Consider the following 57,671-nt stretch of genomic DNA (forward strand, 5'->3'; position numbering starts at 1 on the left):
AAAACTATCATATCGACGCTAACGCTTATGATTATATCGTTGCAGTATCCAGTTTAGAGCATGTTAAATCAGAAGAAGATTTAACAAACGTGCTCCATTCTATGAAAGAAGGTACAAAGACTGGTGGTATCATTTGTTTAATTATTAACTCGAACATACAAGAAATTGACTTACATACGAATGAAGAATAAGATGCTTTAATTGAAATTAACCTTCCTACTGAAGATATGATACAACTCTTAAAAAGCATTTATAAGGAATGGAAAGAAATAAAATTTGAAATAAAAGAATTGGCGTATGAGATAGTTCGTAATGAAAGACACATTCAATTAAAGACGAATGCGATTACGTTTGTCGTACAGAAATAATATTATAAAACACTTAGGACAATACTTCATTACCTATTTACTGACATACCCTTCCATTACAATTACGATTTCTCCATAAGAATCGCTTACTGCTTAAATCGTAATACCAAAAAAATATTTTCTATATTTATGGTTTAAAAATCCAAATAATAGGACTTAAATTTATTACTACATAAATAAAAGAGCACTTGTTTCCGCAAGTGCTCTTTTCGGGAATTTTGAGATATCCTATTAACGAAAGTTAAGGTTACTTAAAGTTAAGAGGTATTTACAATATATGCTTGTCCCTTTTATTTGTGCACAATTAATATATATCAATTATCCGCACTATTTAAAAACTTATTTCTCTTTCGTACATTTTATCATTAAAAATTTGATTGATGGTTTATTTTCCATGTTCTTATTTGGTTCGTCAATTTCCGAAACTTGTACTAGTCCATATTTATTAAACTCATGTTTTATAGAATCCTCATCATAGAAAAACATTTTTACGCCTTCCATTATCTCAAAATAATCTTGATCCAACTGTTTTCCTTTTCCATACATTGGAGCTTTTTTAGAAACTGTTGTAAGAACCATATATCCGCCGGGTTTTAACTGATTAAAACACTCTTCAATAAACTGCTCTCTCTCCTGTTCATTCAACAAATGAAGAAGCGCATGACTAAATATTCCATCATACAGGTTGCGATCAAAAGGCATATCATTTACCGAACCATGATGTATTCTAATACCTTCTAGTCCGTTTTGCTTTGCTAAATCAATGGCCGTTTTTGAAATTTCAATACCTGTTACATTTATACCATGATCGATAAAAACCTTTGCATTTCTACCATATCCAATACCCGGAATCAAAATATCCTTAACGTTCTTTTCAAGGAAAAAATCCTTTGTCAAAATTGCAGAATCTGTGGGTTCAAATCCCCACATCGTTTGTTTCTCGATAAAACTTGATTCCCAAAATTCCATTATGTTCTATCTCCTTATTCTTTATATAATTATAAATCATTAATTGTACAAACTATTCGTTGGTATATGTAAATCCTAGAGCACTCTCACATTTTATGTACAAAATACAAAAAACTCCTCTACAAGGATATTTGTTCCGTTAATCTAAATGTAATCTTCTCTTCCATACACCTTGTTTCACTAATCTTAATCATTCTAGCTTCATTGAATATAGCATATTAATATGGCTATATCTAATTTAAAGATTGTTTTAAAAATCGATGCGTTATCCATCCACCCTTCTATTTAATTTCACTTTTTAATAATCCAAATAAACTGTGCGAAAACATTTCTTTTCACCTAACTTAACATAAAAGAATAAAAGAGCACTTGTTTCCGCAAGTGCTCTTTCTAGGGATTTTGAGATACCCCCTAACGAAAGTTAAGTGGATATGGACAATATATGCTTGTCCTTTTTATTCGTGAATAATTTTTATATTATAATTTGAGTTTAAATATACAAACTATTCCCTATTCATTTGTAGATGAAAAAAGCCAAAAATACAATTCCAGTTTTGACTTTTTCTTTATTACTTTTTCATATTATATTGATCTAAAACTTGTTCTAACATTTCCAACGTTATCGGTTGTACTTTAGTTGTTAACTGATATCCAATTCGCCCATTTGGTTCTGCTGTAACTTGCTGTAAACTCTTTAAATCATGAATCCCTTTTTCTCTTAATTGCATATATAATTGTTGTTCTGACATTTTTGCTTGTGATAAGCCGCCTTTAATAATTTCTCCGTTTTCAACAATAACGATGCTGCTTCCATTTAAAAATTCTTCCACTTTTCGTGATTTCAATTCTAAAAAATGAATGAGGAGTAAAATGCTTGAAAATATAACAGCAGTAACAATAGATGGTATCACTTTCCTACTTAAAACTGGTTCTACAATAATACGTCCAATAGAAACAACAATAATAATTTCAGCCCGAGTCATTTGGCTAACAGATATACTTCCTGTCATTTTTAAAACAAAAATCCCAGTCAAAATTAAAATAATACTTTCAAATAGTATAGTCATTATCGTTCAATCCTTTAATGTTGAATATTAATAGTGTTCTCCATTAAAGGATGAATTATATATTTTTTACACAATCAATGAATTTTCACACCCTTCAGACCATGAAGGATATAAAGGTGACACGTGCTTTATCATTTGGAGCTCCTTTTTTATTAACATTGGCAATAAAGAACGTCCTATTACCCCCGTTGCACCTGCCACAAATATTTTCATATATGTTCCTCCTCATTTAGTAATCATAAAAGTGACGAAATATATATGATATATGTGACAAGTAATTGATAGATTTATATGTTATTCATATGAAACAAACACTTTTAAAGGATTTATTATCCCTTCACTCAATTCCTCAAAACATTGTTCAAGTGTAGTATAATGAATTTCATGTTGAAAAATCTCTTCTATAAATGGTGTTTGCTCTATTTGACTAAAAAACCAATCTGCATGTTTTTGATAATCATATCCGTCACTTGACCCAATGATCTGCAATTCTTTCTCATAAAATTCGGCGGTTAATGTTAGTTCTTCTTTATTACCATCAGAAAGTATACATATTACACCGTTACTATTTAGAGCATTTTGCAATGTACGAAATCCACTATTTGTAGCAGAACATTCGAAACCATAACTATATGTTTCTATTATTTTCTCTTCTGAATCATATATGTTTTTCACACCAAATTTCTTTGCAAATTCTCTTCTAGTTCTATTAGGTTCAACAACATCCACATGCTCAACACCTGCATAGTATTTCAAGAAATAACAAGCGAGCAAACCCATAACTCCCAATCCAGTTATAAGTACTTTTTTATTTTTACCTGGATTTAGTTTTAATACCCCTTTAGCAGCATCACATGAAAGGATGGATAATAAGGCAACTTTAGGTTTTATACAACTAGGTACTTGAATAACTTTATGTCCCTTAACTATCCCTATCGTTTGATGCCCATAAAAGGAAACTACTTTATCACCTATTTTTAAATTTGTTACTTTATTACCAACTTGGATAACTTCACCATAACTTTCATATCCAGTTTTTCTTGGATACAAAGGATTAATATCTGTAACATCTGATTCTTTATACTGTGGTAACTCGGCCCCAATGCTTATTGCACCTGCGATTGTTTTAACTATAATTTCATCATCCTGAATGGTCCTAATTTCACATGGTTGCCACTTTAGTTGTTTAAGTCCTTCTAAAACTAATTTATATTGTTTCATTCATACCCTCTCTTTTTATGAAAATGTATTCAAATTAGCTTTTGAACTATTTTTAATAATAAATGTACATATTCCATCTATATCTGTAAAAACATACTCTCTTCTTAATTCCGACGAACTAATTGTACGGTCTGTTTTTTCATGAACATTTGGATCGCTTGCGTCCAACGAAGAAAGGAGTTTCTGATGCTATAAAATGACAATACAATACCTAAAATAAGCATAATCCCGTTCCGATATTAAGAATGGGGTTAAAATATAATTAATTAAATTTATTTAGCATCGCAATCCATACCTCGCTGTGCGACGGCGTGGTTCATACTTTTCTGCTCGAAATCAGCACATCTAAATAGTGCTGATTGTACATAATGCCTAATATATTTCCGAAGGGATCAACTAAGGAAGCGGTGATGAATCCCTCGCCGCGCTCTGTAGGTGCCTCATACTCTTTCGCTCCCATAGACAGCAACTTATTGAAAGTTGCTGTTACATCATCAACGTGCCAGTACACAATAGCACCAGATGGTCCGGTCACTGAACCATCTGGCGCATAACGGCTATCGATTAAACCTAGCTCGTGTTGGTAGTCGCCAAGGCGAAATTCGGCATATCCTGGACGTTCGAAATATGGTTCGCTACCTAATAGCTCAGCATACCACTTCTTTGCTGCTTCTAAATCATCCGCCCAAAAACTAACTGTGGTTAGTCCTCGTAATGTCTTTGTATCGTTCATAATCGATTCCCTCCATACTATTGAGTAGTACTTCTCAATACTAAACGAAATAACATTTTCTGAATTAATTTCGATTTCCTTATAAATAATCCTATCTCTTATTCTAGAAAATGACCCTTTAATGACATATTACGGCTGAGATTTTTAAGTATCTTCATTGTAAATGTTTCCGATATCATTTGTAATTTAACAATTTTATAGTGACTTCACAACAATACATACAAGGCTATTATTTTTCATTTCATAACAAACCTCCTTTTAAGTATTATTCTTTTTTAAATTGAAAATCTAGACGTCCCGATTGTTTTACTTCCTCAATTAGTTTACGAATACCTTCTTCAATCTTATCTTCTTTTACATTGGATACGTTTAACTTTAACAACTTTTCTTTATGAAAATCATTTAAATAATTTCTATCAATTGAATCGATACTTATTTGATTTTCTCTTAATTTTTTTATAAATGTTTCTGTAACTATGTTTTTCTGTATTTCTAAACAAGTGTGTATTCCCAATATTTTTTGCTTTTCAAACGTAAATAACAGTGGGTTTTCATGTAGATTTCTTATTCAATTACATACAACTTTTTACTATGACTTATAAATTCCTTTTAAAATTATGAAATTTAACATTATTTCACAATTCCTTCACTTCACAAAGGAATTACAATTCATAAATAGAATATCTCCATGAATAAATAAAAAGTGAGGGATATATAATGCAGCGCTTAAATACGATTGATATTAGTAATGTAATTGAATTAGAAAAAGCTCTTTCGACTTTATTAAATGAAGTGATTTCCTCAAAACAAGACCTTGAAAATTGGTTAAAAGAGCAATCTAAATTAATTTGGGAAATTGAAGAACAATTAAGATCACACTATATTGCCTTTCAATGTAATACAAATAATAAAGAAATAAAAGATACTTTTGAACATGATCAGCAGTTTATAAGACCTCTTTTAAAACGTTATCAACATTTATTTAATAATAAATACTTACAGTCACCTTTTCGAATGGAATTAGATTCTAAAGTATATGGTTTATTAGATGTGAAAATAAAAAATGCTCAAACGTTATTTTGCGAGGAAAATATAGAATTAGAAATTAAAGAAGACAAATTAGTAACAGAGTACTTTGAAATTACAGGAGGGTTAAGTGGAATTTGGGATGGCGAAGAAAAAACAATTACGGAATTACAATCATATTTACAAGATCCAAATCGTGATATCCGTAAAAAGGCAAAAACAATTATTTCTGAACAGTTTTTATCTGTTGAAAAAGAACTTCAAAACATACTAAATCAATTAATTGAAATTCGCCATCAAAAGGCAAAAAACATTCAAGTAGAGAATTATCGTGATTATATGTTCAAAAAATATGAGCGTTTTGATTATACAGCAGCAGATTGCTATGAACTTGCTGAATCAATACGTAAATACGTTGTGCCACTTAAAGATAAAATATTACAAGAGAAAAAAGAGAAACTACAAGTGGATACGCTTCGTCCATGGGATGTAACAGCTGTAGCCCCTGATCAAAAAGTACTTAAACCTATTACAAATGAAAATGATTTAATTGAAAAAAGCACTCGCATATTCAATAAACTAGATGTTGAATTTTCAGCACTTTTAAACCGAATGCATGAACATGATTGTCTCGATTTAATAAGCCGCAAAGGAAAAGCATCTGGTGGATTTTGTGAGTACTTACCTACTTCTCAATTATCTTATATTTTTATGAACCTTAACTATACGCAAGATGATATTGTTACTTTCATACATGAAATGGGTCATAGCATTCATAACGAACTCATCAAACCATTAGATTTACGACAATATATAGAAATTCCCGCTGAAACAGCTGAACTAGCTAGTATGACAATGGAATTATTCTCAATTGATTACTGGGATACTTTCTATACAAACAAAACAGATTTAAAACAAGCGAAAATCAACTTCTTTAAAGATGTTATTTCATATTTACCTGTTATGCTTATCGTAGATCAATTTCAACACTGGCTTTATGAAAATCCGAATCATACTTCTGGAGAAAGAAATGAAAAATACTTACAACTTCAAAAAATTTATCAGTCTAGCGTCATACATATTGATGGTTACGAAAACTGGATAGCAACGAGTTGGTTACCTGTTCTGCATATTTTTGAAGTGCCATTCTATTATATCGAATATGCTATCGCCCAGCTTGGTGCGCTACAAATGTATAAACAATATAAAGAAAATCCTAAACAAACTCTAACAAATTATAAAAAATCTCTATCGCTAGGCAGCTCAAAATCCATAATAGAAGTATATGAGACAGCTGGCATTCGTTTTGATTTTTCAGGTGAAACAATTAAAGAACTAATGGCATTTGTAGAAAAAGAATTGCAATTACTTGAACAAATATAAGAAAAAAGCTGTGCCTATATTTTAGGTGCAGCTTTTTTCTTTATTTTATTAATCAATTCTATGTACTGAAAATCTCCATATCCGATTGTTGGAAAAAGATGGAATAACTTTGTTAATAATTTTTGCGTTGATAAATTTTTATTTTCGGAAATGAATTTTATTACATCATTATCTTCTTTTAACATTTCTAAATATAAGTTTACAGCCTGATACATTACTGGAAGTAACTCTACAGATTGTTTCCTATGATTCACCAATACTTCTGTATATACAGAGTGATAGCTTCCTAGCTTCATTTCAATTTGACTGACTTTGAATTCATCCTCTTTGAAGCTATTTAAAACCACTCTTCCCTCATATCCTGACTGTTCAAGGTATGAAAGTATTGTAAGTAGGTTCATTTGACAAAACATATCTTCATCAAACCATAAGACAATACATTCATATTTGTTCTTAAAAAGATTATTTAATGGATCTATAACTTTTTTTATATAATCCTCAACTGAACTATTATGCCCCGTTGCTCTTGTTTTAATAAATTCTTCATCAAAAACTTGTGTAGTAACGAGATTTACACACATCGCTTCGTTAAATGGTGCATAATCAGACTCACCCATTAGCTTTTCATTTTTAAACTCTTCATACATCATTTGACCGTTTAATATGTGAAGTACATCTTTATCAAACAGCTCACTCTTCGTATTTCGTAACTGCTCAACCTCTACTTTTCTAGAAATATTCATTTTACACTCCCCTTCTATATTGAGTTTAACAAATGATTGAATAGGCATTTTGTTTAGTTGAAATTCTCTTGGATATATTCCAAAAACATTTTTAAAAGCTCTACTCTATCAATTTTAAAGGATTTCAAAAATTAAAACACGAATTTTGTAAGTTAAGAGATTATTAGTTTTCCAATTGAAAATTTATGCTTAGAAAGGAAGTTACAATGAACGAGTTAGAAAAAGAGATACTCCACTTAATAAATGAACAATATCCATTGAATTTTATTAACATTAAATCCATAACGAACGAAATGTATCAATGTCTCGCGGAAGAAGGTACTTACTTCATTAGAATTACAAACTATAAAACGTATAAAGAACAGTTAGAAGAAGTTACATTTACAAATTTTTTATATCAAAATGGCTTAGGTGTTCCTCCCGTAATACCTTCACTAACTGGGAATTCAGTTGAGAAATTAACATTAGACAAGGAGATTTTTGCCGTAGTATATAAAGCTGCTCCTGGCATACATTTACCAAGAAGTGAATGGAATGCTAATGTATTTAAAAAACTTGGTCAACAGATTGGTAAATTGCATCGTATATCTAACAATTTTGAAAATACCGAGCCAGTAAAACATATTAACGATTGGTATGAAAATGAAGAATATAATTTTCTTAAGTATATTCCTAAAGAAGAGACTATTATTAGAGAAATTGCATCTGATGTTTTATCTTCCATAAAAAATCTACCAAAAACAGCTACGAACTACGGCCTGATCCATGGGGATTTATGGCTAGAAAACGTTTTAGTTGATAATGATTTAAACTTAACAATGATTGATTTTCAAGACTGTGAAAAACATTTTTACATATTCGATTTAGCAGTTCCTATTTATAGTGCGATAGAATACTCATTTACTGGAAATAGGAATATTGTTGACTATGAGAATTCAATTACAAAAGCAATACTTGATGGGTATCAAGAAGAAAATGAATTACCTAAAGAAATGATAGACAAGCTTCCTTTGTTTATAAAATTAAAGGAGATATTTGAATATAGTTTAATGCATATGTATTGGAATAAAGAAGAATTAACTGAGGAACAAGTACGGATAATGAATCTTTATAGAATGAAACTTGAAAATAAGTATCCCTGTATCAATATTTAAAATGGATGTTGTTTAACTACATTATGACTATCGTTAAACAACATCGTATATTAGTCTACTAAGTGGTATCGTTTAATTACACATATTCACAAAAAACTTACCACTTTCTATCCTAAATAGAAAGTGGTAGATTTAATTGTTTAGGAATATCAGAATAAAAGTCTGGTGTATGCAAGACAGTAAATGAATATCCCTGTTGAATAAACGATACTTCATTACGCTTACATTCAAACGGAACACTATTTTTCTTAAAATTATTTTGGATTCGTTGTAAAAATGCTTCATCTGGTGTTCCGAAAGAAACGTGTATTTTCGGTGGTAAAGCTTTCATCGCAATTGGAATCCAAGGTCGCTGCCACCAAGTCGCAACGATGTATGCAGTGCCACCTATAACAAAGTTGAAAATGTCCCCATCTTCCATCGTTTTCATATCTAGATTTGATTTCAACCATTCCGTAAATATAGGTACACTTTTAACGGGAAGACCGATTTCCCTTACGTATAAAATATTTAACGGTGAATGCGGTACTAATACATCTTCTTTAACATAGTTATGTGCGATAATTTCGAGAAGATTTCCATCACCGTCTTTAAAGTATAAATTGAATAGGCCGTTCTCCTCACCAATTGTATTTCCATCTTTCCACTTCACAATGAGTAGTCCAGATCCTTCAAGCCATCTTGCTGTTTCATGAAATTTTGAGTATGGAATCTCAAATGCGAAATGCGCAGGTGCAATTGGTTCATATGCTTCCTGAAAACTAATTGTTGTGTATGGTGTTACTTCAAATTGAATAAATGATGCTGTTTCTTTTTTTATTGGAAAAGATAATATATCTCCGTATACTTGTTTTACTCCTTTTATAGAAACAGTTTGTAGTTTAATATCTGAAATGTGTGTAATCATTTTACATCCCCCTATATACTATCTACTCGTATTTTATTACAATTACAAATAGATAAAATCAAACGGAAGGATTGATTTTTTATATTGAAACTACAACTTTAGTATGAGTAGGTTAGCTCCAATTACCTTTTATTTCTGCTATAACAACTTCTGGTTTATCCCAGTGTAACAAGTGTGTAGTGTCAGGTACTATTTTTACTATACTGTTCGTTTTTTCTTTAAAAATATTTACTGTCTTATCTCGATAATCCGTCCAAATTTGCGGAACTGTAGCTCGAAGTAAAACAATATTAGATGGTAACTTCTCATATATATCAATTGTTTCATCTTTATGCATACCTCTTATTATACCACTAGCTGTTGTCCCCCTCGCATGCCAACATACTTTATTATCCAGTTCAACCCCAAGATCTTTTACTGCAAGTTCTAATAATGGAGACCATCTAGTATAAGCTTCTTTTTCACTTTTGAAAAACTCATCCCAATTATTAAAAACGTATTCATCAAAGTCTTTTTCGTAATAAGCAATTTCCTCTTGAAGCGTTTCTTCTTTAAGCCTTTTCGTTTGATACCCTCCATCAATTAAAATGCTTCCTAATACCTTTTCTGGATTATTCAATAAATAAAATAGCGCTACAAAACTTCCCCATGAATGTGATAGAAAATAGAAATGTGCGATTCTCAGTTCATTTATTATTTCATTTAACCAATTTGCTAAATTCTGCATCTCATAATCTTCTGTTCTTTCTAAAGGTGGTGTTTTACCATGCCCAGGTGCATCAATGGAGATGAATCTATACTCTTCTTTTAATTCTTCAGCGATCTCTATAAAACTTAAACTCGTACTTCCTAATCCATGTAAACAAAAGATAACGGGCTTGTCATTTTTTCCCCATTCAGTAATATGTACGTTTATTTTTTCGTTGTTAATATAGTAGCGTTTCAAAACAATTATCCTCCATATTTCGTTTTTTTGATTTATCACTTTACTTATTTCTATTATTTTCAAGTTTTTCCTGCATTCTTTCTCACACAAAAAGCTGCTTTTCTTTTAAAGGAAAGCAGCTTTTACGCTAAAATATATTATGATTTGACAGCAATAATCATAAACCTTTTCGAATTCATTCGAATAGAAACTACTTTTAGTAGTTTCTAGATCGTAACTGCTGATTGCAGGAAAAATCATTTATGATTGATATAGCTTTGTACGTTGTTTTACTTGATTAAAATAAAATCCTACAAGCTGAAGGCACTTTCCTCTTTTTTAATAAATTCCGGAAGCCACTCTCCATGTGCCTCTATTAAATCATCACAAAGGGAAACAATATCATCCAATGACAATTCGGCGGCCGTGTGGGGATCTAGCATCGCCGCCTGGTAAATATATTCTCGTTTACGTGTAATGGCGGCTTCAATGGTTAGCAGCTGCGTATTAATATTAGTACGGTTTAATGCAGCAAGCTGCTCAGGTAGATCTCCAACATACGTTGGAGTTATGCCACTTCGATCCGCTATACACGTAACTTCCACACAGGCTTTTTCAGGTAAGTTGCTAATCAATCTTCCGGTATTTAGTATATTCCCATTAAATTTAAATGGGATATTCGTTTCAATGGCTTCAATGATACATGAACCATATTCTTGTGAGCGTACATGGTCTAATGCCTTATTATTGACTAATTCCTCCCGCATGTTTTCCCACCTTTTGATTTGCTGTTCACAACGGCGCAGATATTCATCAAGGGGAATATTGTATTTTTCGATTAACTCCGGATATCTAGATTTGATAAAGTACGGATGATACTCGGCGTTATGCTCAGATGATTCGGTCACATAATATCCAAACTTATCCATCAATTCAAATCTCACCATGTCATGATGTTTTGTTTTTTGCTTTTCTCTTGCCCTTCTTTTAATTTCTGGATAGAGATTCTCACCATTTCTTGTTACTTCCAATAGCCATGCCATATGGTTAATTCCTGCAATCTTTTCTTGAACACCTTCAGAATCCATGCCCAATGATTTGAATAGTTCGCTTGTACAACTTTGAACGCTGTGACATAGGCCCACTGTTTTAATTGCTGTAAAACGATTCATCACGCCTGTTAATACCGCCATAGGATTGGTATAATTTAGAAAGAGGGCATTAGGACAAACCTCTTCCATGTCCTTTGCAAAATCTAGCAGCACAGGAATGGTTCGGAGATTACGAAAGATACCGCCTATCCCTACCGTGTCAGCAATCGTCTGCTGTAAACCATATTTCTTAGGAATTTCAAAATCAATTACTGTGCTTGGCTTATAACCACCCACTTGAATAGCATTAATGACGTATTTTGCGTCCTTAAGCGCTTCCTTTCGATCTAAATAGGCTTTAATTTGAATATTTTTATTCAAGTTTTCTTTCAAGTTGGTCAACATATTCTCAGAATCTTTTAACCTTTGCACATCAATGTCATATAGTGCGAATTCAAATCCCTCTAACGCTGGCACAAGCATACAATCACCAAGAATATTTTTCGCAAATACCGTGCTACCCGCACCTATAAATGTAATTTTCGACATTTTTTTCCTCCTCATGAACCATTTTAATTTATTATTTATCGCAACTAGGAACGACTTTTTAGAATAAAAATCCTTGAAAAAAATCGTCTCATTACAGTGTTCCTAAAAACAGTTTGTTCTAGTTGAATACCAGCATTCATTATTATGAAGCCATAATCCGATTTAGGACTTTCTAAAAATTAGAACTCCAGATTTCTCTGTCTCCATCTTATGTAACCCTTTGGATAGATTGGTTTTATGTTTTCGGATTAATTTTCCAGTACAGCTGTATGTCTCAATTGTTATATTTATAAGATCTTTTTCTAAATCTAGGATGAACTCCTCGTTTAAAGTGCCATTTACAATAATAAATTCCTCGGGAATATTGGTACCAGTCTTAATACAAACATCTGCGTAAATGGCGATTAGTTTGGTTGAGTCATTCACAGTTTCTACTATCGGGTAAAGTAATTCTGGTGCAGTAGGCTTTAAATCACCATTCAATAAAACGTCTTGGTATTTTTTCGAAAACCCTAGCCAAAACTTTGCCATTTCAAAATGATCTTTATTTAATTTTTCAAAACGCATGGAAAATTGCGGTACACCAAAAATAACATTGATTAATTGCAGTGCTGCATTTTCAGTCGTATCTTCTGGACTCCACATAATCATATCGGAATGAACAGCAGTGTCTCCTGATAGCAAGCGTAGATCCATAATACCAACACGGTTTGTAATTGCATCATTCGGGCAATCTCCTACCCTAAAAATATTTCCATATTTCCTCATATAAGGTCCGATATATCTTTGTCTAAATTCAACCATAATGGATGGCTTAATTAATTTTAAACTTTCCATAATATCAGTAAATAGACAATCCACCGCTTCCTGTACGGATTCATAATCCCGTTCTGGATCAAATTGAATTGCTCGGCCCTCCGCTCGATTTAAATCGAATAAATCAATAAAATCAAATTTAAATCCGTCTAGATTCCACTCTTTCAGAGCTTTTTCGTAAGTAGATATCAAATATTCCCTGACTTCTGGGTAACGTGGATCCAAAACTCCTGCCTGGAGATTATCATTGAAATATAAAATTTTACTTCGGAAGCGCTCCCACGCCTTTGAATAGATTCCTACAAATGGTACACTATACCACAATAAATATTTCATCCCCAAATCATGTACTCTCTCAACATGTTCCCTCATGCCCACGATTCTTTTAGGAGACACTTCCCAATCTCCACAATAAGCATAACCACGATGATCATCTTCTGTCTGCCAGCCATCGTCAACAATAACAGCCCCACACCCTAACTGTTTCGCAATCTCACATTGTTTCTCGATTTCATCATCAGATATGTCCTGATGGAAGCTATACCATGTCGAATACATAGGAAGTTTCGCAGTTTTCGGAACAAAGGATGGCCCATATCCATCCATTCCCTCATACCACACGGAAATATCTTGGATTGCTTGATAATAAGGAATATCCCTCATATCGACTCGAATCACTCCATCATAGGATGATCGAACTTTAGATGGCTCTGTAAATAATGTGATTTGCGCTTTCATCGTTCCAGTTTCTTCATGGACGCCCAAATTAAAATTAACAGTATCCATCGCATTGGAATATGCTACAGCCAGCCTGTTTTGTCCTTCTTGATTATAGAAACAGCCAACCGGGGCTAATACTGTTGCTTTAGAAGAAAAACCTCCATCCCAATCCACACCTAAACTTTTACTACGGGAGGATCCTGGATGCCAATATGATTGAATATCAACAATTGGGTGATGCCAAACTAAATTAACTTTTGGGAATTCAATGGGTTGTTCTGATCCTATATGGATATGAACAAATAAAACTCCATTTTCTTCTCTTTGTTCAATTTTGACTTTGACACTATCTTCATGAACGGCCTCAATGTTTACCTTTTGTGTGATCATAGCCTCTCCTCCTCTTTTTTTTTTTTAGAATATTGAATTATAGAGCTACACCTTTTAAGCGAGCAAAAATATTTTTTGTAAACAATACGATGACTAGTGCAATACCACTACCACCAAACATGAAAAATAGACCTGGATATATTAAAAAAAGAAGTGACATCAAAATGAGAGTGATGATGATCAAGATCGTTTTTATCGGATTTGCTATGCCTATAAATGTGGCATATTTAAAATAATGAAATGTTTTTACTTCAAAATGATTAAATGTCTGAATAATATAGAGTAAATTCACTACATAAAATAAAAGCATTGACAAACTCATTAGGGAAAGAACCCTACTTACCAAGGTGTCATACATTTGAAAAAAATAAAGATCCGTCATAAGTATCGAACCTATTAAAACGATGAAAAACCCCATTTTGTTCGATTTTTTAAAATTAGATTGATAGGAATTCCAAAAAGTTGCTACCATTTTTGTATCCTTTTTGTTAATCAAATCCATTATTAATTGGAACATAGCAACAGTCGATGGGAATAATCCAAACACTCCAAAACCAATCAATGTAAATCCAATCCACAATAAATTAAGGAATAACAATTTCATGACCCATTCTAATAAATGATAAATCCTTGCGATCACGGCCCACTTCCTCCTTTCTGTCTTCCTTGATCAGGTAGGAAATAAACATTATTTGATACCTGTATTTTGAACACCATCCAGGATAAAGCGCTGTGCTACAAAAAATACTATAATGGGAGGAATACAAATTAATAGAGTCGAAGCCATGATAGAAGTCATATCTACTCCAAACATCCCTTTGAATTGCATGAGTCCCAACGTTAAAGTGTATTTACTTTGATCGTTCAGAAAAATTAATGGTCCTAAATAATCATTCCATGAGCCTAACATTTGAAACACACCGACAACCACCAATACTGGAGCCATTAACGGAATGAATATCCGATAAAAAATTTGAAAATGGTTCGCCCCGTCTATGAGCGCTGCTTCTTCCATTTCTTTAGGAACTCCTAATAAAAATTGGCGAAGTAAAAAAATGAAATAGGGTGATCCGAAAAAGGTAGGAACAATCAGTGGTTTTAGAGTATTAATCCAGCCCAACTGATTAAATTCCATATATAAGGGAATTGCAGTTACATCCCAGGGAATCATCATTCCTGTTAGTAAAATTAGAAAAAGAACGTCCCTTCCTTTAAAGTTGAATCTGGCAAATCCATAAGCTACTAAAGAAGATGATAATAGTTGTCCGATGATTCCTAATCCTGTAACAATCAAAGAATTTTTCAGAAATGTTGTAAAAGGTAAAACTGTCCAGGCTGTATAAAAATTACTAAATTCAAACTGAGACGGAATTAGTTTCGGAGGAAATACAAATGTCTCAGCAGGGGTTTTTACAGCTGTAATGAACATCCAAAGAAATGGTGCGATAAAAAATAAACAAAAAATAATCAGTATTGTATGTACAATGACCTTCGTTGTTATACTTCTCATAATCATCATATTCCTCCTTTCCTATTTTTGTTTCTTTTTCATTTCATTTTCATAGTAAACCCAAGTATTAGATGTTTTGAAAACCAGTAATGTCAGAGCCAAAATAATTAAGAACATAAACCAAGCATTTGCGGATGCATAACCCATTTTAAAATACTTGAAAGCATTTTCATAAACATACATCGCATAGAAATACGTCTTTCTTAAAGGTCCTCCACCTGTTAGAACAAGCGCGAGTGTTAACTGTTGAAATGCTGAAATGATAGCAGTAATGACATTAAACAGAATGGTCGGACTCAGCATCGGAAGTGTTATTTTACTGAACTTGTGCCATTTACTTGCACCATCTATATCTGCAGCTTCATATAGGTCTTTCGGTATATTTTTTAAACCGGCTAAGAATATCAGCATCATAGTCCCTTGCCCCCAAATACCTGCAAACACGATTGCAAAAAGTGACCAGGTTGGATCATTTAGCCAGTTTGGTCCATTAATGCCTATTAATGATAGTAGATAGTTTAGTAAACCGTATTCTCCGTCGTACATCCATGACCAAATCATTGAAAGGGCTACTCCCGAAACAACCGTAGGAAGATAGAATATCGTTCTATAGCCTGAAAGCCATTTTACTTTTTGATTTAATAATATAGCTAGCAAGAGAGCAATACCGATGTTTAACGGTACTAAAATAGCAGCAAACTTAAAGGTAACTCCTAAAGATTGCCAAAACACTGGGTCATTTGTAAACATATCAACATAATTTTTGAAACCAATAAACGTTGGGGTTCCAACAGTAGGCCAATCAAAAAAGCTTATGATAAGAGAAAAAATCAAGGGTCCGAACGTAAAACAGATGAAACCAATGATCCAAGGAGAAATGAATAGATAGGGAGTAAGGTCTCCCCATCTAATCTTTGATAGAATGGATATGGGTCGTTCGGGAACCGTTTGAGTTATTTTATTTTCAGTTTTTATAATCATGAAATGATCCCCTTCTTTCTCTTAAACTATTTTTTCAATGCAGGCTCTGTCAATTTAACCGCTTCATTCAAGGCTTTATCTGCTGAATTTTGCCCTAATAATACACTGCTAATTGCATAATCTAGTTTTTTGTCAACTTCTGTCCATTTGTTTGTAAGTAAAAATCCTGGAGTATCTGATGATCTTTCAAGCATAGTATAGAATGTACTTAATAACTGATCATTTTTATGACTTTGTTCGGAAACCACACTCTTAAGTACTGGCATATCAGTCTTTCTCATTTCTGCTGCTTCTGCTGATACAAAGTATTTGATAAATTTCCAAGCTAGGTCTTTTTCTTTAGAGTCTTTGGCCATTGCAATTCCTGCAGAATGGATAACACCCTTTGAAGGTTGTCCATGAAAGGATGGAATTTCTGCAGTTCCAAAATCCATGCCAGCCTTTTTAAAATCTTCTAAAGGCCAAATGCCGTTCTCGATCATAGCGATTTTCCCTGATTTGAAACTTTCAGTGACTTTATCAGACACAATAGCACTATTTTCATCAATCATATGTTGAAAGCCATTAAGGATTTCTTGTGTTTTTGAACTATTCATATATCCATCTACCTTTTTGCCATCAGGACTAATGAAACTACTCCCATTACTCCATACATATTCTTGGAATGCATATGAATTTTTTTTGGAAGAGAGAACAAACCCATATTGTTTCTTTTCAGGATTGGATAACTTTTTCGCCGCATCACTGAACTGCTCCCAAGTCCAACCAGAAGTCGGAAGAGGTACCCCTGCTTCTTGGAAAAGTTTTTTATTGTAGTAAATGACGCGAGTGGTAAAACCAACTGGAAATCCATAGGTAGTATTTTTAAATTTGTGATAATTTAGAATATTCGTATAAAAATCATCGAAAGTAGTTTTAAAACTACTGTCTTTATTTACGTAGTCATCAAGTGGCTCCAGTGATTTATAGTAATCTGGATAATTCCACATATACATAACATCAGGGGGATTTTTTGCTCCGAAAGAAGCAGCCAGCTTATCCTCAAACCCGTCAGCATATGCTTCAACTTGCACTTTCACTCCTGGATTCGCCTTTTCAAACTTTTTCGCAATATCTTGTTGGTATTTGAGACTCTCTCCAGTATCCCATGTAGCAAAGCGTAATACTTTCTCCCCACTTTTACCTTGGCTAGAAGATTTCTCACTGTTCCCGCAAGCAGAAAGCAGCATTGCAAAAGAAATAGCTAAAATTAATAGTAACGATATTCTTTTTTTCAACATATATCCCCCTATCATTTTTTGAAGATCAATTTTGTCTTTTGTAAAACAATCTTTAGACCTAAATTTAAGAATGCGCTTTCATTCCTTCTTAAAAATTTTTTAAATCCCCTCACCTCCACAACTTTTTCTAATAATCAAACTAGTCGGAACCACCACTTTTAATGGCAGTGTTCTCCCATCAATGCGTTCAACTAGAAGATTTACTGCTACTTTCCCCATCTCCTCGGTATGAACTTTTACAGTGGATAATGGAGGAGTAACAAATTCGCATAATTCAATCCCATCAAATCCAAAGATTGCGATATCATCAGGAACTTTTAATCCTGAATCCGTTAAAGCTTTCAAAGCACCAATGGCCATAGGGTCACTTCCAATGAAAAAGGCGGTAGGGAGATTCCCTGAATGGATCGCTTCCTCCATTAGCGTTAAGCCATCTTTTGTTGTCCATTTTCCAATATAAGTATATTCCGGGTTATATAATCCCTGTTCCGTTAGCATTTTTTCATATGTTCTTTTTCGTACATCATGAATCTCTAATTTTCCAGATAATCCACCAACGGTATATGATTGACCACCAATATAGCCTATTTTTTTGTGTCCTAAATCCAATAAGTATTGAATAACCTTTTCAGTAGCTTTTTCAGAATCTATCACCACTGAATCATATAGTTGTTCGTCAGGAGATACATCGACAAACACTAAATGTTGTACTTGCTTTACTTGATTTTCCACCTCTTCTTGACCTATGACTCCTACTACTATTAATCCATCCAATCCTTCTAGATCCTTTTTATTGAAAGGAGGTCTCAACACTTTCGATAGTTCAATTCCCAATTCAATCATCCTCTTTTCAATTCCATTACGAATGGCCAAAAAATATGGATCATCAAATTCCGATTCTTGAGAAAGATACATCAAAAGCCCAATTTTTCCGTACTGCTTAGGATTGGTAATTTTTTTTTCTATATTTCGTTGCTTTTTAGGTATGTAATCTAACTCTTCTGCAGCCTGAAGGATTTTTTTCCGAGTCTCTTCTGTAACGGATAAAGTTTGATCCTCATTTAATACTCTTGATACAGTCGTTTTTGATATCTGTGCCTTTTTGGCAATTTCATTTAATGTTACCAATATGATTACCTCTTTTTCTATTTTTAGTAAATAAAAGTAATAATTTAGTGAATTTTTACTTAAATATAATATATCAGAGGTGAAAAGCGAGCGCAATATTAATTTTTATAATTTTCAATTTATTTTCCCTCCACTATTCACCCATATTGAGATTCAAGGATCCGAAGATTTTAATAACTATTAACATTCACTCATTTTTCATTACGATATAAAGAGCGAAAAAAATTCCATTAAATAAATCAATTAATTCAGTAAACTAAAATAAAAATTTACTGAAGAAGCATTCAGCCTCTTCAACTGTAATTGCATTAATCTCATTGCTATTCGGGTAGCGAGTGCCATCAAAGGAGTTAATAAAAATAATGAGTTTTGAGGGTAACACGGGTACGATGTAGCTTCATCTTCTGGTCTAATTGGTATGGAATTACAAGGAGCAATGGCCATATTCACCGTTAATTTAAAAAGAATCGTAAAACTTTTGGGTTAAGATAAGCAAAAAACAGTGTGGAAATTAAGAAAAGCCGACTATTCCTTCCAGAATTATGGATTGAAAGTCGGCTTTTTTATTTAATATAAGAACTTTTCATTGGTGATTTTTGGTTACCTAATTATATTAGATTGTGAAAGGATGTCCAAAATTCCGGCCTATTTTCAATGTAAACTTCAAGTAACCCCAAAATATACAATAAAAGTTGATAATCATATTTTAACGAATAATAAAAGCAACACAGATTAATTTTTAATTTTATATTAAGGGAGAGGCTTAATCATGTCTTTTACTACATTAAAAGATAAGCAAATCGTTATCGTTGGTGGGAGTTTTACTGCCCACAAATAGCTGGATAAATAATTTAATGAATATATCACAGTACTCATAAACTGTTTTTCTCCTTTATCGTTATTTTTATACTGTAATAATTGTATAACATATCAAACATTGAACCATTTTATTTTCCAATCTTTTAACTCTTTGTCTTAGTGTAAAATAACATGTGTAGGAAATAAAAACATTTAAAGGTCCAATTTCTTAATTTTCACATTAAGAAATTGGACCCTCTTTCATTACTTTGGAATATTCATAACACGTTATTACATTTATTATTAAGAATATACGCTTTATATTAACTGCTTCAGTTGAGCTAGTCTTTTTAATAAGACATAGACTAGTTAAATTTTACTTATTAAGCTCCAAACATTCATAAACCACCATCATATCTCGTTTATCCAATTCACGAATACGATTAAAAATAGGTATATCCTCAACAGCTTCCGTTCGTAAGCTTTCATCCACAACATCACTAACTTTTCCAATTAACCATGTTTGCACATCTATGCCCTCAACAATTTCTTTAAGCCCTTCATCATTGATACCACTTGCATTACAAGTTACACATGGAATTGTTAATTTAAACACGCCGTCATGTAGATTATCTTCTGTTATAACTTTCTTTCCTTTACAGAATGGGCATGGGTTACTTTTCTTAATTTTATTAATTTGGGTAACTATTTTTTTGTAACCAAATGCTTCATACACATATGTTAGTTTTTTATATTTACCATTTGTGAAATACTTATCTATAATGGTTTCTCTTGTTTCATACACATTAGGAAAATCACAAACAGTTATTTGATTATTAACGCTAATAGATTCTATATTTCCTTTTATTTCGTCCCAGAATGGTAAAACATTTTGTAACACCATTTCATAGTTTGAAAAGCTTGCCTGCTCTAATTCAAATATTTTTAGTGCAACTTGTAGTTTTCTTGGCAACAAAGAAACATCTTCTGTCAATTTCATATCGCCACCAACAATAGATTTTAATTTATGAAGTGCAGGTAAATCACCGACTATTTTCAACACTTCATCAACTGGTTGATTGATAATTTCACGAATATCGAAGTTATCAAATTTAAGTGGTTTATGATGATTTAATACTGTTCCCTCACAAATTGGACATACAACCATTTCTTTAGATTCTTTAATTTCTTCTTTAATGGCTGCTTTTGAAATAACGATATATCCCCCAATGATCGTATTAAATCCTACCCATGTTCTACGTGTCTTTCCTTTTTTATCATAAAATGATTTTTCAAAATATCCGTACCAAAATGTATGTTTTTCTTCTTCTGACATATCATTATAGCTCTTTGATAAATCGTGACCAAGTTCATTTTTAATTTCTTCAAATAGAAATTCTATTTTTTCATATTGATAAAATTTTAATACTTTCATGATTTCCGGATCGAATAGACCATCCCAAAATGGAACGTTTTTATTTTGAATTGTAATATCTTTATCGAAAACTTCAATTTGAAGGCGACCAGAGCAAGATGGACAATGATTGTCCTGCGAATAAAAATCAAAACTTCTCGTATCTTTATTAGTCGGATGAGCAGCTACAATATGATTAATTAGTCCACCGATCTCATATAAGAAACTATATTGACTATATAAATGTCTTTCAAGATCAATCGCTACAACCGGTGCAATTGTATCCGATTCATATTCACCATAAATTAAACGGGCCATTGATGATAAACTTTTTAAAATACCACCTTTATAAATATTTTCGGCATTTTTAAAATAGTTAATATGATTTTCTTTTAAATAGTGAACTCCTTTTTTCTGTTTAAGTATTGAAGAAATATGTATTTTCTCTGTGCTATTCACACTACTTTTTTGACGATAGTAATTCTCATGACTGACAACATCCAGATGCTCTACAGATTCATTCTGCCTTTTCCCGAAATCAACAATATAATCAGAGCTTTCTAACATGTAACTATTATGCTCAATCATAATGATAGAAACTGATTCATCTTGCAAAATCCCTCTAATACTATCTATAAATTGATTTAAAATATTTTGTGATAAACCTTTTGAAGGCTCATCAAAAATAAATAATGTATGTGGATTTCTTGTTTTTGCAAATAACTCAGAAACTAAATGAACACATTGAAACTCCCCTGTTGATAATGTTTGTGTTTTTCGTTCTAATGTTAAATAGCCAAGTCCTAATTTGATTAATAGGCTTAAACGTTTATACGCAATATCTTCACTTGGAATCTCATCAATAATATCCTCAATCGAGCGCTCAAAAATATCATCGATTTCTTCACTATATTTTGTCAGTTTCTTTTTAATATCAAGGAAAGTTGCAACGGTTGATCGACTTGTAATTGATTGGTTTCGATCCTGTCCTACCATAACTAGTTTATCTTTTTGATATCGTTTTAAGAAATCTGTAGCTATACATTCATTGACAAGTGTAGATTTCCCACATCCAGATTCTCCTGTAACAGTTACAAGCCTATTTTTAGGAATCTGAAACTCTGCTATTTGGATATTACGGCAATATAAATCATGGAATGTATAATAGTCTGTTGGTACTTCTTTGTTTCGATCCCAAATTATTGGTTTTGGTCTTGGTGATTCTTTTACGATTTTCCCACCATATTTTCCGCTACCAGGTCCGAAGAACAATTGCTCATCAGTTGTATCTAGTACTGTATCTGAATGATCAATAAGCCAAATTTGATTTTTACACCCTAATTGTTTAATCTCTTCTAATATTTGTAATAATGTTTCATGATCAAGTCCAACTGAAATCTCATCAATAATAATCACAGCATTTTCACTTACTGCCATGAATTCAGCCAAGTATAGTCTTGTTAACTCTCCACCTGACAACGTACCCATAATTCGATTTAATGTTAAATAACCAATGTTCATATTAATAATATTTTGCAAAATATGTTGTTTTGCTTCACTAATATTTAATTCTTTTGCTAATGAAAGAATAGATTCAATACTTAAATCATTAATATCTGAAATGGTATGTGGTTTAGCGAACAAGTCAATTACATGTTGTTCAATTTCGTCACTATAACGTTTTCCATTACATTTTTTACACTCAATATTTTTAGTAGTACCACGGCCTTTGCAGCCAGTACACCAGCCTAACTGATTATTAAACGAAAATACCTCAGGAGAAAGGTTGAATTCTTCAGCAAGTTTTTCACGAACCTCTGTAAAAATACCAGTATGAGTACCAATTGTTGAACGCGGATTAGATGAAATCGATGATTTTCCTAGAAAAAGTACTAAAGGCATTTCTTCCATCTTAATAGCACTAAAATTCGTTTCCATAATGTTAGGAAATAAATATTGATATTCAGCCTTTGGTAATAAAGAAACTAATCGTTTTTTTGATTCTTCGCCAATCGTTTGGCAAAGTGTAGTTTTACCAGATCCAGACAAACCAGCAATTCCAAACGATTTATTTGCCAATATTTCTGCATCCAATTTATTAATATTATTCGCAATTAATTGATTTACTTTCATACTAACCTCTATTCTTATCGTTTTAGAAATACGTTTTTATAAGATAATAATTACATAATAAATAAAACTTGTATAATCGCTATCTTTTCAATTCATCGATCTTTACCTTGTACTTATTAAACCAATATTTCCATTCACCTTTTGAAAATTCTTTTTCTTCTCCTTGTAAAACAGAAGAAAAAAGATCTAGACAAATATGCCAACCGGCTATATCTTTCGGTGTATGATCTGTTAATTCATGAATGAATTCTTTAAGTATTAATATGGATCCATTTTTCTCTTTATGTATTTCAAATCGAACACGATCTTTATCCCACGTGAATTCTAATGTTGAATTTATTTTACAATCTAAAATATCAATATTTAAAAACGAACCATCCATCATGTCGAATTTAATAATTCCACCTGTTTTAAGATTTTCTATTTGCAAGTTAGACATCCACTTTTTCAATTTATTATTATCTGTTAACACAGACCATATTTCTTCTATCGAATATGGAAAATGCCGCTCAAATTGTACTACGTATTCATTATTTTGTTTATCTATTATAGCAATCATTATTCATACGCCTCCTTCTGCTTCCAACAGAATATATGTTCTCTTTTATTATTTTACTTGATTTTGCTAAAAAAATAAATCTCAATTAACATACTTTTTACGGCATTTTAACAATATATGGCTTTGTTATAACCATTTACTATAATCATGTCCTACAGATTGTTCTTTGAAAACTGTAGATATGAGGTTTGTACGACAGGGGATTATTTTATGACAAAAATAAAAAGCAGAAAGACTACTTGAACTACACCTCCAATTGTTAGACACAGTCTAACAATTGGAGGTGTAGTTTTTTTATGACTAAATTTACTTCAGATAACAAAATGAATGCAGTTATACGTTATCAAGATGGAAGTGAAAGTATAAAAGATATTGCGAAATCATTGAGAGCGAATCATGAAGTAGTACGTATGTGGATCGAATAATTTTAATATTATGGAATTCAAGCGTTTAAAAAAGGCTATACAACGTATTCTGCACAGTATAAACTAGACGTACTAAATTATATGATCGAGAATGGGACGTCTCCAAACGAAACGGCAGTTATTTTCAGTATTTCTTTACCTGGACTTATTAGAAAATGGCACATCTATTCACTTGTCTCAAGAATGTTAGAGAAGGCTTTTCAACAATTACCAGAGGAAGCCAATCTTCTGATTCACTCAGATCAAGGTTGGTACTATCAAATGAAGAAGTATCGTCATGCCTTAAAGAAACGCAAGATTACGCAAAGTATGTCTCGTAAAGGGAACTGTTACGATAATGCGGTTATTGAAAGCTTCTTTGGTACTATGAACTCTGAATTTCTTTACCTAAAAGATTTTGAAAGCATAGAACACTTTAAACAAGAATTTGAAAAATATATCGATTATTATAATCACAAAAGAATTAAGGCAAAACTAAAAGGCATGAGTCCGCTACAATATCGAACTCATGCCCTAAAGGCTGCCTAATGAAACGACCTGTCTAACTTTATGGGGTCAGTTCATACTTCCTTCTGCTTCTATAATAAATGATACATTTCATATTGTGTTAATGCATTCTTTTTAAATCCACTTTTCTTTAAAAACCCTTCCAGTAATCCATTATTAGGAAACCCGATTGACAAACTTGATAACTTCAATTCTTCACTTGATGCTCGTAATAATTTCGTTCCAACACCAATATTTCTATATTCTTTTTCTACAAATATAAAGCTAATTTTCCCATGTTCATTTATACATACTGTACCTTTTAAATCATTATCAACATATGCACCATAATACGAATTATTTGTTTTCTCAATATAATCAATATCATTTTGCCAATTTATATGGAAGTTAAGCCATTTTTGAATTTCAAGTTTAAATGTTTGAAATTCAAATTTTTTCACTTCAACATTTTTATTATCTTTATTTGTTAGTTTAGTTACATCATTTAAATTATAATAAGAAAGATCATATACTTTTTCATAACCTAGTTTTTTATAGAATTTAACCGCTCTGTCATTACCTACAATGACCTCTAGAAAAAGTTGTTTACATCCATTTTGAATTGCCTCTTCTTTATGCAGTTCAAATAACTTTTGACTTACACCAATTCCTCGATACTCTGGATGAACGGCTAATGTTCCGCAACGCATTGTTTTTATACTTTCATAATCTTTTATACCGCCCAGTATTACGCCAACAGATTTATCACCATCTAAAGCCAAAAAAGAGTGTTCTAGCGCATTTCCTTCTGGTCCCAAAAATCTTTTAATAAAATCTTCTTTTGAAACATCCATTTTAATGATGTAATCTGAGAATCCATCTTTAAAAGCTTCGTACACTAAATCTATACTTACTTCACTACATCTTTTGTATTGAATCATATAAGTATAATCCTCCGCTTTGGCTTGTTATATACTACATTCGAACACGTGAAATGAATTCCCTTCACCATATCCATCCTTTATTTCATGAATAACCACTTGACTAAACCCATTATTAATAAGGATATTTTCAAACTCTTTTAACTCATATAATCTTATAGGAAAATCCATAATCTCAGTTTGTACTATTTTTTCATCATGAATAATTTCATACTTTAGTTTAATATTCAAAAGCTTTTGCACATCATCATTTGATACTTTTCTATATTCAACAATCAATTCATTTTTAATTTCTTTTCTATTTGTTTCAATCCAGTCAAGAATCTCTTCCTCTTTATTCCCTCCTAATACAACGGTAAGAAGGAATTTCCCATTTTCGTTTAAGTTATTTTTCATATTTTGAAGACTAACATCTACTAAATTATCAGGTAAAAGTGAAAATGATCCAATTGGTATCATGATAAGATCATATTTTTTATCACCATGGAAATTTTCGATTCTTTCTTGCGATATAACTGGCTTCAAGTTAAATTTCTCCGCTTTTTCTCTACACACTTTCAGCATTTCTACGGAAAGGTCGAACCCTACTATATCAATACCATTTTGCATAAACGGAATTAACATTCTACCATTCCCGCACATCGGTTCTAACACTTTCATATTTTTGTCTTTTACAAAAGAAAGATAAAATTCTAATTCTTTTCCGCCCGCAATTGATTTATCACTTTCATATACTTTTGTACAAAGTTCACCATAATACGTATGCAATATTATTCCACCTCTCAACTTAAAATACATGGATGGTTTGTTATATAAGTTCTGCTATCTATTATTTACTACAGTAATTTCATAAACACGTAAAAAAGCAATTAAATGTTCACATGCTCTTTCACATGCTAACATTTTAAAGGTTTTTTGTTCTTCTTTCGTCTTATCATTTGCTTGATCCGAAGCAGCTTTTAAACATAAAAATGGTTTTTTATTTATGTGACAAACATAAGCGAAAGCTGCCACTTCTTGATCAACCGCCAAAGCTCCGTATACAGTATAGAGTAAATATCTCATTTCTGAACTGCGAATACGTTGATCCCCAGATAAGAATGTACCGAAATGAATCGGATCATAAGACCGTATTTTTTTTATTCTTCTTACAAGTGATTTTGTTGTTTCAATAGGTGCTGTTCTACCATTATATAAATTAAAAACATCTTCTCCCGAACCAGCAGCAGTAACGTCGTGTTGTATTGCATTAAGAGCTACTACAATTTGACCATTTTTCACCTTATTTGATAGACTTCCACATATGCCTGTCATAAATAACTCATCTGGCTGAAACTCGCTAATTAATAATTGTACACAACTAGCACAGCTTACTTTGCCAACACCAGTTACAACTGATATTATTTCCAGCTCATTAATAGTATGAAAATGAAATTCCCAAGCTGCTCTTTTTTCAACGCGCTCACTTGGATAATATTGATGCAAATACGTAAGTTCTGGTTCCCATGCGGATACGATTGCAATACGTTTCATTACACACTTCACTTCCCCTACTGTCATTTAAATAAATTATCTATACTTTCTCGTTCATAACCTGGAATCCACTCTTTGTATTTCTCATATAAATCTCGTATTCTTTCTTTATTCTTCGCAATTACTTCACATCCTCTATCATCGTAAATAAACATGATAATATCTTTCGTTGCATTTATGAGAAATATATTTGGATAAGAACCCCTTTTTTCGCGTCCAAAACGAGGGTAAAGATCTGGAAAGTCTTCATGATTAGCAGCTTGAATAAGCGGTTCATGTTTAATATCTTCCGCAAGACATTTTAAAGAAAATTGAGATGTACAATATAAATCTGCTTCATCATCTTCAAATAGAAATGATAATGTTTCTTGTCTTATACGAAACTTTAAATCTTTTTTCTTAATATATTTATTGTATATATTCATTTTCTGTGGAGTTTTAATATTATCCTTTTTAAATCTATAAACATTTGTTACTAAAAACACTGTATCTTTTTTCGAGAATATGTCATGAAATACTTCATTATTGTACTTATATAACTGATAAAAATAATCCATATTGTATTCATCTATTCCTTCTTTGATTGGATATTTACCTTTCCCAAACTCAAAATGCAAATGATTTTCCCACTGAGAGTAAATGTACGGTACTAATATAACACCTGGAAATGTTTGATTCATATATTCTTTTAATTGCATTTTCATGACCTCTCTATTCTACAATTTTTTTAAAATACCAATATGCTTCTTTTAGCCACAGATGTATAACCTTCAATGCATCTTCTCTTTCCCACAAATATGAAATATAAGCAAATGCAGCACGTTCTAAAAATTTTTCCAGTTGGAACAAATGAATATATATCATTATAACATAGCGAATCCTCCTTATAACTATTTTTCGTTATAATACGAAATTTAAATATTACTCTTATTTTGTATTCGCTATAAATGTTTTAATTCCTTTTTAATACGTAAAATAAATTTTTATGTGGAATCATTGCTACAAAATACATAAATGTTTGATATTATTGTAATGTTGATGATTTGTAAGGAAAGGAACTAACTAAATAATGAATAAAAACATATTAATTATTGATGATGATAAAGATATTGTGGAATTACTCGCTGTTTATTTACGAAATGAAGGCTATAATATTTATAAAGCATATGATGGTGAGGAAGCTTTACAAATGTTATGTACATATGAAGTAGATCTTATGATTCTGGATATTATGATGCCAAAACGTAACGGATTAGAAGTTTGCCAAGAAGTTCGTGAAAATAATACTGTGCCTATTCTTATGCTAAGTGCCAAAGCTGAAGATATGGATAAAATATTAGGGCTCATGACAGGGGCAGATGATTACATGATTAAACCATTCAACCCACTAGAACTAGTGGCTAGAGTGAAAGCTTTGTTAAGAAGATCTTCTTTCCAAAACACTGCTACTCAAAAGAAAGAAGATGGTATCATTCGCATTCGAACTGCTGAAATCCATAAGCATAATCATACCGTGAAAGTAAATAATGAGTATATTAAGCTTACATCTATTGAATTTGATATTTTATACTTACTTGCAAGCAATACAGGAAGAGTATTTAGCTCAGAAGAAATATTTGAACGCGTATGGAATGAAGATGGTTATGGTTCTAACAAAACTGTTATGGTCCATATTAGTAATTTACGTGATAAACTTGAAACAGGAATGAATGGAGAAAAATTTATTCATACTGTTTGGGGAGTGGGCTATAAAATTGAGAAATGAAGCATTTGATATATTAAAAGATATTCCAAAATGGAAAATTATTTTTTGGCTCTTATTAGCTATCACACTAACTCCTATTACCGAATTAATTATATATCGCCTCATAACGAGTGTAATTGAGAGTTCCCTTACTTTAAGTGAACTCAGTAAAGAATTCATTAGAATTTTCGGCTATGAAAAATATAAAGGGCTAAAGGAATCCCTCTGGATGATGATTGTATCTTATTTGTTTCTATTCTCTATTTTCTCATCCTATTTATATATTTTTTATCGTCACGAAAGAAAGATGTACTATGAAACTTGTATAAAAAAAATGATCGAAGAGATTCGTTATATCGCAAGTGGAAATTTCAATCACAAAGTTTCCATCGTAAATCATAATTATTTAGAAGAATTAGCAACTGGCGTGAATCAAATTGTTGAACAATTAAAAGTCTCAATTGATGAAGAAAGACAAGCGGAACAAGCAAAAAGCGAACTCATTACAAATGTATCACACGACTTACGGACCCCTCTTACATCAATAGTAGGCTACGTAAATTTAATCCAGCATGATAATTATAGAGATGAAGTAGAATTGCGTCATTATATACAGGTCATTTATGATAAGGTAACACGCCTTAATGCATTAATGAATGATTTGTTTGAATATACACGTGTTCAAAATAAAGAGTTAAGTTTATATTCTGCTCCCATTGATATTGTAGAGCTACTTGGCCAATTAACTGTTCAATTCCGAATACAGGTTCAAGAAGCTAACATAGAATGCAGACCTTCCTTCCCATCTCAAAAACTCATGGTATTAGCTGATGGTGACAAATTAGTACGCGTATTTGAAAATCTTATTATAAATGCTATCACGTATGGAAACGATGGCGGCTATATTGACCTTACTGCTTATGAAAGCAATAATATGATTACAATTGATATAACAAATTACGGGCAACCCATTCCTAGTACGGATTTACCTCATATTTTTGAACGATTTTATCGCGTTGAGAAATCACGCTCAACAAACACTGGTGGATCTGGCCTCGGATTAGCAATTGCCAAAAGTATTGTCAAACTGCATAAAGGAACAATTGAAGTATATAGTGATGACACTAAAACAACTTTCACTGTAAAACTACTACCTTTTAAAGGTTAATCTAACCTAAATTTAGGTTCAATTTCTTCTACGATAAGAAATTGAACCTTTTATTTTTCTATTAATATCCAAAATTAAATAATCCTTTATAAATCTTTAGAAATTCTTTACTTTTTCTTTCTTCCTAATTAAGCATTCCTTCTTACAATAAATAATATTGATGTCATAGTAGGAGGATCGCTTATGCAATTCTTAAAAAAAATAACAGTTTTATTATTATCTTTTCTCATTACTGCACTTATCGTTTTATATTTTTATCTTTATGTAAATGGTCCAGTTATTCAAGCTAAATCAGCTATTTTAATAAATGCTAATTCAGGTGAAGTTATTTATAAAAAAAATGAAGAAACTCTAATACAATCCGCTACTTTATCTAAATTAATGACAGAGTATATCGTGTTAGAACAACTAAATGACGGAAAAATACAGTTGGATGAAACTGTAAAAATAAGTAACGAAGTGTTCCAAGCGGAAACAAGTCCTATTCAAGTAACGTCAAAGGATAAAACGACGGTTCGCGATTTACTTCATGTATTGCTTCTAACAGGAAACAATCGTTCCGCACTTGTGCTAGCGGAACACATTGGTGGAAATGAAGATAGCTTTACAACATTAATGAATGAAAAAGCAAAACAATTACAGTTGTCACAATCATCTCCATTTCTAAACTCCACTGGTGTTAATCACGATACAAATGAACAACCTAGCACAACAGCGATAGACGCAGCTAAACTAGCAACACAATTAGTAAAAGATTTTCCAGATGTGCTGAACATTACGAAACTAACCTCTTACCAATTTACCTTCAAAGATTTCCAAGTTTTTAACACGAATAAGATGATTTATTCCCTTAATAAAAACATTAAACTCCAAGGTGTTAATGGCTTGCAAACTAGTTTTTCAACTAACGGTAATTATAGTTTTGTCGGTACAGCTAAGCGAGGTGACACAAGGCTCATTTCAGTAATATTAGAAGCCGATGAAGAAAACAGTACTTTTATCGAAACAAAAAAATTACTGCAGTACGGTTTTGACCCTTCCTCCTACTCTGCACTCCAAGCTTTTAAAGATACTCTTACATCGTGGTCAATATTACTTCAATTTAAAAATTTAATTATACAAACGATGATGATTTTTTTCATCATTACCATATTAATGTTTTTACATATACGTCAGAAAAAATCCGAGGATTTCAACTAAAAAATCTTCTTGTATATAAAAACCGACTTGCGTTTATAGTGCAAGTCGGTTTTTAAGTCTATAATGCTCTTCCAATTAAATTCGCTGAAACAGGCTGAAGGTTTAACTCTCTTGCCCATATTGATAGCTGATCAATATGATGAATTTCATGTACAATAACGTGTCGTAATACTTCATCATACCTATACTCTTTATTCTTCCATGAAACTTTGAATTGATTGATACCCCCTAAATTGCGGCTCATCTACTTCCTTTCAAATCACAAATCCAGCTATACGCAATATCTAAAATATGAAAATTTCCCACTCGCCATTTAGTTAACATAATAAAATTATATATAACTAGTTTTTTTATTGTCCCATTCATATTCTAACATACTCATTTCCCATAAATTCCAATACGTATCTCCTACTTTTTTTGACTCTCTTAATAAACCTTCTTTTACAAACCCTATTTTTTCATAACATGAAATAGCTGTCGTATTAAAATCATAAACACCAAGAGTAACTCTATGTAGTTTCAATTCTTCAAAAGCAATATAAAGTACTGCTTTCATCATATGTTTCCCTATAGAACGTCCTCTCATTTTCGTATCACCTACCAACACTTTTCCAATCCTCGCAGACTTATTTATATTGTCGATTTGTCCAAGCGAAATATGACCAATAACGTTTAAAGTCTCTTCATCTATTACTTTAAAAGCAATTGTATTTGCACTTTCTGTATATTTTTCTAATTGCTGTTCATCTAATGGATAAATAAATGCATTACCCGACCATTGTATTAAAAATTCCTCGGAATGGATCCAACTTATTAATTGTTTGAAATCTGATCTTTTAATGGGTTCTAATTTAATCACTCCCAATCTCCTTTCGTATATCATTATTTATAGCCTCAAACTTATTTCTATAAAAAAATATATTCTCCTTTTATACGAAATGAAAATAAAGCCATTCATAAGAATGGCTTTATAAAAACATAGCCTAATTACGCTATGTTTCCTATGTCAATAATGGCTCAATCGCTTCAATTTTGCAAACTGATATAATGACTGTAACTACCCCAGCACTATTAGCAAGCTTTACAACATCACAAGTGACTGAAGAAACAGTCCCTGCATAATTATTACTTCCTGTATTAATGCGCACTGCTCTATTTACTAATTTTTTAAGCTCATCTCTAATTCCTTGCACGCAGCAACAGTCACATGCCTTATTTTGCTCTTCTTGTTCTTTTTTGCACTCTTCAAAAGCATCCCAACAATCATCCTGTTTACATGTACACTTCTTTTTAGAATTACTATAACGATAACCCAAAATCTCACCCCTTAATTTTTCCTAATAGTAAAGTATGTCCACTAGCTTAAAAGTGTACAAGGCAAAAACATAGAAAAGAAAAAACAAACTTTTGTACTAAATTTTTTTATTGGTTTCAAAATACATTCAGTACCGTTTCAACCTTTAATTTAAATAATTGAGATAACCGCAATCACAACAATAGTTTTTTCCTTGAATAATTTTAATTCTAGAAAAACGAACAAACTGGCTCAAACAATTAGATGCCGGTTTGTTCGTTTAAAATGATCGTTTAAATCTATATTTTAGTAAGGTCTATCAATTTGCTATTTAAATCTACTTTGAAATTTTCGTTCTGTTAAACCAGATGGAATATTTTATTCATTTCCGCATATACCGTTTCAAAAGTTATCTCATTTGCATTTTCTATTAATAAGTAAGAGAATAGGAGGTGTAAATAGAATGTCTTGTATTGTTACAGGTTTAACACAGTCACTTTGTTTAACACTTGTTTATAATGTTTCATCGGGTATACTGATATCTTCTACTGTTGATTGTGGAAATTGTGCTCTATCAACTGAATTCGATTATACTAGTAAGAATCTAGTTATAAGAGTACCATTTACTGGTGAAGGTACTCTTATATTCAATGACAAATTCCAGGCAAGTTGCGTTACAACGAATTTAAAACAACCTTAATCTAAGTAATTTGTTAGGGGAAAATAGAATTATAACTTCTAATTCCCCTCTCTCCCTTCAAAATCAACAAACAAAACCTACGTTTTATTTTCATTTTAAATTTATAATTTAATCTCTTCTTCCTTTCCAAAAAGCGAATCCGTTACATTTCCTATTAATAGAAAAAGAGATCGAAATACTTTGCCTTGAGTCTTACCAGGATTAACTCGTCCGGCTTGTTTACCATTGTCTATAATATTTTATCTGGCACACTTATATCTTCTTCAGTTAGTTGCGGCGAATGCGAACTAGAAATTGGATTTGATTATGTGAGTAAGAATCTAACAATTGTAATGCCATTTACCATTGAGAGCGCACTTACATTTAATGATAAATTTTTAGCAAGTTGTATTACAACGAACATAACTCAACCGTAATTCACACTAGAATTTTTTAAGAAAAGCGAAATGCACTTTCTATTTTCAAATTCAAGACATACAAAATACCTATACATTTAGATTAAATTGAAAAACATCATAGTTTAATTTCCACCTTCTATTTCAATATTTTCTCCTTGTTTGGCCTCATATTTTTTAATACAAAAAAATGAGCTCTAATTAAATAGAGCTCATACCTAGTTTTATAATTTACTAGACTGCAACCCCTGAATAAACGGAACTACTTCAGGGTTTACAAGTGACGATAAATCTCCTAACTCTTTTCCTAAGTAAGCTGCTTTAATAACACGACGCATTACTTTCGAATTACGTGTTTTCGGTAAGTCTTCTACAACGTGAATATCTTTAGGACATAATGCTTTTCCAATATGAGAGTTTACTAAACTCATTAATTCTTTCTTTAATTCTCCTGTGAATGTTACACCGTCTCTTAATACTACAAAACAATGGCAAACCTCACCTTTTACATCGTCAGGTACACCAATTGCAGCAGCTTCTATTACATCATTATGTTTCACAAGAATAGATTCGTATTCAGCAGGGCCAATACGTTTACCTGCAATATTTAACGTATCATCTGAACGTCCTGTAATAATATATTGTTCACCGTCGTAAATGACCCAGTCCCCATGGACCCATTTATTTTCAAAGCGTGACCAGTATGTGTTTACATAACGCTCATCGTCTTCCCAGAAACTCTTTGTCATTCCAACCCAAGGTTTCTCTAAACATAGTTCTCCGACTTCATCACGAATTGGTTTACCTTGATCATCAAGTACAACCGCTGCCATTCCTGGTAAGGATGCGTTAAAACTAATTGGTGCAATTGGCTTAATAAGCACATTGCCAAAAATCCCTCCAGAAATTTCAGTTCCTCCCGAATAGTTACAGATTGGGACTTTTCCTTTTCCAACCGTTTCAAACAGCCACATCCACGGATCCGGATTCCAAGGTTCCCCCGTTGATGCGAATACTTCTAAACTCTTGAGCGAGTGTTTATTTACATACTCATCACCTTTTGCCATTAACGCACGAATTAATGTTGGTGAAATACCGAGATGTGTGATTTCATATTTATCAACCGTCTCCCATAAGCGGTCTGCTTCTGGGAAGTCTGGCACACCTTCATACATAACCATCGTTGCTCCATTAATTAAAGAGCCGAATAGTAAAAATGGTCCCATCATCCAGCCCATATCAGTTACCCATAATACACGATCACCTTGTTTTATATTCATTCCAAATCCTGCATCAAATGCAGACTTTAGCGGGAAACCAGCATGCGTATGCACTGTTCCTTTCGGTTTACCAGTCGTTCCTGATGTATAAATGAGCATCAAGGGATCGTCGCTATTCATTTCTTCAGCATGTACAAATGGTTTTTCTTTTTCTAATGTACTCCATGAGAAATCATAGTTATGCGGAGTAAAATCATTTCCCGCATGCCGAACGATTACAACTTTTTCAACAGTTGGACAATGTTCACAAGCTTTATCTACTTCATCTTTTAATGAAACAATTTTACCTCGGCGCGAAAAACCATCTGCCGTAATTATCATTTTTGAACCAGCTGCTTGTACACGTGTCATTACTGCATCAGCTGCAAAACCTGAGAATATTGGTGAAATAATCGCTCCAATTTTCATTACTGCTAACATAGCAACAACTGTTTCAGGAATCATCGGCATGTAAATTGTTACACGATCGCCTTTCTCAATACCAGCTTGTTTCAAACCGTTTGCAACACGGCTTACCCAGCTGTCAAGCTCTTCATATGTATATGATTTCGAAGTCCCATTTTCTCCTTCGTACATAAGTGCAGGTTGTCTTTTCATTTCATCGTCAGCAATCCACCGAGATAAAACAGACTCTACAACGTTACATGTTCCGCCAGTATACCACTGTGCAAACGGTGTACCATTTTCTAAATCTAACACTTCCGTATATCGTTCCATCCATTGATAGCCAACTGCTTTCTCAGCTTCTCCCCAAAACCACGCTGTTTCTGAAATTGATTTATTATAAAAAGCTTCATAATCTTCATAGCCTAATGATTTCATCCAACTAAATAAACGCGTTTTTTCCTTATACTCTTCTGTTGGAAACCAAACTGCTTGTTTCAATGTTTTCCCCTCCTTGACTTTTTGAGCAAGAAAGCCCTAAATAGGGCTTTTAAACTGGATATACAGGATGTTTACGATCCGTGAATACTTGATATTTACTCATATACATTTCGAATCTTCCTTTTAATTCTTCACGTAAATTGTTCGGATGAACAATACCATCAATCACCATCTCTGATGCTAAGTGGTAAATATCAATATCTTTCTTATACTCTTCACGTTTTTCAGCAATGAAGCTTGCGCGCTCTTCTTCTGGTAAAGCTGCAATTTTATTTGCATATACTGCATTAACCGCCGCTTCTGGGCCCATTACCGCAATAGAAGCTGTCGGTAATGCTAAGCAGCAATCTGGTTCGAATGCTGGACCTGCCATTGCGTATAAACCAGCCCCATACGCTTTTCGGACAATAATAGAAATTTTTGGTACTGTTGCTTCACTCATTGCAGAAATCATTTTTGCACCGTGACGAATAATACCAGCACGCTCTACTTTCGTACCAATCATAAATCCTGGTACATCTGCAAGGAATAATAATGGAATATGATATGCATCGCATAAATTAATAAATTTAGCCGCTTTATCAGCAGAATCGTGGAATAATACGCCACCCTTCATACGCGGCTGATTTGCAATAATACCGATTGGTTTACCATCAATGCGTGCTAAACCTGTAATTAATTCTTGAGCAAATAATTTTTTCACTTCAAAGAAAGAACCTTCATCAATAACTCTGTTAATGAGATCTTTCATATTGAAAGGAGCATTTTGATTTTCTGGAATGATTTGTTCTAACGTTTTATCGAACTGTTTCGGTTCTTGAGGTGAAATCAATGGAGTCTTTTCTAAGTAGTTGCTTGGAAAATATGAAATATATTGTCTAGCTTGCGTAATTGCATCTTCTTCTGTCTTACATAATACATCTCCGCATCCTGATACAGAGCAATGCATACGAGCTCCGCCCATCTCTTCTAACGTTACCTTCTCGCCGATAACCATCTCAGCCATACGTGGAGAGCCTAAGTACATAGATGCATTTCCTTCCACCATCATAACAACATCACAAAATGCTGGAATATACGCACCACCAGCTGCTGAAGGTCCAAATAATAAGCAGATTTGCGGAACTTTACCTGATAATTTTACTTGATTATAAAAGATTCTTCCCGCACCGCGGCGCCCCGGGAACATTTCTACTTGATCTGTAATACGTGCACCAGCAGAGTCAACTAAATAAAATAATGGTACGCGTAATTTTTCTGCCGTTTCTTGAATACGTAAAATCTTTTCAACTGTACGTGATCCCCATGAGCCAGCCTTTACCGTTGAATCGTTTGCCATTACACACGCAGTACGACCGTGTATTTTACCGGTTGCAGTTACAACGCCGTCAGCTGGTAATCCATTTTGTTCACAATTTGCAAATAATGCATCTTCAACATATTCACCGTTATCAAACAGAAGAGCTAAACGATCACGAACAAATAGTTTACCTTTCGCTTTGTTTTGTTCATGATATTTCGGTGCTCCGCCTTGCTTAATTGTTTCAACTCGTTCTTCAAATGAATTAGTTTGCTGTTTTTGATCTAACATATTTACTCCCCCTTATACATTGGTTGGCGTTTTTCCTTGAATGCCTGTAATCCTTCTACTCTATCTTTCGTGTGGATTACGCCCTCATACGCTTGTTTTTCCATTTGTAATCCGGTATGTAAATCTACTTGAATACCATTTGAAATTGCTTCTTTTGCTAGTCGAACAGCAATTGGTCCATTACTAGCAATTTTCTCTGCAATTTCAATTGCTTTTTCTTCTAATCTTTCAGCCGGTACAACGTATTCTACTAAACCATATTCTTTCGCTTCTTGAGATGAAATACGTCTTCCTGTATAAATTAGTTCTTTCGCTCTACCTACGCCGATTAATCTCGGTAAGCGCTGCGTACCACCTGCTCCAGGTATTATAGCAAGCGTAGTTTCAGTAAGACCAAGACTTGCATTGTCAGACGCAATTCTGAAATCACAAGCTAAACTTAACTCTGTACCCCCACCAAGAGCAACTCCGTTTATAGCCGCAATTACTGGTTGTGGTAATTGTTCAACCATTTCCATAGTAGAACGAATCATACTAACAGCATGTCTAACTTGTTCTTCATTCATAGTGGCACGCTCTTTTAAATCTGCACCAGCACAAAACGCTTTTTCGCCAGCTCCTGTTAAAATAACTACACGTGTATTTGACTCCTCGCTAATTTGAGTTAATATAGTTTGTAATTCTTCTAATAACGCTAAAGATAATGAGTTTGCTTGTCTTTCACGATTTAACGAAACCTTCACAACGTGAGGTGTTACATAATCAACTGAAATGTTTTGTAATTGTAGCATCTTCTCACCTACTTATCGTTTTATGTTGCAGCGCTCTATACACATGACTCGGTAATTGGATATTTAATTTACTTTGAATAAATTGGCTAGCTCTCAATAACTTTTCTTCATCTATATTTGTTTGGACCCCTAACTTATGGAGCATATGTACTAGGTCATCAGTAGCAACATTACCCGATGCTCCCGGTGCATAAGGACATCCTCCAAGTCCACCACAAGAACTATCAAACGTTGTAATACCATATTCTAACGACTTAACTACATTCGCTAGAGCCATACCGTACGTATTATGAAAATGCATTGCAAACTGCGAAGCATCGTATTTCTTTAATAAATGCTCTAATACTCGCTCTACTTGTAGCGGGTTCGCTACACCAATCGTGTCACCAAGCGAGACTTCATAAATGCCGTAAGAAAATAGCTGATTACATAATTCGTCAACTGCTGCGGTACTTATATCCCCTTCATAAGGACATCCAAATACAGTAGAAACATAACCTCTTACTTTTTTCCCTTCGAATAATGCTTGTTTTGTTATATCTTCAATTACAACTAATGCTTCTTTAATTGATTTATTAATATTACTTTTATTATGAGATTCACTTGCTGATAAAAAAACATTCACCTCATCTACATTTTGCAAAAAAGCTCGTTCCAAACCATTTTGATTTGGAACAAGCGCTGCATATGTAACATTCGGATCCCTTTTCAGCTCAGAAAATACATCATTTGCATCTGCTAATGCAGGGACCCACTTTGGGTGAACGAATGAGGAAACTTCAACGTACGATAATCCAGCCTCTGTAAGTAGTTGAATCCATTTTACTTTATCTTTTGTGCCAACAATCTTTTTTTCATTCTGTAAACCATCACGTGGTCCCACTTCTTTAATGACAGCAAAATTAGGTAGTTTCAATTCGCTTCCCCCTATATCTCCCTATTCAATTTCTACTAATACATCCCCTTCATTTACAAAGTCGCCTTCTTGCACGTTAATTTTCATTACAGTTCCGGCTTCTTCTGAAACGATTGGAATTTCCATTTTCATAGATTCCAAAATGACGACATCCTGTTCTTCCTCTACTGTATCTCCTACTCCTACAACAATCTTCCAAACGTTTCCTGCCATCGATGCATATACTTTCGTCATCATTTTTTCCCCCTTAGTATTGTTAAATCTTATTTTTTAACAAGTTGTTTCGTTACAAAACCTGTTGTATAAATGCCATCTTTGAACACTTCGTCTTCTAATACTTGTAATAGCATTGGCGTGTTCGTTTTAATACCTTCTACTTTTAATTCTTCTAAAGCCTCATGTAATTTCGAAATCGCTTCTTCACGGGTCTCACCATGAGCAATAACCTTTGCAATCATTGGATCATAGAAAGGTGTAATTGTTACATGATTCTCTAAGAAGTGATCGATACGTACATTTGACGGTAATGTTAAATCTGTAATTTTCCCAGGTGATGGGAAGAATGTTTTTGGATCTTCTGCATAAATACGAGCTTCAATGGCATGACCCATACGCTTTACATCATCCTGTGTAAATGATAATTTTTCACCACTTGCAATAAGGAGCTGTTGTTCTACAAGGTCTAATCCAGTAATTTCTTCCGTAACTGGATGTTCTACTTGTAATCTCGTATTCATTTCTAAGAAATAGAAGTTCTTTTGATCATCTACAAGAAATTCAACTGTACCTGCATTTGTATAACCAAGTGCTTTAGCAGCTTGTACAGCAATTTCTCCCATCGCTTTTCGTGTACCTTCATCTAAAAATGGCGAAGGCGCTTCTTCAATTACTTTTTGATTTCGGCGCTGCACAGAACATTCACGCTCCCATAAATACACTGTGTTGCCATGTGTATCTGCTAAAAGTTGAATTTCAATATGGTGTGCATCTGCTATATAGCGCTCTAAATACATTTCTCCGTTACCAAAGAAGTTTTGTGCCCTTGTTTTATTACTTTCAAACGCTTTGGTGAGCGTTTGCTCAGTTTCCATCAACTGCATTCCAATGCCTCCGCCGCCTGCGGATGCCTTAAGCATTAATGGATAACCAATTTGTTTTGCAATTTCAATTGCTTCTTCAGCAGTTTCAATATTTGTAGTAATCCCTGGAACTACTGGTACATCTGCTGCTTGCATTGCTAAACGTGACTCAATTTTACTTCCCATCTTCGTAATGATTTCTTCTGAAGGACCGATAAATACGATGCCCTCTTCTTTACAGCGAACCGGAAAAGATGGATTCTCTGATAATAATCCGTACCCCGGATGGATTGCTTCAGCATTTGTCTTCTTAGCTATTTCTATAATTTTTTCAAGGTTTAAATAGCTTTCTTGTACACGCGGTCCACCTACTAAGTAAGCTTCATTTGCCATTTTCACATGAAGAGCATTTTCATCCGCCTCAGAATAAATAGCAACAGTACGAATGCCAAGTTTTTGACAAGTTTTCATAATACGAACAGCGATTTCCCCGCGATTCGCAATTAATATTTTTTGAAACATAGTGATTCCTCCCTTTTATCTACATCCTAAATGTCTTGCAATTACGAGACGTTGAATTTCAGAAGTTCCTTCACCAATTTCTAATAGTTTTGCATCACGAATATGTCGTTCCACTTCATATTCACGCATATAGCCATACCCACCATGAATTTGTACTGCTTGATTCGCAATACGACTAGCTGCTTCAGATGCAAATAGTTTTGCCATTGCCGCTTCTTTACCGAAAGGTTTATCATTATCTTTTAACCAAGCTGCTTTATGTACTAAATTACGCGCTAGCTCTACTTCAGTCGCCATATCAGCTAATTTAAATTGAATCGCTTGGAAATTAGAGATGGACTTTCCAAATTGCTGACGTTCTTTCGCATATTGCAATGCACGTTCAAATGCAGATTGTGCAATACCAACAGCTAATGCAGCAATTGAAATACGTCCTCCATCAAGTGTATATAAGAATTGTTTAAATCCTTTATTTACATCACCAAGAATGTTTTCTTTCGGTACACGAACACCATCAAGTATGATTTCACAAGTATTAGAAGCACGAACACCCATCTTATCGTAAGGACTAGAAATCGTTAATCCTTCACTAGTAGTTGGTACGATAAATGCCGAAATGCGTTTTCTTCCATTATCTTCAACACCGTTGACAGCGGTTACAATAATCGTATTTGCATACTCTGCATTTGTAATCCAACACTTTTCACCACTAATTACATATTCATCGCCATCTAAAACCGCTTTCGTTTGTGTGCCCCCTGCATCAGACCCTGCATTTGGCTCCGTTAATCCGAAAGCACCTAATGTTTTACCTGACGCCATTGGAACTAAATACTTTTGTTTTTGTTCTTCTGTACCGAAATAATAAATTGGAGAAGCACCTAATGAAATTGTTGCAGCATAGCTTAAGCCTGTACCACCACAAGCGCGCCCAATTTCTTCAACTGCTAACGCGTACGATACTGTATCGCCACCTGAACCTCCATACTCTTCTGGGAATGGGATGCCTAATAATCCTAGTTCGCCCATTTTTTGAAATGTTTCATATGGAAACTCTGCAGTTTTGTCATAATACACAGCTTTCGGTGCGATTTCCTTTTCAGCAAAGTCACGTACCATTTCTTTAATCATTTGTTTTTCGCGAGTTAGAGTAAATTCCATTCCGCTACACACCCCTTATCGAATATTGAGTTTCGACAGCGTGCGAGTTTCTACTACAAACATTGCTACTTAAAAGACAAGAACATTAGTTAGATAATTGTTATAATTCTGTCATAACTTAATTTTAAAACAGATTCTGTACTAATGCACAAAAAAATTCCTACATTGTTCTACAACAACATAGGAGTTTTCTTGTCGAATTATGCAATTTTTTGTTTAATAATCTCTACCTTTCCCCGAATCTGAAATCTCTACTAAAGCTTCTGGATAAGGTTCGAAATATGTTTGCCTTAATAAATACTTTTCATCAAATCGAAGGGCCCATGATTTTAAAATTGCAAGTAAGCTACTAAGTGGGACTTTCTTTTCTATATACTTTTGTATCAAATCGAAAAAATGATCTTTTTCTTGTTTTTTCAACTTCGTTTTAAAATATCCAAAAATATGCTCACATACATTTACATTCGATGTATAGCGGGGTGTGCGCATAAACAATTCATATAAACTCTTCTCATACTTATCAAATACCGCTTCAAGCTTTTCATTTTTGTGATTTGCAATAATACGCCCTAATTCCTTTTGTTTTACCTGATTATAAGCCATAAATAAATATTTATTGTCCGACTGAAACGATACGAGGTCTTTCATATTTTTATTACGTTTAATCATCTTGTAATATGCGATTGTAAATAACCTTGTAAAGAAATGTTCTCTAATAATAAAATTCGACAATCTACCTTCTTCTTCAATTGGAAGATGTGAAAATTTTTTTATTACTGCTCCGCCAAATAAGCCCGCTCCCTTTCCTTTTACTGGTGCTTTTTCAAAACCAGCATAAATTTTCACATCACGCGTACCACAACTTGGCGAGCGATTCTTTAAAATAAAACCATCCACATCGGATATCGTTTGTAAAAAATCCTTTGAAAATTGCTCCATTTTTCCAGTTACATCTTCCCGTGTCGACGGTTGCATAAGCCTTTTTATTCCATTTTCTTCTACCATTCGTATCGTTTCTCGAGGAATTCCTAAACCAATTTCTACTTCTGGACAAACTGGGATAAATGTAACAAATGGCTGTAAATTTCGTATTGTTACATCTGGAATCATCTCTACATTATAACGACACGCATCAAATTCTAGACATTTACTTACAACAATTTTCGGTTTAGCAAATTGGCGCATCACATTACCTCCGCGGCGTTAATCCGTACAATATAAATTGAATTGTATTTTCAATTTCCACTTTATCTTCCCATTTTTCCTCAGGCAATAATAAAAATCTGGTTAAGAGTAATCCTAATACCGCTGATAAAGTAAGGCGTAATACGGAAGATGGTGGCATCTCAATAATTTCGCCTTTTTCTTGAAACTTTACAATTAACTTTTTAAAATGTGAAAAGAGTTCTGTTTCTATTAATTGTTGTATTTCAGCTTTTAACTCTGGCTGAAATGGTACTTCTTGAATTAGTATTTTTATCATTGGAAAATGCTTTTTCGCAAATTCAAATCGATTATGAATTACAACTTTTAAAAGTCCTTCATACGATTCATACTCCGATTTAAATATTTCTTTTGCAAAGGCTTGTACGAAAAATGGCGCTGCAAACTTTGTTAAAGTTGGCATGACGACTGCTAGCAATAAATCTTTTTTCGTTTTATAGTAGCGGAAGATCGTTCCTTCCGCTACACCAGCACGCTTTGCAATTTCGCTTGTTGAAGTCGAAGCATATCCTTTTTCTCCAAACATATCCACGGCTGCTTCTAAAATACGCATTTGACGTTCATTTCGTTTATCTGTATTCGTTGCAGCAACTAATTCTTCAAGCCAATCTTTCTCCATTTATATAGCTCCTTTTTGTCATCATTATATTTTGCGATGTTTCTTTAAAGCAAATACATTTCCTACTGCAAATAATAGTGAAAAAAGAAGTAAAACAGTAAGATCTAGTGCAATTTCATTAAATCCTTGATTTCGAATCATCACTTGTCTCATCGCGTCAGCACCATATGTGAGTGGAAATAGTTTTCCTAACATTTGTAGCCATTTGTTCATAGATTCAATTGGAAACAATCCAGAAAAGAACACTTGCGGTACGATAACAAGTGGGATAAATTGAATCATTTGGAATTCATTATTTGCGTATGCCGATAAAAACGTTCCTAATGTTAGTGCAGTTAGTGATAACATACATGTAATAAGGAGCGTTAGCCATATAGAGCCAGCTACATACAAGTCTAAAATATAGACAGAGAAACTTACGATAATAATAGATTGTATAAATGCAAAGATTCCAAAACCAATAATATATCCTGCAACTATTTCCCATCTTCTTACCGGAGTAGACAATAACCTTTCTAAAGTGCCACTTAAACGTTCTCTCACGAAAGATACTCCTGACAATATGAATACAAAGAAAAATGTAAAGAAACCGATTAATACTGGCCCAAGCCCATCAAACATCGTAAAGTCTTTAGAACCGTGTAAATACTCCACTTCAGGTTTCATAATCGATACATCATTCTTTTCTGTACTCTTTTGCAATACTTGAAGTACAGCACGATTTTTGGATGAATCACTGCCTTCTAATAATAGTTTCATTTTTCCATTTTCTAAGTGTATCACTGCATCCACTTTTTGCTTTTCTAATTCAGAATATGCCTTTTCTTTTTCATATTCATAAATTGATGCGTCTTGATTTTTCATTGCTTTCACTATTGGAGCTGGTACATCCACTACAGCGATATGTGGTATATAATCTTTTTGTGTAAACACGAGAGATAATAACCAAAGTAATAACATCGGTGCCCCAAACATCATAGCTAACGAACGCTTATCACGAAAAAATTGACGAATAATACGGATAATTACACCATTGACTCTCATGATTCGACCACCTCTTCTAATAAAAAGACATCCTCAATTCGTCCTGATGATACACGTTTTTTCAATTCTTCAGGTGTTCCAACCGCAACTAAGTTCCCTTCTCTAATCAACCCTAGTCGTTCACAAAATTCAGCTTCATCCATAATGTGCGTCGTCACAATAATTGTTGTACCTTTCTTCTTAAGATCATAAAACTTTTCCCAAATCGTTTTTCTAAGAAGTGGATCTATCCCCACTGTTGGCTCATCTAAAATTAATATTTCTGGTTCATGAAGAAGTGCTATCGCCAATGATAAACGTTTTTTCATTCCACCTGAAAATTGCTGTACTGGCTTTTTCATATGCTCGGATAATTGTACAAGTTCAAAAACCTCATTAATTCGCTCTTTCTTACGCTTACCTTTTAAACCATACATTGTTGCAATAAAATCTGCATTTTCATATGCTGACAGTTCTTCATATAACGCATCAGCCTGAGCCATATAACCGATTCTTTTCATTTCATTTAAGTTAGGCATACTAGTGCTGCAAACAAGTACTTCACCTTTCGTTGCCTCATTTATACCTGCAATCATTTTAATAAGTGTTGTTTTTCCAGATCCTGAAGGACCAACTAAACCAAATATCTCTGCTTTTTCAACTTGTAATGAAAGATTGTGTAAAACTTCTTTTTTTCCAAAACTTTTTGATACAGTCCGTAAAATAATTGAAGGCTGTTCCATGTATTATCCCCCTTTTCACAAAATGAGTGAGTACTCACTTTTATTTTACTCTTGCGTAATTATATGTCAAACTTCATTGATTAGTATTTATTTTCAATCAAAAATATTAAACAATGAAACAGAGTCGACATTAGAATATTATTTCTTAAAGTCGACTCTGTTTCATTTACACTATACATTTCATTTTATGTTTTTAAATTCATATACTTCCTAATTCTAGCAACGTCTAAAGAATATTCAATAACTAATTGCTGTAACGGTAAAATAATCGTGTCGGGATATAAATGTGCATACTGTAATGTTTCTGCATATTTTTCCAATCTTTTTTCTAAGTACTTTATAATTTGATCAGGATGACTTACTAATAAACATTTACAATAATAATGAATTTGTTCCTCAATCGCCGTATACTCTTCAATTTCATATTCTTTGTGCATGTGTACACCCCTTTAAGTTTTTTTACATGAATTCCTTATCACACTTTTCACTCGACTAATTTTTAAGTTTTTTGATTATTTACACTATAACAAACTCTTCAGGTCAAATTTTGTTACTTTATGTAACGTAGAAAATTTTTAACAAAATTGTAATGTAAACTTGTATAAAATATAAAAGCACCTTTTCCTTTTTCACATAAAAAGTCGTACAGTTTAATTTAACTGTACGACTATAAGTTCCGGCCTATTAAAGATTCTTTGCGGAATAATACTATTTCCTAATCCTCGACTAACTATCATTGCTGTATTTTGTTCTTCATGTCAACTATCTCCACTGAGATAAAACGTTTCAGTGGGGGCTTGAGTTAGAATGCTAGGTCTTTTCGTCTATTACTAGACTGTTTGACGCTCTAGCATTCATGCCACCTTATGGTAACACCCCAAGTATGTTTTTGGTTGGTACTGGCAACGAACGTTCGTTTCCCCACTTGCACCACCCTTTCGAAAAAGAGCAATTCTTCCTTGCAGAAGAAACCACCACTCAGATGAATCTGGCGTGTGCTACAAGCCCCGACAAGTCGAGTACACATGGATGGTTGACGCACCCACTAAGCTATGCGCGAAGCAACAGCCTTACGTTTTTGCACTTCTAATAGAATCGGCGTTTTCACTTTAAGATTGTCATCTAATTCTACAACTCTTGATTTTTGCAATGTATTCAGCGCACCATTAATATCAGCATGGATACATGTTCCTGCTTTACTTTGGTACAGACCACGAGTGATTCGTTTGCCACTAAAGCGATACTGAGTCCTATCATCCTTAGACCAAACTGGAACCGGATCTTTATCCAGGAAACTAGCCTTTGAAGTATAGCTTTCTTCTTGTTTTAAAAATCGGATACCTTCTTTTACACATTTATTCTCAATTGCTGCCACCAGTTTATGAAATGGGATTTGAACAAACTTTTGATTATTCTTTTTTCCCATATCAGATTTTTGTTTCCAACCAGCGTTATACCCTACGACAACCTTATCTATGTTGCACGCTTTCACTTTTTTGAACAACAGGCCTACAGTTTGTGAAATGTAACCGTTTATTTGTCTTTCGCGTTTATGCCAAAGTGCAGCCATTTGATTCGTTACAACACGTTTAGAAAGTCCATTCTCCATATTTTTCTGTTGCAGATTACGTATCATTTTGTTGAAGTACTGGTTAATGGATTTTAATTTTTTTCCATCAATTAAGAACGTATCACCTGTATTCGTTGCGCAACTTACTAATCTATCTACACCTAGATCGCAACTCAAAGCGTTACTAGTAGTCGTGGATGGTTTCTTCATTTGAGAAACGTGCATTTCATATGTATAATGCACCTCAAAGAACCGACCTTTTTGCTTCGGTACAATCTCAATATAGGAGATTTTTTTATTTCTTAAGTTTTTAGGCATACGTATTCTAATAGAACCAAATTTTTTTCTGAATGCCACATTCATCGGAATGATCCAATACCCGTTCTCATCCACTTTTGGAACTTGATAGATTTCAATAATTCGTTTGTCAGTGGAACGAGAGTAATTTGGAAACTTAGGACGCCCTGTGAACTTCTCAGGATTTTTCTTCCACTGTTCCAACGCTTTAAAAAAGCTCTTCACTTCTGTAAATAAGGCTCTACGAATGGCTTGAACAGAGTTTGATTGAACACCCCAGTAGTTCATATCAGCGTGCATGGCATTGTCCACTTCTTTTACAGTAGCCGTTTTATTATCGTTCAAATAACTTTGTTTAATGGTGTACAATCCAACATTTCGCAACGCTTTTGAACTATGCGACATACGCTGAAGTAAACGAAATTCTTTAGCTGTGAGGCAAGCTCGTCCGATATGCTGTTTCTGCGTGAACCGTTGCATGGTTTCTCTTTTCTTTTGTTTACGTAATATTTTTACCGCTTTCTTTCTAGCCATTGTTTTCACCACCTTTCTCAGAGAGTTCATTACAATTATTTCTTTCCTAAGATCGTGTTTTTTCTTAGGAAAGAAATAATTGTGTAACTGTTAATTACTTTTGACAAATCAAGATTTAGAACGGAACAAAATGTGAACATGGTCTTCATCGTAATTCTTTTTGGTTCAAGCAGCCAAATGATTATGATTATCATTATCTAATTTCGTTATCCTACGATATATTCCCTCCTTATCTAGGGCAGATTATATCGTAAGACAAAAGAAACAAAATTGTTTTGTCTACCTGTTGACGGCAATTCATCTCCACCTGAATTGTTGGGTTACACCCGTAACACAAATCAGATGGAGTCTTCTTGCCGAAAGGGATAAAAAGATACTCAATCCTACTACTGTGCCAATAAACAATATGATTCTATTAATATTTCTCTTCATATTCTCTCCTTTTATTTTCATAAAACGCTTATTTTATGTTAACTGAATTTTATTATACATTTTTGAAATTGTTTAAGTTAATAAAATGCAGTACATGAAATTTCAGATGAAATACGTAATATATGTTTCATATTTTTACTTTTTTTATAATAAGAATACATTCAATAACATCTGGTAAAGAAATAAGATCACTAAGAGATTATTATCTAATAGCATTGATTACAACTTCAGCTGCCTCTTCAATTAGTTGATTATCATAGGTAGCCTCTTTCTCATCTTTACTGGATAAAATTGCGATAATAATTGGTGCTCTATTTGGTGGCCAAACGATAGCAATGTCATTTCGTGTCCCATAACTTCCAGCTCCTGATTTATCCCCAACTACCCAGTCAGTTGGCACGCCTGCACGTATAAGTTTGTCTCCTGTAGCATTGCCTTTCATCCACTCTGTAAGAATGTTACGCTTATGAACCGGAAGCGCATTTCCGACCGTAAAAGCTTTAAGATTCGTAGCAATTACTTTCGCTTAGACAAGATACAAGTTTCATTTGTTCCATTGATTATCTTTTTTTGATAGAAGAATCCTCCTGAGGATGTAAGGTGTGCAATTACTTTCATAAAATAATCACCTATACATTCTCTTACATAACAGGCTCCTAAAAAACAAGTAAAGCATACAATGTTAAAAATACACTCATAAAAATCTGATTATTATTTGTGAATTTCACGCAACACTTCACTTGTATCATCAATTTTTCTTAGAGCATACTTATTTGTGTGCTCTATTTATGTTTTACTAAATAACTGTTTTGTTAAAGTTTAAAATTACTCTTACTTGTCCATTTCGATTTGTTTTACTCTTCTATTTACTATTAGCAATGCCAACCTTTCAAAAATGAAAACCAGCGAGTCTTTTGGCAATCGGTATCAATATTAGTACTGTTTTAACAATTTTATTTAAAATATCTTTTAGTTTGGGTTCTCCGATCTTATTTTGTAGATATTTGATAGAAAAAAGGACCCTTATATTAAGGATCCTGCAACAGAAAACAACAAAAATATAGACAATAAATAGAATTACTTAAACTATAATTTATAGGCACTATATATCCTTCTTTTTCGCATCAAAACCCCTGCGCTATATGCGACAGGGGGCTAGTTCATTCTAAAGCTTAAAAGAGTCATGTACAGACAAACTACTATAAATCAATTCAGCAACTTTTACATATCCTTTTGAGTTTGGATGAATTAAATCCGTAGACCAAAGCGTATTATCATTAACTAAATGATGATTCCAAAAGTCAACATAATGAAGCTTATACTCTCTGCTCAATGAAAGTATAACTTCGTTTGCCTCTAATAATTGTTCTTTTAACACTTGTTTTTTTTCAGAAGAAAAAGGAAGCCTAACTGTAAAATCTGGAAGGTTTGCTATAATAATATCAGCACCTGTTTTACTTAATGTATCTATCATAAATTTCATATCGTTCTTATATGCATGATGATTCCAACGTCCTTTTAATACATCGTTTGCACCTGCAATTAGACTAACCAAATCCGGATTAAAAGTTAATGCCTTTTCTAATTGCTGTGAGCGAATTTCTTTAGTTACTAACCCACGCTTGGCAAAATTAGCATATTCTATATCGTTTTCACACAGTTGAACAAAATGGTCTACCCAGCTTTTTAATGCTATTCCCTCAACTTCATCCCCTATCCCCTCTGTAAAACTATCACCAATCGCTACAAATCGCTTCCACATATGTAGTCCCCCTTTATTATTAACCATATCTATACTATACAATAGCTCACAACGTAATTGTTATTTCTAAGTGTTTTTCGATTTCAATTACATTCAAAAAAACTACATCCTATATAGAATGTAGTTTTCCTCACAGATCTATCTATTTTTTACTTCCTTGTTATAAAAATCATACAATAATTCAATAGATGAACTAGATAAAAAAGGAATTGCCTTCTCAACTAATTCTCTATCCCAATCAAACCAAAGCATTTCCATTAGCATATTAATTTCTGTATCAGTGAATCGTTTCTTTATTTCCTTAGCAGGATTTCCACCAACTATTGTATATGGTGGAATATCTTTACTTACGACAGATCCTGCTGCAACGATTACACCTTCACCGATTGTAACGCCCGGCATAACAATAGCATTCATTCCAATCCAAGCATCACTTTTAATGACTGTATCGCCCTTCGGTTTATATGAATATTCAATTTGCTCAGCGAATGGATATACTGTAATCCATTCTGAGTGATGATTGTGATTACCACCCATTAATATGACTACTCCGCTAGCAATACAAACATAGCTCCCAATTACATACGATAAAGATTTCTTAGTTATATATCTTACTTCTTTCTTATATTAGCCTTAACTCCCTCGATATAATTTTATTATTCATTGATTTGTCTGATAAATCAATGAATGTTAATATGATTATAGAAGATATTATCATCCTTTAGATTTCACAGCTATTTTTTCACAAAAACGATTTCTGAATCCTTTATTAATTAGGAGGTTTAGAAGATGAAACTTTTAAAGCAATCAGCAATTATTGGGGCATTGATTGTTGGAGGATTTTTATTTTCGGATACAATTAGTACCACCACACCTGTGTCTGCTGAATCAGAACTTATACAAAAAAGATCACCAATTCTAGATACTTGGCAGTGGCAAAACTATTTTTCATTACATCATAATGCAGATTTTTTAAAAGAGTTAGCAGTTGGTAACTTAAAGCAGGGAGATACCTTCGATGTTAATATATACACTGGTGGTAAGGATACTGGCATTGTAAAAATATATCGATTGAGTGAAAATGAAAATGATGAAATAAACTTGCATAGATATAAAACCATTTACGACTCAGGTTTATCACATAATTATGGTAGATTTGTAACGCCTATTACTAAGGTTTATAATCCTGGAACGTATGTAGCTGTTATGAAACTTGGAGAAAATTATTATTATGGTGGCAGCTTTAAAATCTCAAAATAAATATTCAATACTAAAAAACATAGTAGCCTATAAATTTTTATAGGCTACTTTTCATTTCATCATTACTTAGCTAATTCTTTCGTACCCTTCATTACATCAACAAAGAATCCCCAGTTATTCACAACAGAAGAAATACTGATGTGTTCATCTGGTGTATGAACATTAAAAATGTCTGGGCCAAATGAAATTGCATCTAACTCCGGCATTTTTTGAACGAATACACTGCACTCAATTCCAGCATGTACAGCGAAAATTTCAACATCTTTATTGTATTTTTCTTGATGCACTTTTTCAAACAAATTACGAATTTGTGAATTTGGATTGTATGGCCATTCTGGATACTCTGACTCTATTTCAAATGTTGCACCAACTAATTCGGCAATACATTTAATTTCATCTGCAACATGTTGTTTTAAACTACTTACAGAACTTCTCACTTCGTTACGTAATTTAATTTCATCTTGCAGCGTTTCAATAACGCCTAAATTTGTTGAACTTTCAACTAGACCTTTAATATCCATACTCATGCTTTGAATGCCATTTGGAATTAAGAATAACGATGAAATAAGCTGCTTTTGTGTTTCTTTAGCAAATACTTTTTCTACTTTCTCATCCAATTTTGTAATTGTAACATGAACATCCGGATCAACAGCACGCATTTCTTCTTGTAATACTCTTGTCCACGATTCTAGCTTTTCTTCTACTTGTTCTACATCTTCTGGACGTAATAAAAGTGTAGCTACACTTTCACGCGGAATTGCATTCGTTTTTAATCCGCCGTGAACCTCACTGATTTCAAATTGAATATTTACAGATAAATCACGTAAAACTCGTCCTAATACTTTGTTCGCATTCCCACGTTGCTTATCAATCTCCATGCCAGAATGTCCGCCTTTAAGTCCGCCAACATAGAGACGATATGTATCCATATTTACTGGTGCTTCTTCCCAAATTACTGGAATTGTTTCGACTGCTTTTGCACCGCCTGCACTACTTACAAGTAATTTGTGGTCTTCTTCAGAATCAATGTTAATAAAAATCTTTCCGTCAAAGTGATTTGCATCAACTGCGAAAGCCCCGCCCATTGTCGTTTCTTCTTCAGTAGTAATAACTACTTCAAGCGCTGGATGCGGAATGTCTGATGCATCTAATAAAGCTAATGCATACGCAACTGCAATACCATTATCAGCACCTAACGTTGTTTGATTTGCATATAACATGTCTCCAATAATTCGTAATTCAATTGGATCTTTTTCAAAATCATGTACTGTCGCTTGATTTTTTTCGCATACCATGTCTGAATGCCCTTGAATGATAATAGCTGGTACATTTTCATAACCAGCAGTCGCTTCTTTTTTTATGATGACATTTAATGCTTCATCTTGAATGACTTCTAAGTTACGCTCTTTCGCAAAACGTACTAAATAATCACTAATTTCCTTTTCATTACCTGACCCTCTAGGAATCTTTGAAATTTCTGCAAAATGATAAAATACAGGGTGCTTTGTTAATTGTTCTAAAGTAGAATACATTTTTAAGCTCCTCTCAAAATGACAAAATAATATGTAAGTCTTTTATCATTATACCATGATTCATTATTTTACCTTTCTGTTATCCTTTTAAAAAATTGAAATTGAAGCTTTAATTTATGTTTTCCCCATACACCACTACTTATTAATTCGCGAATAACGCAATAAAAAACAAAAGAAAATGCACTATGCATTTTCTTTTGTTTTTTTCACTCGTATATATTTTGAACTGCTATTATTCATCAGTTTCTCTAACCGATTTATATTTTCCGTTAATGCACCTTTCACAAGAGAGAAATCTGTATTTGGTTCTTCTTTTTTTTCTTTAAAAAATGAAGACTTTTGTATATTCACTTCAGCCATCTCTTCTCCCCCTCTTCAAAAAGATACAATCTTCTATTTATATTATATAGCAAATACAGACAAAGTGTACAATCATGATTTTCTTTTTAATTCTTCTTCTAAATCTTCTACTTGCTGCAAAGTATCTCCTTTTATTAAAGAAAAATCTGTTATATCTTCATTATCTTCTTTAAAAAAATCATTGTCATAATCTTTTATCACTACAATCACCTCTACGTGCTAGTGTAGGAATGATTGTCCGATTTTATACAAGTTTGTCTAAATTTGCTTTCCCTTTATGTATAAGTGAAAAGGACAGAAGAAAATCCTGTCCTTATTTACTAAAATAACTATGATGTATCGTTAGATTATATACATTTTCAAAATCCCGATCTTGAAGATTATTTTTCTTCCCATCAATAATAATAAAAACATCACTCACTATTTTTGCTGGTATAATACCGACGTTATCTACTTGCACCGCTTTCTGCTCATTCAATTGCTCGATGTGTTCAAACGGAACGATAATACTAAATTGAGAACGGATACCACGAAAGTTTGTATTTAATTCCTTTGCCGCTTCAAATACAACAATTTTTGCTCCAATCTTTTCCCCATACGAATCTAAAAATGCGTTTAAGCTTTTTGTATATTCTTCCTCCGTAAGCCATTCCATTGTACCGAACACTGCTGGATTGACATTTTGGATTATTGTTGTGTATATTTCTCCTCTTGCTTTAGAAGCAATTAATGACCGTTTTATCGATTGAACTGTCTTGCCGATATCGCTAAATTTCGCTCCCCATATTTCTGAAATATTAGGTGTTAAAATAAATGCAATATCAACGAAAATAACCATTGCAGTGAACATTAATAGATTTTTCCAGAGGGTTAAATCAATTCCTTTTATCATGAAATACACTGTGACTGATATTATAAACAACCCATACCAAGTCTTTCTAATACGTTGCTTCTTCTCCTCGTACAGCTCTTCATTTTTCCAATAAAAGAAAACAAGTACTAGAAAAATGATTACTAAAATAAATAAGCCGATTCGAATGTTAGAGATCACCAATGACATCACCCTCCATTCAAAAACTACTCACGATATCATTACATGCACAAGCAGCTCTCTTTATGACAAAAGACGTGGACAAGCTTCTAAATTTAGCAATATCGCATATACATTAGAAGGTGCCACGTCTTTGATCATGAATCTACATTGTATATGTAGACAAGCATGTGTTTCAAATTTTCATGTTAAAAAGATATATGTTTCGGAATTTCCCCTTCAGGTACTTCTCCATCCATACTTAAGTAATAATGACGAATTGGACGTAAATCATCATCTAATTCATACACGAGTGGTATGCTCGTTGGAATATTTAATGAAACAACACCATCGCATGAAAGGTTATCTAAGAATTTCACTAGTGAACGAATCGTATTACCGTGCGATGAAATAATTACCTTTTTATCACTTTTTAATGATGGCGCAATTTCTGAATGCCAATAATCAAGTACTCTTTTCTCCGTATCCACTAAACATTCTGTCAATGGAAACTCACCTTTTTTAAGTGCTTTATATCTTGGGTCAGTCATTTCATATCTAGGATCATCCTTCGTAAGAGCAGGCGGTCTTACATCAATACTTCTTCTCCAAATATGAACTTGCTCCTCACCATATTTTTTCGCAGTTTCATCTTTATTCAACCCTTGCAATGCACCATAATGTCTTTCATTTAGCTTCCAAGATTTATGTACTGGCACCCAAGTGAGATCCATCTCATGAAGTACAATCCATAACGTCCGAATTGCTCGTTTTAATACTGATGTATACGCAATATCGAACGTATATCCGTTTTTCTTTAATATTGCTCCTGCTTCTCTTGCCTCACTTAGCCCATTCTCTGATAAATCTACATCTGTCCAACCAGTAAAGCGATTTTCGAGATTCCATAAACTTTGTCCGTGACGAATAAGTACAAGTTTTATCATTATAATTCCCCTCTCGGAAATGTGAATTTTATTGTTCCATTGCGTACACATATAAAGTTTTTGGTAATGTAATTTTTTTATCCACACATACTATGATTAAATTTATATTTACCCAATGTATGGATAAAACCAAATCTTTTTCAAACTATAAAACAGATGTTTTAATTCCTTACTTTTGATCAACTGGTATTTCCCGTTTTGATATCCATGCATCAAAACCAGAACGGCTATTTGCCATTTCATTCATAACTTGATGCCAATTTTCTTCACATGATTCACCAAATTTTGAAAAAATGGCACCCATTTGTTGTCTTTGTACATCACTCAGTTTTTTCTCTAAATCGGTACCTTTTTCTGTTAAAGATAACTGTTTCACACGGCGATCATGTGTAGCTTCATTGCTCTCAATTAAGCCCTTTTCCACAAGTTGACGTAGCGGCCCATGAAGAGCTTGTTTACTTATTTCTAGCAGTGATAATAACTCATTTACACTTATCCCTGGAAAGCGTGCGATAAAAAATAAAATTCGGTGATGTACTCGTTGAATACCATACTCTTTTATAATTTCATCTGGCTTTTCAGTAAATGTTTTATATGCAAAGTAAAATAATGCTAATGCTTCATTCATCTGTTCTTCTTTATGTTGTGTCATCTACTTTCCCCCTGTATGTAAATTATACCACAATCCAGTAATCAATATTTTAATGACCGCATTGGAACTTCTTTAGTCTATTGAAATATGCATTGCATAATTAGGAGATGATTCACTTGAAAACGCAATATACTGTAAGTACATATTTATTAGACCGATTAAGCGAATTAGGAATTGAGCATATTTTTGGGGTCCCTGGTGATTATAATTTGGCTTTTTTAGATGATGTACTAGCACATGAAAATTTAGAGTGGATTGGCAATTGTAATGAATTAAATGCAGCATATGCTGCAGATGGATACGCTCGCATAAAAGGAATCGCTTCTCTAATTACTACTTTCGGCGTTGGAGAATTAAGCGCCATGAACGGAATTGCTGGCTCATATGCAGAAAACGTACCGGTTATAAAAATCACAGGTACGCCAACAACAAAAGTAATGGAAAACGGAGCACTCGTTCATCATACTTTAGGTGATGGAAAGTTTGATCACTTCTCCAATATGTATCGAGAAATCACTGTAGCACAAACAAATTTGACCCCGGAGCATGCTGCTGCAGAAATTGACCGTGTACTACGTGCGTGTTGGAATGAAAAACGACCTGTTCATATTAATTTACCGATTGATGTATATAATAAACCAATTAATAAACCGACAGAACCGATTATAAATAAACCTATTTTAAGTAATAAAGAAGCATTAGATAAAATGCTTCTACATGCCATTTCAAAAATAAATAGTGCCAAAAAACCTGTTATTTTAGCTGATTTTGAAGTGGATCGATTTCATGCCGAATTAGATTTACTGCATTTCGTAGAAAAAACTGGGTTTCCTATCGCAACATTAAGTATGGGAAAAGGAATATTCCCTGAAAAACACCCACAATTTATAGGTGTTTATACTGGTGATGTTAGTTCTCCATACTTGCGAAAAAGAATTGATGAATCTGACTGTATTGTTAGTATCGGTGTGAAATTAACTGATACTATTACTGGCGGTTTTACACAAGGTTTTACGAAAGAGCAAGTAATAGAAATCCATCCATATACTGTGAAAATTATAGATAAAAAGTATGGGCCGGTTGTAATGAAAGATGTTTTACAGCAGTTAAGTGATGTAATTGAACATCGTAATGAGGAAACACTTGATATTAAGCCATTTATTTCAGAATCACTATCTATTACTGAAGAGTTTAATCCAAAAGAACAAATGATTACACAAAAACGTTTTTGGCAACAAATATACCACTTTTTACAAGAAAATGACGTTTTAATTGCAGAGCAAGGAACCCCTTTCTTCGGTAGTGCTACTATCCCTTTACCGAATAACACAACATATGTAGCGCAGCCATTGTGGGGGGCAATCGGCTATACAATGCCTGCTCTACTTGGTACACAGCTCGCTAATTTATCGCGGCGCAACATTTTAGTTATTGGTGATGGTTCTTTTCAATTAACTGTCCAAGAGTTATCGACTATACTACGTCAAAATTTAAAACCGATTATATTTTTAATCAATAACAATGGATATACTGTTGAGCGTGCAATTCACGGTCAAAACGAACCGTATAATGACATACAAATGTGGGATTACACAAAACTAGCGAACGTATTCGGAACAGAAGAAAAAAGCCAAACATTTAAAGTAGAAAATGAAACAGAGTTAGCAGAAGTCTTAACTAAAATAAGTATTAATAAGAATCAACTTACCT

Annotated in this window: 50 protein-coding genes and 10 pseudogenes (2 of these 60 cut by a window edge); 10 read left to right on the forward strand and 50 right to left on the reverse strand. The window is 33.2% G+C overall.

Annotated features, from left to right (window positions below; all coding sequences use genetic code 11):
- A pseudogene (locus tag ACQKNI_RS04195) lies at window positions 1-368 on the forward strand (class I SAM-dependent methyltransferase); it begins 334 nt to the left of the window's first position.
- 339 nt (window positions 369-707) lie between these two features.
- Here ACQKNI_RS04195 and ACQKNI_RS04200 read toward each other — a convergent pair.
- From ACQKNI_RS04200 to ACQKNI_RS04230, 7 genes and pseudogenes are all read right to left on the reverse strand, one after another.
- Window positions 708-1,337 carry a class I SAM-dependent methyltransferase gene (locus ACQKNI_RS04200; protein WP_427282207.1) on the reverse strand — a complete coding sequence of 210 codons (630 nt, stop codon included), beginning with the start codon at window positions 1,335-1,337 and terminating at the stop codon, window positions 708-710.
- Window positions 1,338-1,906: 569 nt separating this feature from the next.
- A complete protein-coding gene (locus ACQKNI_RS04205) occupies window positions 1,907-2,404 on the reverse strand; it encodes a DUF421 domain-containing protein (protein WP_098991138.1) in 498 nt (165 codons plus the stop codon).
- A 147-nt stretch (window positions 2,405-2,551) separates the two neighbouring features.
- Window positions 2,552-2,617: pseudogene (locus ACQKNI_RS04210) on the reverse strand (NmrA family NAD(P)-binding protein); the annotation flags it as partial.
- Between the two features lie 81 nt (window positions 2,618-2,698).
- Entirely contained in the window at window positions 2,699-3,625 is a 927-nt protein-coding gene (locus ACQKNI_RS04215; RefSeq protein ID WP_088229165.1) for a zinc-binding dehydrogenase, read from the reverse strand.
- A 15-nt stretch (window positions 3,626-3,640) separates the two neighbouring features.
- A pseudogene (locus tag ACQKNI_RS04220) lies at window positions 3,641-3,824 on the reverse strand (hypothetical protein); the annotation flags it as partial.
- Window positions 3,825-3,941: 117 nt separating this feature from the next.
- Window positions 3,942-4,358 carry a VOC family protein gene (locus ACQKNI_RS04225; protein WP_088229164.1) on the reverse strand — a complete coding sequence of 139 codons (417 nt, stop codon included), beginning with the start codon at window positions 4,356-4,358 and terminating at the stop codon, window positions 3,942-3,944.
- 265 nt (window positions 4,359-4,623) lie between these two features.
- Window positions 4,624-4,914: pseudogene (locus ACQKNI_RS04230) on the reverse strand (PLP-dependent aminotransferase family protein); the annotation flags it as partial.
- A 161-nt stretch (window positions 4,915-5,075) separates the two neighbouring features.
- Here ACQKNI_RS04230 and ACQKNI_RS04235 point away from each other — a divergent pair.
- Window positions 5,076-6,767: a M3 family oligoendopeptidase gene (locus tag ACQKNI_RS04235; protein WP_427282208.1), complete on the forward strand. Its 1,692-nt coding sequence runs from the start codon at window positions 5,076-5,078 to the stop codon at window positions 6,765-6,767.
- A 14-nt stretch (window positions 6,768-6,781) separates the two neighbouring features.
- Here ACQKNI_RS04235 and ACQKNI_RS04240 read toward each other — a convergent pair whose 3' ends face one another.
- A complete protein-coding gene (locus ACQKNI_RS04240) occupies window positions 6,782-7,588 on the reverse strand; it encodes an AraC family transcriptional regulator (RefSeq protein ID WP_427282225.1) in 807 nt (268 codons plus the stop codon).
- Window positions 7,589-7,695: 107 nt separating this feature from the next.
- On the opposite strand from ACQKNI_RS04240, the gene ACQKNI_RS04245 reads away from it, so the two are divergent.
- Window positions 7,696-8,664 carry a phosphotransferase enzyme family protein gene (locus tag ACQKNI_RS04245; protein ID WP_427282209.1) on the forward strand — a complete coding sequence of 323 codons (969 nt, stop codon included), beginning with the start codon at window positions 7,696-7,698 and terminating at the stop codon, window positions 8,662-8,664.
- Window positions 8,665-8,776: 112 nt separating this feature from the next.
- Here the strand turns inward: ACQKNI_RS04245 and ACQKNI_RS04250 are convergent, their stop codons facing one another.
- The 11 genes from ACQKNI_RS04250 to ACQKNI_RS04300 all read right to left on the reverse strand — a co-directional run bounded on the left by ACQKNI_RS04250 (window position 8,777) and on the right by ACQKNI_RS04300 (window position 23,865).
- The gene (locus ACQKNI_RS04250) at window positions 8,777-9,571 is read right to left on the reverse strand and encodes a VOC family protein (RefSeq protein WP_427282210.1); all 795 of its coding nucleotides are present in this window, start codon (window positions 9,569-9,571) and stop codon (window positions 8,777-8,779) included.
- Window positions 9,572-9,683: 112 nt separating this feature from the next.
- A complete protein-coding gene (locus ACQKNI_RS04255; protein WP_098357545.1) occupies window positions 9,684-10,517 on the reverse strand; it encodes an alpha/beta fold hydrolase in 834 nt (277 codons plus the stop codon).
- A gap of 290 nt (window positions 10,518-10,807) precedes the next feature.
- Window positions 10,808-12,136: an alpha-glucosidase/alpha-galactosidase gene (locus ACQKNI_RS04260; protein WP_088229157.1), complete on the reverse strand. Its 1,329-nt coding sequence runs from the start codon at window positions 12,134-12,136 to the stop codon at window positions 10,808-10,810.
- Between the two features lie 162 nt (window positions 12,137-12,298).
- A complete protein-coding gene (locus ACQKNI_RS04265) occupies window positions 12,299-14,062 on the reverse strand; it encodes a glycoside hydrolase family 36 protein (RefSeq protein WP_427282211.1) in 1,764 nt (587 codons plus the stop codon).
- 37 nt (window positions 14,063-14,099) lie between these two features.
- Window positions 14,100-14,702 (reverse strand): YesL family protein, encoded by a 603-nt coding sequence (locus ACQKNI_RS04270; protein WP_098252123.1) that lies wholly within the window; start codon window positions 14,700-14,702, stop codon window positions 14,100-14,102.
- A 48-nt stretch (window positions 14,703-14,750) separates the two neighbouring features.
- Window positions 14,751-15,578: a carbohydrate ABC transporter permease gene (locus tag ACQKNI_RS04275; RefSeq protein WP_088229154.1), complete on the reverse strand. Its 828-nt coding sequence runs from the start codon at window positions 15,576-15,578 to the stop codon at window positions 14,751-14,753.
- A 15-nt stretch (window positions 15,579-15,593) separates the two neighbouring features.
- On the reverse strand, window positions 15,594-16,553 hold the full coding sequence (locus ACQKNI_RS04280; RefSeq protein WP_088229153.1) for a carbohydrate ABC transporter permease: 960 nt from the start codon (window positions 16,551-16,553) through the stop codon (window positions 15,594-15,596).
- A gap of 26 nt (window positions 16,554-16,579) precedes the next feature.
- Window positions 16,580-17,830 (reverse strand): ABC transporter substrate-binding protein, encoded by a 1,251-nt coding sequence (locus ACQKNI_RS04285; RefSeq protein WP_088229914.1) that lies wholly within the window; start codon window positions 17,828-17,830, stop codon window positions 16,580-16,582.
- Window positions 17,831-17,932: 102 nt separating this feature from the next.
- A complete protein-coding gene (locus ACQKNI_RS04290) occupies window positions 17,933-18,961 on the reverse strand; it encodes a LacI family DNA-binding transcriptional regulator (RefSeq protein ID WP_088229152.1) in 1,029 nt (342 codons plus the stop codon).
- 1,174 nt (window positions 18,962-20,135) lie between these two features.
- Window positions 20,136-23,306: an ATP-binding cassette domain-containing protein gene (locus tag ACQKNI_RS04295; RefSeq protein ID WP_088229151.1), complete on the reverse strand. Its 3,171-nt coding sequence runs from the start codon at window positions 23,304-23,306 to the stop codon at window positions 20,136-20,138.
- A gap of 79 nt (window positions 23,307-23,385) precedes the next feature.
- Complete coding sequence (locus ACQKNI_RS04300) at window positions 23,386-23,865, reverse strand: SRPBCC family protein (RefSeq protein WP_088229150.1); 480 nt, start codon at window positions 23,863-23,865, stop codon at window positions 23,386-23,388.
- A 296-nt stretch (window positions 23,866-24,161) separates the two neighbouring features.
- Here ACQKNI_RS04300 and ACQKNI_RS04305 point away from each other — a divergent pair, with 296 nt between their 5' ends.
- Together ACQKNI_RS04305 and ACQKNI_RS04310 are read left to right on the forward strand one after the other, a co-directional pair.
- The gene (locus ACQKNI_RS04305; RefSeq protein ID WP_427282212.1) at window positions 24,162-24,290 is read left to right on the forward strand and encodes a hypothetical protein; all 129 of its coding nucleotides are present in this window, start codon (window positions 24,162-24,164) and stop codon (window positions 24,288-24,290) included.
- 165 nt (window positions 24,291-24,455) lie between these two features.
- A pseudogene (locus ACQKNI_RS04310) lies at window positions 24,456-24,818 on the forward strand (transposase); the annotation flags it as partial.
- A 50-nt stretch (window positions 24,819-24,868) separates the two neighbouring features.
- Here ACQKNI_RS04310 and ACQKNI_RS04315 read toward each other — a convergent pair.
- From ACQKNI_RS04315 to ACQKNI_RS04335, 5 genes and pseudogenes are all read right to left on the reverse strand, one after another.
- Window positions 24,869-25,717, reverse strand: a complete 849-nt coding sequence (locus tag ACQKNI_RS04315; protein ID WP_098840937.1) for a GNAT family N-acetyltransferase — start codon at window positions 25,715-25,717, stop codon at window positions 24,869-24,871.
- Window positions 25,718-25,744: 27 nt separating this feature from the next.
- On the reverse strand, window positions 25,745-26,485 hold the full coding sequence (locus ACQKNI_RS04320) for a class I SAM-dependent methyltransferase (protein ID WP_098252122.1): 741 nt from the start codon (window positions 26,483-26,485) through the stop codon (window positions 25,745-25,747).
- A 54-nt stretch (window positions 26,486-26,539) separates the two neighbouring features.
- Complete coding sequence (gene mtnN, locus ACQKNI_RS04325) at window positions 26,540-27,277, reverse strand: 5'-methylthioadenosine/S-adenosylhomocysteine nucleosidase (protein ID WP_098840936.1); 738 nt, start codon at window positions 27,275-27,277, stop codon at window positions 26,540-26,542.
- Window positions 27,274-27,948 carry a DUF3885 domain-containing protein gene (locus tag ACQKNI_RS04330; protein WP_427282213.1) on the reverse strand — a complete coding sequence of 225 codons (675 nt, stop codon included), beginning with the start codon at window positions 27,946-27,948 and terminating at the stop codon, window positions 27,274-27,276. Before ACQKNI_RS04330 ends, mtnN begins: the two co-directional genes overlap by 4 nt.
- A gap of 13 nt (window positions 27,949-27,961) precedes the next feature.
- A pseudogene (locus tag ACQKNI_RS04335) lies at window positions 27,962-28,090 on the reverse strand (HAD family hydrolase); the annotation flags it as partial.
- A gap of 229 nt (window positions 28,091-28,319) precedes the next feature.
- On the opposite strand from ACQKNI_RS04335, the gene ACQKNI_RS04340 reads away from it, so the two are divergent.
- The 3 genes from ACQKNI_RS04340 to ACQKNI_RS04350 all read left to right on the forward strand — a co-directional run bounded on the left by ACQKNI_RS04340 (window position 28,320) and on the right by ACQKNI_RS04350 (window position 31,362).
- On the forward strand, window positions 28,320-29,015 hold the full coding sequence (locus ACQKNI_RS04340) for a response regulator transcription factor (protein ID WP_088229145.1): 696 nt from the start codon (window positions 28,320-28,322) through the stop codon (window positions 29,013-29,015).
- Window positions 29,005-30,162, forward strand: coding sequence for a sensor histidine kinase (locus ACQKNI_RS04345; protein ID WP_427282214.1), 1,158 nt, complete (start codon window positions 29,005-29,007; stop codon window positions 30,160-30,162). Before ACQKNI_RS04340 ends, ACQKNI_RS04345 begins: the two co-directional genes overlap by 11 nt.
- A gap of 183 nt (window positions 30,163-30,345) precedes the next feature.
- A complete protein-coding gene (locus ACQKNI_RS04350) occupies window positions 30,346-31,362 on the forward strand; it encodes a D-alanyl-D-alanine carboxypeptidase family protein (protein ID WP_427282215.1) in 1,017 nt (338 codons plus the stop codon).
- Window positions 31,363-31,420: 58 nt separating this feature from the next.
- Here ACQKNI_RS04350 and ACQKNI_RS04355 read toward each other — a convergent pair.
- The 20 genes and pseudogenes from ACQKNI_RS04355 to ACQKNI_RS04450 form a co-directional block, all read right to left on the reverse strand.
- Window positions 31,421-31,659: pseudogene (locus ACQKNI_RS04355) on the reverse strand (DinB family protein); the annotation flags it as partial.
- 34 nt (window positions 31,660-31,693) lie between these two features.
- Window positions 31,694-32,245, reverse strand: a complete 552-nt coding sequence (locus ACQKNI_RS04360) for a GNAT family N-acetyltransferase (RefSeq protein WP_427282216.1) — start codon at window positions 32,243-32,245, stop codon at window positions 31,694-31,696.
- A gap of 118 nt (window positions 32,246-32,363) precedes the next feature.
- Window positions 32,364-32,678, reverse strand: a complete 315-nt coding sequence (gene exsK, locus ACQKNI_RS04365; protein ID WP_088229141.1) for an exosporium protein ExsK — start codon at window positions 32,676-32,678, stop codon at window positions 32,364-32,366.
- 1,297 nt (window positions 32,679-33,975) lie between these two features.
- The gene (locus tag ACQKNI_RS04370) at window positions 33,976-35,916 is read right to left on the reverse strand and encodes an AMP-binding protein (RefSeq protein ID WP_098882304.1); all 1,941 of its coding nucleotides are present in this window, start codon (window positions 35,914-35,916) and stop codon (window positions 33,976-33,978) included.
- 49 nt (window positions 35,917-35,965) lie between these two features.
- Window positions 35,966-37,507, reverse strand: coding sequence for an acyl-CoA carboxylase subunit beta (locus ACQKNI_RS04375; RefSeq protein WP_088229138.1), 1,542 nt, complete (start codon window positions 37,505-37,507; stop codon window positions 35,966-35,968).
- A 2-nt stretch (window positions 37,508-37,509) separates the two neighbouring features.
- Window positions 37,510-38,298, reverse strand: a complete 789-nt coding sequence (locus ACQKNI_RS04380) for an enoyl-CoA hydratase (RefSeq protein WP_088229137.1) — start codon at window positions 38,296-38,298, stop codon at window positions 37,510-37,512.
- A 4-nt stretch (window positions 38,299-38,302) separates the two neighbouring features.
- Window positions 38,303-39,214, reverse strand: a complete 912-nt coding sequence (gene mvaB, locus ACQKNI_RS04385; RefSeq protein WP_088229136.1) for a hydroxymethylglutaryl-CoA lyase — start codon at window positions 39,212-39,214, stop codon at window positions 38,303-38,305.
- 21 nt (window positions 39,215-39,235) lie between these two features.
- Complete coding sequence (locus ACQKNI_RS04390; protein WP_002056745.1) at window positions 39,236-39,451, reverse strand: acetyl-CoA carboxylase biotin carboxyl carrier protein subunit; 216 nt, start codon at window positions 39,449-39,451, stop codon at window positions 39,236-39,238.
- Between the two features lie 26 nt (window positions 39,452-39,477).
- Window positions 39,478-40,815, reverse strand: coding sequence for an acetyl-CoA carboxylase biotin carboxylase subunit (locus ACQKNI_RS04395; RefSeq protein ID WP_088229135.1), 1,338 nt, complete (start codon window positions 40,813-40,815; stop codon window positions 39,478-39,480).
- A gap of 15 nt (window positions 40,816-40,830) precedes the next feature.
- A complete protein-coding gene (locus tag ACQKNI_RS04400) occupies window positions 40,831-41,976 on the reverse strand; it encodes an acyl-CoA dehydrogenase (RefSeq protein ID WP_088229134.1) in 1,146 nt (381 codons plus the stop codon).
- Window positions 41,977-42,192: 216 nt separating this feature from the next.
- Window positions 42,193-43,161: a YbgA family protein gene (locus ACQKNI_RS04405; protein ID WP_098882302.1), complete on the reverse strand. Its 969-nt coding sequence runs from the start codon at window positions 43,159-43,161 to the stop codon at window positions 42,193-42,195.
- Window positions 43,162-43,165: 4 nt separating this feature from the next.
- Window positions 43,166-43,819, reverse strand: a complete 654-nt coding sequence (locus ACQKNI_RS04410; RefSeq protein WP_088229132.1) for a TetR/AcrR family transcriptional regulator — start codon at window positions 43,817-43,819, stop codon at window positions 43,166-43,168.
- Between the two features lie 24 nt (window positions 43,820-43,843).
- A complete protein-coding gene (locus ACQKNI_RS04415; RefSeq protein ID WP_098252112.1) occupies window positions 43,844-44,863 on the reverse strand; it encodes an ABC transporter permease in 1,020 nt (339 codons plus the stop codon).
- Window positions 44,860-45,585 (reverse strand): ABC transporter ATP-binding protein, encoded by a 726-nt coding sequence (locus tag ACQKNI_RS04420; protein WP_088229130.1) that lies wholly within the window; start codon window positions 45,583-45,585, stop codon window positions 44,860-44,862. Before ACQKNI_RS04420 ends, ACQKNI_RS04415 begins: the two co-directional genes overlap by 4 nt.
- 185 nt (window positions 45,586-45,770) lie before the next feature.
- Entirely contained in the window at window positions 45,771-46,022 is a 252-nt protein-coding gene (locus ACQKNI_RS04425; RefSeq protein WP_000548620.1) for a hypothetical protein, read from the reverse strand.
- Between the two features lie 213 nt (window positions 46,023-46,235).
- Window positions 46,236-46,343: pseudogene (locus tag ACQKNI_RS04430) on the reverse strand (metallophosphoesterase); the annotation flags it as partial.
- Between the two features lie 287 nt (window positions 46,344-46,630).
- Complete coding sequence (locus tag ACQKNI_RS04435) at window positions 46,631-47,986, reverse strand: RNA-guided endonuclease TnpB family protein (protein ID WP_427282217.1); 1,356 nt, start codon at window positions 47,984-47,986, stop codon at window positions 46,631-46,633.
- Between the two features lie 634 nt (window positions 47,987-48,620).
- Window positions 48,621-48,935, reverse strand: a pseudogene (locus tag ACQKNI_RS04440) (serine hydrolase); the annotation flags it as partial.
- Between the two features lie 648 nt (window positions 48,936-49,583).
- Entirely contained in the window at window positions 49,584-50,180 is a 597-nt protein-coding gene (locus ACQKNI_RS04445; RefSeq protein ID WP_140417253.1) for an SGNH/GDSL hydrolase family protein, read from the reverse strand.
- 138 nt (window positions 50,181-50,318) lie between these two features.
- Window positions 50,319-50,762: pseudogene (locus ACQKNI_RS04450) on the reverse strand (CatB-related O-acetyltransferase); the annotation flags it as partial.
- Between the two features lie 207 nt (window positions 50,763-50,969).
- Here ACQKNI_RS04450 and ACQKNI_RS04455 point away from each other — a divergent pair.
- Window positions 50,970-51,440, forward strand: a complete 471-nt coding sequence (locus ACQKNI_RS04455; protein WP_098357663.1) for a DUF5065 family protein — start codon at window positions 50,970-50,972, stop codon at window positions 51,438-51,440.
- 62 nt (window positions 51,441-51,502) lie between these two features.
- Here the strand turns inward: ACQKNI_RS04455 and pepD are convergent, their stop codons facing one another.
- The 6 genes from pepD to ACQKNI_RS04485 all read right to left on the reverse strand — a co-directional run bounded on the left by pepD (window position 51,503) and on the right by ACQKNI_RS04485 (window position 55,961).
- Window positions 51,503-52,972 (reverse strand): beta-Ala-His dipeptidase, encoded by a 1,470-nt coding sequence (pepD, locus tag ACQKNI_RS04460; RefSeq protein ID WP_088229124.1) that lies wholly within the window; start codon window positions 52,970-52,972, stop codon window positions 51,503-51,505.
- 183 nt (window positions 52,973-53,155) lie between these two features.
- Window positions 53,156-53,332, reverse strand: a complete 177-nt coding sequence (gene spoIISB / locus ACQKNI_RS04465; RefSeq protein ID WP_000852590.1) for a stage II sporulation protein SB — start codon at window positions 53,330-53,332, stop codon at window positions 53,156-53,158.
- Window positions 53,333-53,404: 72 nt separating this feature from the next.
- Window positions 53,405-53,533: a D-alanyl-D-alanine carboxypeptidase gene (locus ACQKNI_RS04470; protein ID WP_140417252.1), complete on the reverse strand. Its 129-nt coding sequence runs from the start codon at window positions 53,531-53,533 to the stop codon at window positions 53,405-53,407.
- 112 nt (window positions 53,534-53,645) lie between these two features.
- The gene (locus tag ACQKNI_RS04475; protein WP_141552153.1) at window positions 53,646-54,383 is read right to left on the reverse strand and encodes a type II toxin-antitoxin system SpoIISA family toxin; all 738 of its coding nucleotides are present in this window, start codon (window positions 54,381-54,383) and stop codon (window positions 53,646-53,648) included.
- Window positions 54,384-54,571: 188 nt separating this feature from the next.
- Window positions 54,572-55,309 (reverse strand): 2,3-diphosphoglycerate-dependent phosphoglycerate mutase, encoded by a 738-nt coding sequence (gpmA, locus tag ACQKNI_RS04480; protein ID WP_098357660.1) that lies wholly within the window; start codon window positions 55,307-55,309, stop codon window positions 54,572-54,574.
- Between the two features lie 169 nt (window positions 55,310-55,478).
- Window positions 55,479-55,961, reverse strand: a complete 483-nt coding sequence (locus ACQKNI_RS04485) for a MarR family winged helix-turn-helix transcriptional regulator (protein ID WP_000191902.1) — start codon at window positions 55,959-55,961, stop codon at window positions 55,479-55,481.
- Window positions 55,962-56,068: 107 nt separating this feature from the next.
- On the opposite strand from ACQKNI_RS04485, the gene ACQKNI_RS04490 reads away from it, so the two are divergent.
- Window positions 56,069-57,671, forward strand: the 5' portion of a protein-coding gene (locus ACQKNI_RS04490; protein WP_098883091.1) for an alpha-keto acid decarboxylase family protein. Its footprint extends 83 nt past the window's final position; 1,603 of the gene's 1,686 nt are visible here — the first part of the coding sequence; its start codon is at window positions 56,069-56,071; its stop codon lies beyond the right edge, outside the window.

It is taken from the genome of Bacillus sp. NPDC094064, assembly GCF_050279585.1.
In the GTDB taxonomy this organism is placed as follows: domain Bacteria; phylum Bacillota; class Bacilli; order Bacillales; family Bacillaceae_G; genus Bacillus_A.

What these genes read in the sequence shown, in the direction of transcription:
- ACQKNI_RS04200 (WP_427282207.1), bottom strand. Translation starts at nt 1,337, where the DNA reads ATGGAATTTTGGGAATCAAGTTTTATCGAGAAACAAACGATGTGGGGA.
- ACQKNI_RS04205 (WP_098991138.1), bottom strand. Translation starts at nt 2,404, where the DNA reads ATGACTATACTATTTGAAAGTATTATTTTAATTTTGACTGGGATTTTT.
- ACQKNI_RS04215 (WP_088229165.1), bottom strand. Translation starts at nt 3,625, where the DNA reads ATGAAACAATATAAATTAGTTTTAGAAGGACTTAAACAACTAAAGTGG.
- ACQKNI_RS04225 (WP_088229164.1), bottom strand. Translation starts at nt 4,358, where the DNA reads ATGAACGATACAAAGACATTACGAGGACTAACCACAGTTAGTTTTTGG.
- ACQKNI_RS04235 (WP_427282208.1), top strand. Translation starts at nt 5,076, where the DNA reads ATGCAGCGCTTAAATACGATTGATATTAGTAATGTAATTGAATTAGAA.
- ACQKNI_RS04245 (WP_427282209.1), top strand. Translation starts at nt 7,696, where the DNA reads ATGCTTAGAAAGGAAGTTACAATGAACGAGTTAGAAAAAGAGATACTC.
- ACQKNI_RS04250 (WP_427282210.1), bottom strand. Translation starts at nt 9,571, where the DNA reads ATGATTACACACATTTCAGATATTAAACTACAAACTGTTTCTATAAAA.
- ACQKNI_RS04260 (WP_088229157.1), bottom strand. Translation starts at nt 12,136, where the DNA reads ATGTCGAAAATTACATTTATAGGTGCGGGTAGCACGGTATTTGCGAAA.
- ACQKNI_RS04265 (WP_427282211.1), bottom strand. Translation starts at nt 14,062, where the DNA reads ATGATCACACAAAAGGTAAACATTGAGGCCGTTCATGAAGATAGTGTC.
- ACQKNI_RS04275 (WP_088229154.1), bottom strand. Translation starts at nt 15,578, where the DNA reads ATGATTATGAGAAGTATAACAACGAAGGTCATTGTACATACAATACTG.
- ACQKNI_RS04280 (WP_088229153.1), bottom strand. Translation starts at nt 16,553, where the DNA reads ATGATTATAAAAACTGAAAATAAAATAACTCAAACGGTTCCCGAACGA.
- ACQKNI_RS04295 (WP_088229151.1), bottom strand. Translation starts at nt 23,306, where the DNA reads ATGAAAGTAAATCAATTAATTGCGAATAATATTAATAAATTGGATGCA.
- ACQKNI_RS04300 (WP_088229150.1), bottom strand. Translation starts at nt 23,865, where the DNA reads ATGATTGCTATAATAGATAAACAAAATAATGAATACGTAGTACAATTT.
- ACQKNI_RS04305 (WP_427282212.1), top strand. Translation starts at nt 24,162, where the DNA reads ATGACTAAATTTACTTCAGATAACAAAATGAATGCAGTTATACGTTAT.
- ACQKNI_RS04315 (WP_098840937.1), bottom strand. Translation starts at nt 25,717, where the DNA reads ATGATTCAATACAAAAGATGTAGTGAAGTAAGTATAGATTTAGTGTAC.
- mtnN (WP_098840936.1), bottom strand. Translation starts at nt 27,277, where the DNA reads ATGACAGTAGGGGAAGTGAAGTGTGTAATGAAACGTATTGCAATCGTA.
- ACQKNI_RS04330 (WP_427282213.1), bottom strand. Translation starts at nt 27,948, where the DNA reads ATGCAATTAAAAGAATATATGAATCAAACATTTCCAGGTGTTATATTA.
- ACQKNI_RS04340 (WP_088229145.1), top strand. Translation starts at nt 28,320, where the DNA reads ATGAATAAAAACATATTAATTATTGATGATGATAAAGATATTGTGGAA.
- ACQKNI_RS04350 (WP_427282215.1), top strand. Translation starts at nt 30,346, where the DNA reads ATGCAATTCTTAAAAAAAATAACAGTTTTATTATTATCTTTTCTCATT.
- ACQKNI_RS04360 (WP_427282216.1), bottom strand. Translation starts at nt 32,245, where the DNA reads ATGATATACGAAAGGAGATTGGGAGTGATTAAATTAGAACCCATTAAA.
- ACQKNI_RS04375 (WP_088229138.1), bottom strand. Translation starts at nt 37,507, where the DNA reads ATGTTAGATCAAAAACAGCAAACTAATTCATTTGAAGAACGAGTTGAA.
- ACQKNI_RS04380 (WP_088229137.1), bottom strand. Translation starts at nt 38,298, where the DNA reads ATGCTACAATTACAAAACATTTCAGTTGATTATGTAACACCTCACGTT.
- ACQKNI_RS04390 (WP_002056745.1), bottom strand. Translation starts at nt 39,451, where the DNA reads ATGATGACGAAAGTATATGCATCGATGGCAGGAAACGTTTGGAAGATT.
- ACQKNI_RS04395 (WP_088229135.1), bottom strand. Translation starts at nt 40,815, where the DNA reads ATGTTTCAAAAAATATTAATTGCGAATCGCGGGGAAATCGCTGTTCGT.
- ACQKNI_RS04400 (WP_088229134.1), bottom strand. Translation starts at nt 41,976, where the DNA reads ATGGAATTTACTCTAACTCGCGAAAAACAAATGATTAAAGAAATGGTA.
- ACQKNI_RS04405 (WP_098882302.1), bottom strand. Translation starts at nt 43,161, where the DNA reads ATGCGCCAATTTGCTAAACCGAAAATTGTTGTAAGTAAATGTCTAGAA.
- ACQKNI_RS04410 (WP_088229132.1), bottom strand. Translation starts at nt 43,819, where the DNA reads ATGGAGAAAGATTGGCTTGAAGAATTAGTTGCTGCAACGAATACAGAT.
- ACQKNI_RS04415 (WP_098252112.1), bottom strand. Translation starts at nt 44,863, where the DNA reads ATGAGAGTCAATGGTGTAATTATCCGTATTATTCGTCAATTTTTTCGT.
- ACQKNI_RS04420 (WP_088229130.1), bottom strand. Translation starts at nt 45,585, where the DNA reads ATGGAACAGCCTTCAATTATTTTACGGACTGTATCAAAAAGTTTTGGA.
- ACQKNI_RS04425 (WP_000548620.1), bottom strand. Translation starts at nt 46,022, where the DNA reads ATGCACAAAGAATATGAAATTGAAGAGTATACGGCGATTGAGGAACAA.
- ACQKNI_RS04435 (WP_427282217.1), bottom strand. Translation starts at nt 47,986, where the DNA reads ATGGCTAGAAAGAAAGCGGTAAAAATATTACGTAAACAAAAGAAAAGA.
- ACQKNI_RS04445 (WP_140417253.1), bottom strand. Translation starts at nt 50,180, where the DNA reads ATGTGGAAGCGATTTGTAGCGATTGGTGATAGTTTTACAGAGGGGATA.
- ACQKNI_RS04455 (WP_098357663.1), top strand. Translation starts at nt 50,970, where the DNA reads ATGAAACTTTTAAAGCAATCAGCAATTATTGGGGCATTGATTGTTGGA.
- pepD (WP_088229124.1), bottom strand. Translation starts at nt 52,972, where the DNA reads ATGTATTCTACTTTAGAACAATTAACAAAGCACCCTGTATTTTATCAT.
- spoIISB (WP_000852590.1), bottom strand. Translation starts at nt 53,332, where the DNA reads ATGGCTGAAGTGAATATACAAAAGTCTTCATTTTTTAAAGAAAAAAAA.
- gpmA (WP_098357660.1), bottom strand. Translation starts at nt 55,309, where the DNA reads ATGATAAAACTTGTACTTATTCGTCACGGACAAAGTTTATGGAATCTC.
- ACQKNI_RS04485 (WP_000191902.1), bottom strand. Translation starts at nt 55,961, where the DNA reads ATGACACAACATAAAGAAGAACAGATGAATGAAGCATTAGCATTATTT.